34 protein-coding genes and 2 pseudogenes are annotated in these 42,864 nt (G+C 44.6%); 20 read left to right on the forward strand and 16 right to left on the reverse strand.

Annotated elements, in window-relative coordinates:
- Window positions 1-82: 82 nt before the first annotated feature.
- From AB4375_RS09665 to AB4375_RS09685, 5 genes are all read right to left on the reverse strand, one after another.
- Window positions 83-1,255, reverse strand: coding sequence for an ABC transporter permease (locus tag AB4375_RS09665; protein ID WP_372051453.1), 1,173 nt, complete (start codon window positions 1,253-1,255; stop codon window positions 83-85).
- Entirely contained in the window at window positions 1,252-2,571 is a 1,320-nt protein-coding gene (locus tag AB4375_RS09670) for an ABC transporter permease (RefSeq protein WP_372051454.1), read from the reverse strand. The genes AB4375_RS09665 and AB4375_RS09670 overlap by 4 nt, the downstream gene beginning before the upstream one ends.
- 7 nt (window positions 2,572-2,578) lie before the next feature.
- Window positions 2,579-3,553, reverse strand: a complete 975-nt coding sequence (locus AB4375_RS09675) for an HlyD family secretion protein (RefSeq protein WP_372051455.1) — start codon at window positions 3,551-3,553, stop codon at window positions 2,579-2,581.
- Between the two features lie 3 nt (window positions 3,554-3,556).
- Window positions 3,557-4,996: a TolC family protein gene (locus AB4375_RS09680; RefSeq protein ID WP_017063805.1), complete on the reverse strand. Its 1,440-nt coding sequence runs from the start codon at window positions 4,994-4,996 to the stop codon at window positions 3,557-3,559.
- 213 nt (window positions 4,997-5,209) lie between these two features.
- Window positions 5,210-5,437 carry a hypothetical protein gene (locus tag AB4375_RS09685; protein ID WP_009846577.1) on the reverse strand — a complete coding sequence of 76 codons (228 nt, stop codon included), beginning with the start codon at window positions 5,435-5,437 and terminating at the stop codon, window positions 5,210-5,212.
- A gap of 621 nt (window positions 5,438-6,058) precedes the next feature.
- Here AB4375_RS09685 and AB4375_RS09690 point away from each other — a divergent pair.
- The 5 genes from AB4375_RS09690 (at window position 6,059) to gnd (ending at window position 12,597) form a co-directional block, all read left to right on the forward strand.
- Entirely contained in the window at window positions 6,059-7,711 is a 1,653-nt protein-coding gene (locus tag AB4375_RS09690; RefSeq protein WP_065583603.1) for a sensor histidine kinase, read from the forward strand.
- Between the two features lie 69 nt (window positions 7,712-7,780).
- Complete coding sequence (locus AB4375_RS09695) at window positions 7,781-8,476, forward strand: response regulator (protein ID WP_017069356.1); 696 nt, start codon at window positions 7,781-7,783, stop codon at window positions 8,474-8,476.
- A gap of 410 nt (window positions 8,477-8,886) precedes the next feature.
- Window positions 8,887-10,389 carry a glucose-6-phosphate dehydrogenase gene (gene zwf / locus AB4375_RS09700; RefSeq protein WP_372051462.1) on the forward strand — a complete coding sequence of 501 codons (1,503 nt, stop codon included), beginning with the start codon at window positions 8,887-8,889 and terminating at the stop codon, window positions 10,387-10,389.
- The gene (gene pgl / locus AB4375_RS09705; RefSeq protein WP_248641252.1) at window positions 10,386-11,120 is read left to right on the forward strand and encodes a 6-phosphogluconolactonase; all 735 of its coding nucleotides are present in this window, start codon (window positions 10,386-10,388) and stop codon (window positions 11,118-11,120) included. The genes zwf and pgl overlap by 4 nt, the downstream gene beginning before the upstream one ends.
- Window positions 11,121-11,148: 28 nt before the next feature.
- Window positions 11,149-12,597, forward strand: a complete 1,449-nt coding sequence (gnd, locus tag AB4375_RS09710; protein ID WP_017059712.1) for a decarboxylating NADP(+)-dependent phosphogluconate dehydrogenase — start codon at window positions 11,149-11,151, stop codon at window positions 12,595-12,597.
- Between the two features lie 138 nt (window positions 12,598-12,735).
- On the opposite strand, the pseudogene AB4375_RS09715 reads toward gnd, so the two are convergent.
- Window positions 12,736-12,942 (reverse strand): annotated as a pseudogene (locus tag AB4375_RS09715) (metal-dependent phosphohydrolase); the annotation flags it as partial.
- 239 nt (window positions 12,943-13,181) lie between these two features.
- On the opposite strand from AB4375_RS09715, the gene AB4375_RS09720 reads away from it, so the two are divergent.
- Entirely contained in the window at window positions 13,182-13,595 is a 414-nt protein-coding gene (locus tag AB4375_RS09720) for a VF530 family DNA-binding protein (protein WP_372051456.1), read from the forward strand.
- A 133-nt stretch (window positions 13,596-13,728) separates the two neighbouring features.
- On the opposite strand, the gene AB4375_RS09725 is transcribed toward AB4375_RS09720, so the two are convergent.
- The 5 genes from AB4375_RS09725 to AB4375_RS09745 all read right to left on the reverse strand — a co-directional run bounded on the left by AB4375_RS09725 (window position 13,729) and on the right by AB4375_RS09745 (window position 18,375).
- Complete coding sequence (locus AB4375_RS09725; RefSeq protein WP_017066914.1) at window positions 13,729-13,920, reverse strand: hypothetical protein; 192 nt, start codon at window positions 13,918-13,920, stop codon at window positions 13,729-13,731.
- A gap of 255 nt (window positions 13,921-14,175) precedes the next feature.
- Window positions 14,176-14,934 carry a sulfite exporter TauE/SafE family protein gene (locus tag AB4375_RS09730; RefSeq protein ID WP_017062287.1) on the reverse strand — a complete coding sequence of 253 codons (759 nt, stop codon included), beginning with the start codon at window positions 14,932-14,934 and terminating at the stop codon, window positions 14,176-14,178.
- 192 nt (window positions 14,935-15,126) lie between these two features.
- Window positions 15,127-16,647 carry a tripartite tricarboxylate transporter permease gene (locus tag AB4375_RS09735; protein WP_372051457.1) on the reverse strand — a complete coding sequence of 507 codons (1,521 nt, stop codon included), beginning with the start codon at window positions 16,645-16,647 and terminating at the stop codon, window positions 15,127-15,129.
- 10 nt (window positions 16,648-16,657) lie between these two features.
- Entirely contained in the window at window positions 16,658-17,158 is a 501-nt protein-coding gene (locus AB4375_RS09740) for a tripartite tricarboxylate transporter TctB family protein (RefSeq protein ID WP_004733594.1), read from the reverse strand.
- Window positions 17,159-17,403: 245 nt separating this feature from the next.
- Window positions 17,404-18,375, reverse strand: a complete 972-nt coding sequence (locus tag AB4375_RS09745; RefSeq protein WP_017069360.1) for a tripartite tricarboxylate transporter substrate binding protein — start codon at window positions 18,373-18,375, stop codon at window positions 17,404-17,406.
- Window positions 18,376-18,874: 499 nt separating this feature from the next.
- Between AB4375_RS09745 and AB4375_RS09750 the strand changes: the two genes are divergently transcribed.
- The 11 genes from AB4375_RS09750 (at window position 18,875) to AB4375_RS09800 (ending at window position 34,882) form a co-directional block, all read left to right on the forward strand.
- Complete coding sequence (locus AB4375_RS09750) at window positions 18,875-22,048, forward strand: HD domain-containing phosphohydrolase (protein ID WP_017069361.1); 3,174 nt, start codon at window positions 18,875-18,877, stop codon at window positions 22,046-22,048.
- A gap of 391 nt (window positions 22,049-22,439) precedes the next feature.
- Window positions 22,440-23,159 carry a GntR family transcriptional regulator gene (locus AB4375_RS09755; protein WP_017069362.1) on the forward strand — a complete coding sequence of 240 codons (720 nt, stop codon included), beginning with the start codon at window positions 22,440-22,442 and terminating at the stop codon, window positions 23,157-23,159.
- 96 nt (window positions 23,160-23,255) lie between these two features.
- Window positions 23,256-24,152 carry a methylisocitrate lyase gene (gene prpB, locus AB4375_RS09760; protein WP_017062292.1) on the forward strand — a complete coding sequence of 299 codons (897 nt, stop codon included), beginning with the start codon at window positions 23,256-23,258 and terminating at the stop codon, window positions 24,150-24,152.
- A 146-nt stretch (window positions 24,153-24,298) separates the two neighbouring features.
- The gene (prpC, locus tag AB4375_RS09765; protein ID WP_017069363.1) at window positions 24,299-25,513 is read left to right on the forward strand and encodes a 2-methylcitrate synthase; all 1,215 of its coding nucleotides are present in this window, start codon (window positions 24,299-24,301) and stop codon (window positions 25,511-25,513) included.
- A gap of 101 nt (window positions 25,514-25,614) precedes the next feature.
- Window positions 25,615-28,251 carry a Fe/S-dependent 2-methylisocitrate dehydratase AcnD gene (gene acnD, locus AB4375_RS09770; RefSeq protein ID WP_017069364.1) on the forward strand — a complete coding sequence of 879 codons (2,637 nt, stop codon included), beginning with the start codon at window positions 25,615-25,617 and terminating at the stop codon, window positions 28,249-28,251.
- 9 nt (window positions 28,252-28,260) lie between these two features.
- Window positions 28,261-29,433, forward strand: coding sequence for a 2-methylaconitate cis-trans isomerase PrpF (gene prpF, locus AB4375_RS09775; RefSeq protein WP_372051463.1), 1,173 nt, complete (start codon window positions 28,261-28,263; stop codon window positions 29,431-29,433).
- Window positions 29,434-29,551: 118 nt separating this feature from the next.
- The gene (locus AB4375_RS09780; RefSeq protein WP_372051458.1) at window positions 29,552-31,456 is read left to right on the forward strand and encodes a propionyl-CoA synthetase; all 1,905 of its coding nucleotides are present in this window, start codon (window positions 29,552-29,554) and stop codon (window positions 31,454-31,456) included.
- A 147-nt stretch (window positions 31,457-31,603) separates the two neighbouring features.
- Window positions 31,604-32,050, forward strand: a complete 447-nt coding sequence (locus AB4375_RS09785; RefSeq protein ID WP_017069367.1) for a hypothetical protein — start codon at window positions 31,604-31,606, stop codon at window positions 32,048-32,050.
- A gap of 236 nt (window positions 32,051-32,286) precedes the next feature.
- Window positions 32,287-32,688: a glycine zipper domain-containing protein gene (locus tag AB4375_RS09790; protein WP_017062298.1), complete on the forward strand. Its 402-nt coding sequence runs from the start codon at window positions 32,287-32,289 to the stop codon at window positions 32,686-32,688.
- Between the two features lie 215 nt (window positions 32,689-32,903).
- On the forward strand, window positions 32,904-33,383 hold the full coding sequence (locus AB4375_RS09795; RefSeq protein WP_017069368.1) for a GNAT family N-acetyltransferase: 480 nt from the start codon (window positions 32,904-32,906) through the stop codon (window positions 33,381-33,383).
- An 86-nt stretch (window positions 33,384-33,469) separates the two neighbouring features.
- Window positions 33,470-34,882: an NUDIX domain-containing protein gene (locus AB4375_RS09800; protein WP_372051459.1), complete on the forward strand. Its 1,413-nt coding sequence runs from the start codon at window positions 33,470-33,472 to the stop codon at window positions 34,880-34,882.
- A gap of 100 nt (window positions 34,883-34,982) precedes the next feature.
- On the opposite strand, the gene AB4375_RS09805 is transcribed toward AB4375_RS09800, so the two are convergent.
- Window positions 34,983-35,792: a Cof-type HAD-IIB family hydrolase gene (locus tag AB4375_RS09805; protein WP_017062301.1), complete on the reverse strand. Its 810-nt coding sequence runs from the start codon at window positions 35,790-35,792 to the stop codon at window positions 34,983-34,985.
- A gap of 202 nt (window positions 35,793-35,994) precedes the next feature.
- Here AB4375_RS09805 and queE point away from each other — a divergent pair, with 202 nt between their 5' ends.
- Window positions 35,995-36,645: a 7-carboxy-7-deazaguanine synthase QueE gene (gene queE / locus AB4375_RS09810; RefSeq protein ID WP_017068031.1), complete on the forward strand. Its 651-nt coding sequence runs from the start codon at window positions 35,995-35,997 to the stop codon at window positions 36,643-36,645.
- A 60-nt stretch (window positions 36,646-36,705) separates the two neighbouring features.
- Window positions 36,706-37,401 (forward strand): 7-cyano-7-deazaguanine synthase QueC, encoded by a 696-nt coding sequence (queC, locus tag AB4375_RS09815; protein ID WP_017063822.1) that lies wholly within the window; start codon window positions 36,706-36,708, stop codon window positions 37,399-37,401.
- Here queC and AB4375_RS09820 read toward each other — a convergent pair.
- The 4 genes from AB4375_RS09820 to AB4375_RS09835 form a co-directional block, all read right to left on the reverse strand.
- On the reverse strand, window positions 37,361-39,388 hold the full coding sequence (locus AB4375_RS09820) for a diguanylate cyclase (protein WP_372051461.1): 2,028 nt from the start codon (window positions 39,386-39,388) through the stop codon (window positions 37,361-37,363). The genes queC and AB4375_RS09820 overlap by 41 nt on opposite strands.
- 162 nt (window positions 39,389-39,550) lie before the next feature.
- Complete coding sequence (locus AB4375_RS09825) at window positions 39,551-39,901, reverse strand: DUF2750 domain-containing protein (protein WP_017062305.1); 351 nt, start codon at window positions 39,899-39,901, stop codon at window positions 39,551-39,553.
- A 135-nt stretch (window positions 39,902-40,036) separates the two neighbouring features.
- Window positions 40,037-40,654 carry an OmpA family protein gene (locus tag AB4375_RS09830; protein WP_017062306.1) on the reverse strand — a complete coding sequence of 206 codons (618 nt, stop codon included), beginning with the start codon at window positions 40,652-40,654 and terminating at the stop codon, window positions 40,037-40,039.
- Window positions 40,654-41,919 (reverse strand): TolC family outer membrane protein, encoded by a 1,266-nt coding sequence (locus AB4375_RS09835; RefSeq protein ID WP_029235541.1) that lies wholly within the window; start codon window positions 41,917-41,919, stop codon window positions 40,654-40,656. Before AB4375_RS09835 ends, AB4375_RS09830 begins: the two co-directional genes overlap by 1 nt.
- Before the next feature lie 442 nt (window positions 41,920-42,361).
- Here AB4375_RS09835 and AB4375_RS09840 point away from each other — a divergent pair.
- Window positions 42,362-42,864 (forward strand): annotated as a pseudogene (locus AB4375_RS09840) (adhesin); the annotation flags it as partial.

The raw sequence follows: 42,864 nt of genomic DNA on the forward strand, positions 1-42,864 counted from the left end.
TCTTAAGTGAACGGCATTAGCCCTTTATCAGAGCTTTTATGTTCTAGCGGAAAGCATGAGTACTTTCCGCTAGAACATAAAACTAAACGGCCCGATGACTATTGCTATTGCCAACTGTGCCTTTACTGGATTTGTGGTAGAGCTTAAGTGCCAATAATGAACCCCACAACAAAACTTGTCCCCAGAGTAATGTCCATTGAGATGCCACCTCTTGCCAAGATGCACCCATCTGATCAAGTGCTAAGAAACCTTGGATAGCCGGTGTGCTTGGGAACAGCTGTGATAATAGAACTAACCATTCGGGCATCATTTCAACTGGCCAGATAAAACCTGAAGAGAAGATCAGTGGCATTGAACTGATTAACACTACAACCGTGACTAGCTCTCTTCGTGGCACTAACTCACCAATAAAAATCCCGATCAAACAACTGGCCAGTAAGAAGGGCAGAAGTAAGGTTAAGATCTGTGTTGTTGAGGCGAGCTGGTTTATCCCATACATCGAAAAGCTAGCGCCGAAATAGTACATCGACAACAGGTAATAAATGCCGACTAAGGTACAACAGCGGGCAAGCATCAATTTCGCTGGAGAGGTCTTACTCCAGTAGCCAAATGTCGATTGAGCATTTTGGGTTGCACCAACTAAACCTGAAGCCATGGCTAAGGTTTGTTGCAGGATCAACACAAAGACGGCTGGGACTACGTAATCGATGTATCCCATGCGACTATTAAACGTTGGTTTCAGGTTCAAGCTGAATGCACTGTAGCCTTTGGCTGCCGATTCTAAAGGCACACCTTCGACTAACAAATGGCTGACCTTAACTTGCGCAGCTAACGTACCACCGGCCTTGGCAAGCCCTTCAACAATGGTTCCGTAGACCAAAAAGTAAGAAGCATCACCAGCGTAAGAAAGTGTCGGGCTCTTACCGAGCAACAAGTCTTTATAGAAATCTTCTGGAATGACGAGGAACCCACCAATCTCTTGGTTAAGCACGGCTTGTTTCGCATCGGCGATGGTGGAGTCTCGACGGACCAATTCGATCTGAGAGGTGGCATCCACCATACGCTCTAATTGATAGCTGCTTTGACTCTTATCCAAGTTCACAACCGAAGCTTTCAGTTGTTGAGGAACTTGGTTCGCGTAAGGCAATGGATACAAGAAGGAATAGAAGACCACACCACCAAATACCGTAAGAAGCACGACAGGGTTGCGCAATACCGCTAAGAGTTCTTGCTTGAGCAGTTGAGTAAAGCTCATCGTTTTACTCCTTGTTGTGCTGATGCTTCTGGCTGTGTTGACGGCGTTGTTTTTGCAGATAAAACTGCTTTTGCTGATAGACCTGCTTGTGTAGATGGATCTGCTTGTGCAGTTAGATCTGATTGCGCCAAGTGTTTCTTAATTAACAACATTACCACCAAAGCAGGAACCGCGTACCACAACATAGAAGAGAGGCTGATCAGCGACTGTGCTGCGCTCACGCCATAACTAGACTGTGCTGTTTGTACTTCGATGTAATGACTCACGGGCAATAAGCTTCTCCAAATTTGAGCTGCCGTGTTCATGTCTGTCACTGGAAAGGTGATGCCCATGAACGCAAAACTTGGTGCCGTAAATGCGCCAGCGAAACTCATCGCCCTTGCAGGATCAAGTGTTAAGAAGAAAAACAAACAACCCATGATGATACAGCTGATAACGGTAAGCAGTTGGGCAACGGTCAATGCTATAAAGCTGCCGTTAAATGGCCAGCCTAAGAGCACATAAAACCAAAAACTAAACGCGATACCAAACATCAAAAACAAGACAAGGTAGGGCGTTAATGTTGATGCGAGTGACTTCATAGGGGCGTTGGATAACCAAGCGTGAAGCCCACGAGCTCTAACGTTCGCCGTCAAAACCAATATCGTGCCCACCACAATCATGATCTGCCACAGTGCAGGAATAACCGCAGACACCAAGAACTGAGCATAACTGCTGTTCTTGTTGAACAGCGGCGTGATCTGGCTTTGTACCGTTACTGCTTGGCCTAATGCGGATTGCACCGTGGTATCACCGTGTGACAGCTGTTTCACGACTTCAAGTTGCGCGTTAAAAGTCCCTTGAGCCTGCAGCAAGGCAGAGTTCACCAGCTTACCGATTAAGATAAATTGGCTGTTATAGAATACAGACACTTGCGGATTCAAGCCGAGCAGAAGGTCTCGGTCGAAGTGCCTTGGTATCACAACATAACCATAGATATCACGTTCGATCATCGCTTTCGCCGCATCACTCGCAGAGCTGTATTTCTGAGTGACTTGCAGCGTTGGTGACGCATCAACAAGGCGTGTGAACTGTTGCGAGATTTGACTGTGCTCAAGGTCGACAACTGCGACCGGTAAGTCACGAGCGATCCCTTGTGAAAAAATCAGCCAGATACTGGCAGCAAGCAGCAAAGGAATCCAAGTTAGGCAAGACAACAACCATTTGTCTTTGCGGACAATCGCCCACTGCCGAAGCAAGGTATTCTTCGCTCTATGATGCTCAGTTGATTGCGAGCCTCTAGATTGCGATCCAGTATATTGAGAGTTAGCAGACATAAGTCACCTAAAGCTCAACCACTAGGCTCATGCCCATACGCAGTGTTTCGCTCGTATCGACAGGGTGTGCTTCTACTTCAAAAGTACGTAAATCGAAGCCTTGTGCTGCGTCTGTTGAGCGCCAAGTTGCGAAATCACCCATTACGGCGATGTGAGTTACTTGGAAAGTTAATGATTTATCCAGAGCCGGTAGGTATGCCTCAAACTGGCTGCCTTTCTCGAAATGCTTAAGCATGTCTTCACGAACATTGAGCACAGCCCAAGCATCCTTGGTGTCGATAACAGTCACAACAGGGAAGCCTTGTGGTGCAAGTTCTCCACTGCTCAATAGAACCTGAGAGACTTCGCCATTAAACCAGCTGTGGATCTGTGTGTCTTTTGCGTAAGCTTCAACTTCCGCTACCGCACCCGCTGCCATTAACGCTTTTTGAGCGGCGGCCACTTTGGTTTCGTCACGCGCACCTTCTTGCGCTAATTGATACATTTGGAATGCAGCGCTTTCGGTGTACTTCGCCGCTTGCCACTGTGTTTTGGCTTCATCACGCTTCTGCTCGGCAACCACACCATCGTTGTAAAGGTTGTTTACACGTTGGTAGGTTTTGTCCATCAGATCGGCAGCTGCTTTGGCTTTCAACCATTGGTCTTTAGCCGCTTGGATCTGTTGAGTACGCGCGCCATTCTCTGCTTCTTGTGCTAATGCACCAGCGGCTTTCTGGCCAGCTTTTGCTTGCTCTAGCTTCGCATCAATCTCAGGGCTTAGTAGAGAGAAGATCAATTCGCCTTTTTCAACCGAATCGCCTTTGCGCACGAATATTTGATCAATTCTGCCAGGTACTTTCGATGAGATGCTGTATTGCTGCACATCGATTTGACCTTGAAGCTTAACCGGCTGAGGTTGATAAGCTTGATAGAAACTGTATCCGACCCAGCCAATAACGCCGATACCAACTAAAGATAGAAGAAGGGGCTTAATAGGTTTCATGAATTATCCTTTTGACTGGCTAACGGTGTCTGTTTTTGAGTCGAAATCAGACGGAACAGAGGAGGTTAAGTAACTGGAGTAAGCATTCATTTCGCTGGTTAGCGCTAACAGCTTGTTGAGAGAGATTAGGTATTTGAAGCGAGCAGCAGATTGCTGGGTTTTAATGCTCGCAAGATAAAGCTCGGCATCAACCACTTCTAATGAGTTAGATAACCCTTGTGTGAAGGCTTTTTTACGAAGTAATAGGTTTTCCTGAGCTAAAGACAAGCTCGAGTTTAGACCTTGAACCTCTTCAATGGCTTGGTTTGCTTCAAGGTAAGTCTTTTGTACCAACACGGTTAAGTCTTGCTTAGCTTGTGACTTAAGGAATTGAACCTGTGATACGGCACTGTGAGCCGCAGCGACTTTGTCGGAACGGCCAGAGGTATCAAGCAGTGGCACATTCACACCAATGCCAACCAACCAATCGGGTTTCATTTCACTGGCTAGAGAGTCATCTTCATACAGGCTGTAATCACCATAAAGGTAAACCTCTGGGTAGTATTTACCTTTCTCGGCTTTAATTAAGCTGCTTGCTTGTTTCTCTTTTGCATCAAGAATCTTAAGGCCGGGGTAGGTCATGAGTGTCTGGTCAATGAACACGTCCATATGAGGCAGGTTCTTATTGATAAACAGTTGTTCAGAGGGTTCTACACTTTCATTTTGACCAAGGATTTGGGTCAACGCCAATTGCGCAATTTTAAGATCGTTCTGAGCTTTCGTGCGCTCTACAATCGCTTTATCTAAAGAAGCATCGGCTTGTAGGCGTTCTACTCGGGCGATTTGTCCTTGCTGTTCAAGCTTGATGGCGAAATCACGATGCTGAGTTAAGCCTGCTTCAACGGCTTGACGCGTTCTCACCACGTCTTCCGCTAAGATCACCGAGAAGTAATACTTACTTAAGTCTTCGTAGCGAGCTTGTTTCTCCATCAACAGTTGGCTTTGCGCTTCTTCGCTTTTACCTTCAGCCGCATTTTGCGCAGCGGTTATTCGACCACCAGTGAAGATAGGCCACACAGCACGAATGGAAGAGCTAAAGATGTCTTGTTCGGTAATCGTTGAGGTAACGCCACCAACTAGAGGGCGCAAAATCGCGGATATAGCAGGGTTTACTCCACTCAAGCTATCTGAAAACTGTTCACCATTAATCGTCACATCACTATCAAGGTGCGTGTAGTTAGCCCCTAAGGTAATAGAAGGAAGATTGAGGCTACTTGTTGAGTTCTGAAGGTGTTGATAACGTTCAACGTTGGCTTGTTGAGCCGCAAGAGAGTTGTTGTTTTCTTGCAATATTTGCCACGCTTCAGAAAAAGTGAGCGGAGCTGCATAGCCTGGCGAAGCCATAGTGCCGAGAAGCATACTGGCGATCGCAAGGTATCGGAATTTTGGTTTGGTCATCTGCATTAAATACCAATTAGAGTATTAACTCTAATGTTAACAGGGCGATAGTCATTTGTCTTGAATAGATTGTCTCATGAATAGAAATTTTCATAACTCGTTAATCAAGTGTAAATAAGATTGAGTGACGTGAATATCAAAGATAAATGAAACTTAAAAAGCACGCATAAGCATGCTCTTTAAGTTCAGTATAGAAGTGTTTTTACAAAATGAAGTGGCTTATTTAAAGCTAGGACAATGGTGATCGGCGCGCCATACCAATTGTCTTGAACCTTGCATTGTTTGTAATAAATCTCTACCTGACATTTGCGGGAATGCTAACAATACCTTGAGATCGAGAGGGGAGGTGCCATCTTTCTCATAGGCTCTTACGTGAGTAAAAGTCGATTGTAAGTGTTTGAACAGCATAGTCTTAGTAAGACAAATTCCAAAGTTATCGCGTTTCATTGCCTTGTTTCCTTTTCAACAATGTTTATACGTTATGTTTGTTATCCTGTTTCTATTGGACGTTGCCACTGACTGATCGATACTTCCTGCTCATCAATGTTTTATTATTGGGTGATGCTTTTATCAGTCACCTCTTCGTTGTCTGGCTAGCCGAGTTTGAAATAGCGATGGATGAATAGGGGAGAATACTTAATCCGTTTGTTCATCATTCGTAACGGCGAGCGTGCAACTTTTAGTTATAGATACGTCCAGCGAGCGAAGGGTTGTTGCTATTTTGTTAATCGAAGTTTCGATTCAAAGCGCGGTCTGAAAATCATGACCTATGGCTTAGCAACAATAAACTTCTTCATATGCAACCATTATAATTGTATTTATTTTAAACAACCTAAAAAACACCTAAAAGCTTAGTGATCTAGCTCAATATTTATTCGTTTATTTTGGTTTTTAAGCTAATCAGTCCTAAAAATGAACGATTAATCGAGATGAACAACGTAAAGGATTATCAATTAACAATCTGCTCAATTATTTAGTTGAGTAGCAGTCACAAATTCACGCCCCTAGAAAGGTCATGCGATTAACTTGGTGTTAACATTGATCGTCTAACACTAGGGACGGTGGAATATGAAATGGAGCAGTATCAGTTTCCGTAAAAGGTTACTGATTATCATGACGGTCACTGGCCTCGTTGAACTTTTGATTCTTGCAGCTGCTGGTTTTTACTACATCAAACAATCTCAAGAACAAGAGATGGGTTTGAAAGCGTTAGGTGTTGCTGAATTTCTATCTGAATCGCCGCTTGTCACCAGCATTATTCAAGAAAATGGAACGTTGGACCCTAATGGCGTTCCCTACGTTTTGTCTGAAGAAACCCAAGTTAAATTTCGTAACCTTACTCAGCTCATTGGCGCGGCGTTTATCGTTGTTGGAGATGATAAAGGTATCCGCCTGATTCACCCTTATGATGACAGGCTCGGTAAACCCATGCGTGGTGGCGATAACCAAAAAGCATTGGTATTGGGCGAGTCTTATGTGTCGACAGCCAAAGGATCGCTGGGTTTTTCAGTTCGTGGTAAATCCGCGGTAAAAGACACCCAAGGTACCGTTATTGGTGTGGTGTCAGTTGGTTACTTATTGGATTCGTTGCAAGATCGAATCGAACCTTACTTAGCCTTTTTGATTGTGATGGCGTTGCTGGTGGTTGCGGTCAACGCTTTGATTTCGAGTTATGTATCTCGCCGTTTTCAACGCGCTATTTTAGGCTTTGAGCCTGAAGAGATAGGGCGACTTTATGTTGAGCTAGATGTAACCATGAGTACCGTGAAAGAGGGCATTCTGAGCATCGACAAGCACGGCATTTTGCGTTCTATTAATAAAAGTGCCTGCGATATTTTATCGATAGACAGGGATAAAGCACTCAATCAACAGCGCCTTTCTGACGTATTGCCAGGCAGTGATTTAGAACAACTGCTATCAACCGGCGACACCGACCACGATGTAGAGTTGTATTTGAACAATAAGCGAATCATTGCTAACCGTAGCCCGATTATAGTGGCAGGTGAGGTGGTCGGGGCGGTATCGAGTTTCCGATTACGAAATGAAATCAACGATTTAACAGACCAGCTCTCACAAACCAAAGAATATGCTGATCTACTGCGTTCACAAACCCACGAGCATCAAAACAAGCTTAACACTATTAGTGGCTTGATTCAGATGGGCGAGTTGGATTCTGTTCAACAATTGATTGGTCAAGAAACCGCTCATTACCAGAGCTTAATTGAGTTCTTAAGAGAGACGGTGAAAGACCCTCTTATTGCAGGCATGCTTTTAGGCAAAACAGAGCGAGCTCGAGAGATTGGGTTAGAGCTTAAAGTGGAAGAGGGATCAAGGCTTGAAGCTCTGCCTAGCTGGTTAAACGCGGATGACGTTGTCACAATTCTTGGCAACCTGATTGATAACGCCTTTGACGCCACCATGACGGCGATTAAGCAAGAGGGTCAAATTGCGCCAGCGCGTCGGGTTATTGAAGTTTCAATCAGTGATTTTGGTAATGAAATTATCGTAGAAGTAGAAGACAAAGGGTGCGGTTTGCCGAAAGAGTTGGCGACCAAAGCACTCACCGAAAAAGGTGTATCGAGCAAAGCGAAGCAAAATCGTGGTGTGGGTTTGTATCTGATAAAGCAGCTGGCAGACCGATATCAAGGGCAGCTTGAAATGGTCGACAACCAAGATTTTGGCACGCGAATGACGGTTTATTTGCCAAAAGAAGAACAATAATAATTAAGCACGAAGCGATCTTGTGAAGATCATCGTGACGGAAAAAATATGGTTAAAGGAAGAACATAAATGAACGCAATCACGAGAGTCATGGTCATTGAAGATGATATTGCGATTGCAGAGCTACACCATCGTTATTTAGAACAGATGGGTGGCTTTGACGTGGTCGGCATTGCCACTACACAGTCTGAAGCGCTGATGCAACTGGACATCTTAAAACCGAATTTGGTGTTATTGGATGTGTATCTGCCGGACGGGTGTGGGCTCGATATTCTTAATCACGTAAGAGGGAGCAATCAAGGCTGCGACGTTATCTTGATTACTGCTGCTCGGGATGTCGATACGCTGCAGCAAGCAATGCGTGGTGGGGTGGTCGATTATCTATTGAAACCAGTAATGTTCCCTCGTTTGGAAGCGGCACTGAAAAAGTATCAATCTCAACAGCAAGAGTTTGAAAGTGTGTCGGATTTGAATCAAGGTTTGGTTGATAAGATGCTGCAAGCCAATGCCAAAGCGGACTCTGGAAAAGTATCCACCTTACCCAAAGGCATTGATGGCGTAACGTTGGATAAGATCAGAGCCATTTTTCAGCAAGCTGATGCCGTTAATATTACCGCCGATGAAGCCGGAGAACGAATTGGTGCTAGCCGAACCACCGCCAGACGCTATTTAGAATTTTTGATTACCACTGGTGAGTTAGTCGCAGACTTAAATTACGGTACCGTAGGTCGCCCGGAGCGCTGCTACAACAAAGCGCAAAGATAAACACGACACCATCAAAATAAATATAAAGCCAGTTGAATAAGCTGGTTTTACCTTTTTCTCCCTTTCCTATTGCTCACTCCACCGACCAGATACCGTTCTTTCTTGACTACACTGTTTGAGAATGCCGATTTGCTTCTCCCTCGGGTCAAATGAACGGAACTATCGATTAGAATTTGTTCGAAATGAGTCAATATTTAATCGATTGCTTTCACAGTGGTTGATGTAAATCAAATAGTCATAGACAATACTGTCCCGAATAGAGGTGATAGCTTTCACCCTCGTTTACCAAACGCATTCTCAAATTTAATAGGCGCTTACTATTGATGTAATAGTTAAGACCTATTATCTATTTTCGTATGTCGCTGATACCTTTGGCGAATACTAAAAACCTTGTTTTTATAGGAAAGATGATGGTAATACCTGAAAACAGCAGCATCGTTATTTTTGGTGCGTCGGGAGATCTAACTTACCGCAAGTTAATTCCTGCTCTATACCACCTGTATGCTAGCAATCAACTACCAGAATCCTTTGCGATTCTTGGAGTGAGCCGTACTGAGTACAGCGATGAGTCTTACCGTGAGAAGCTGAAGAAGTCTCTTCAGGAAATGGAAAAAACTGAACCAGAGACGCTGAATGCATTTATTGAACATCTGCATTACCAAGCGATCAATACTTCAGATGTAGACGACTATGCTCGTTTAGCACAACGTCTAGACAAGCTTGAGCAAGACTACCAATTCGAAAACCATAACACATTGTTCTACTTGGCAACCCCGCCAAGCCTATACGGTGTGATTCCAGCAAACCTTGCTGCGCATGGCCTTAACGATGAATCGAACGGCTGGCGTCGTCTGATCATCGAAAAACCATTTGGTTACGACTTAGCATCAGCTCAAGCGTTGGATGAAGAGATCCATCATCACTTCCAAGAACACCAGATCTACCGTATCGACCATTACCTTGGTAAAGAGACGGTTCAAAACCTTCTAGTGCTTCGTTTCTCAAACGCGATGTTTGAACCACTGTGGAACCGTAACTTCATTGAATACGTTGAAATCACAGGTGCTGAGTTCCTTGGCGTTGAAGAGCGTGGCGGATACTACGACGGTTCTGGCGCAGTTCGCGACATGCTCCAAAACCACCTGCTGCAAGTGCTAGCGATGGTAGGTATGGAGCCGCCTGCACAAATTAACGCTGATTCTATTCGTGACGAAGTGGTTAAAGTTCTTCAGTGTCTCAAACCGCTAGAAGAAGACGACCTGCGTAAAGATTTAGTGCTAGGTCAATACACAGCGTCAGACGTTCGCGGCCAGCAGTTGCTTGGTTACCGTGAAGAGCCGGGTGTTGCGGATGACTCTCGTACTGAGACGTACATTGGTCTTAAAGCACACATCAACAACTGGCGTTGGAATGGTGTTCCTTTCTACGTACGTACTGGTAAACGCTTGCCGACACGTGTGACTGAAATCGTGATTCACTTTAAGAACACACCACACCCAGTATTTGGTCAAGATGCACCAGAGAATAAGCTGATTATCCGTATTCAACCGGATGAAGGTATTCAGATGAGCTTTGGTTTGAAAGAGCCAGGCGCAGGCTTCAAAGCAAAAGAAGTGAAAATGAACTTCTCTTACTCTGACTTGCCTGAAACTCAGATGCTGACGGCTTATGAGCGTCTTCTTCTTGATGCACTGAACGGTGATGCGACTCTGTTTGCACGTACCGATGCGGTAGAAGCATGTTGGAAGTACGTTCAACCAATCTTAGACTTCAAGCAAGACCCTCAAGCACTGTTTGGCTATGCTTGTGGTACTTGGGGCCCACAGGAAGCAGATGAACTTCTGCAACGTGATGGCCGCGCATGGCGTTTCCCATGCAAAAACTTAACAGACACGGATTACTGCGAACTATGATCAATCACAAGATCTTTGCAACGCCTGAACTGGTTGTTGAAAACCTAGCAAATGAAATGAAAGCATACAGCGAGCAGGGCACACCTGTTCACATTTCACTGTCTGGTGGCAGCACGCCAAAAATGCTTTTCAAGCTTTTAGCACAGGCGCCTTACGCGGAAGGTATTCAATGGAATAACCTTCACTTCTGGTGGGGCGACGAACGTTGCGTTGCACCAGACGACGCTGAAAGCAACTTCGGTGAAGCAAACGCGCTCTTATTTTCAAAACTAAAAGAGTTTACTCAAGTAAACCTTCCTGCTGAAAACATCCACCGCATCCGTGGTGAAGATGAACCAAAAGCAGAAGCAGAGCGTTTCGCAAAAGAGATGGCAGACGTAATCCCAACAGAAAACGGCACGCCTGTATTCGATTGGATTCTGCTTGGTGTTGGCGCAGACGGCCACACAGCTTCACTATTCCCAGGTGCAACCAACTACCAAGATGAGAACCTATCTGTATTAGCTTCTCACCCTGAGTCTGGTCAAATCCGTGTTTCTAAAACAGCGAAAGTTTTAGAAGCAGCAAAACGAATCAGCTACCTAGTACTGGGTGCAGGTAAAGTTGAGATCGTTAAAGAAATTCATACAACTCCTGCTTCAGAACTGCCTTACCCGGCAGCGAAAATCCAGTCTAAAACTGGCGAAACAGAGTGGTTCTTAGATTCAAATGCAGCAAGTGCTATCGCATAAGTGCGAATAGCCGCAAGGAGATAAAATAATGAAAGGTGATATCGGTGTAATTGGCCTAGCAGTAATGGGTCAGAACCTTATCCTAAACATGAACGACCACGGCTTCAAAGTTGTGGCTCATAACCGTACTGCTGCTAAAGTAGACGAGTTCCTAGAAGGCCCAGCTAAAGGTACTAACATTGTTGGTGCTTACTCTCTAGAAGAGCTAGTTGAGAAGCTAGAAGCGCCACGTAAAGTGATGCTTATGGTTCGTGCTGGTGACGTTGTAGACACGTTCATCGAAAATCTAATCCCACTTCTAGACGAAGGCGACATCATCATTGATGGTGGTAACACTAACTACCCAGACACTAACCGTCGAGTAGCGCATTGTCGTGAGAAAGGCATCCACTTCATCGGTACTGGTGTATCTGGTGGTGAAGAAGGTGCTCGTTTCGGTCCTTCAATCATGCCAGGTGGTGCGGCTGAAGCTTGGGAAGCGGTTAAGCCAATCTTCCAAGGTATCTCGGCAAAAACTGACGCTGGTGAGCCTTGCTGTGACTGGGTTGGTAACGACGGTGCTGGTCACTTCGTTAAGATGGTACACAACGGCATCGAATACGGTGACATGCAGCTTATCACTGAAGCATACCAGTTCATGAAAGATGGCCTAGGTATGTCTGCTGACGAGATGCAAGCAGTATTCGCTGACTGGAACAAGACTGAGCTAGACAGCTACCTAGTTGAAATCACTGCTGACATCCTTGGCTACAAAGATGAAGACGGTGAAGCGCTAGTTGAGAAGATCCTAGACACTGCAGGCCAAAAAGGTACGGGTAAGTGGACGGGTATCAACGCACTAGACCTAGGTATCCCACTGACTCTAATCTCTGAGTCTGTATTCTCTCGTTGCCTGTCTGCTCTTAAAGACCAACGTGTTGAAGCTGAAGCTTTGTTTGAGAAGACAATCACTCCAGTTGAAGGCGACAAGCAAGAGTGGGTTGATGCACTACGTCAAGCTCTACTGGCTTCTAAGATCATCTCTTACGCTCAAGGTTTCATGCTAATGCGTGAAGCGTCGAACGAAAACGGCTGGGACCTAAACTACGGTAACGTAGCGCTAATGTGGCGTGGTGGTTGTATCATCCGTTCTGCATTCCTAGGCAACATACGTGATGCGTACGAAGCAAACCCAGACATCGCGTTCCTAGGTTCTGACGAGTACTTCAAAAACATCCTACAAGGCAGCCTAGTGGCATGGCGTAAAGTAGCAGCGAAATCTCTAGAGTCTGGTATCCCAATGCCATGTACGATTTCTGCGCTATCTTTCCTAGACGGTTACACAACTGCACGTCTACCAGCGAACCTGCTTCAAGCTCAACGTGACTACTTCGGTGCTCACACTTACGAGCGTACTGACCGTCCACGTGGTGAATTCTTCCACACAAACTGGACTGGTACAGGCGGCGACACTGCTTCTACAACTTACGACGTATAATCGTTAGTTAGAATCAGTAGAGAACAAATTTGTTCTTTCAGCTGCAAACTAGAAAACAAAAGGATGCCTCAGTGGCATCCTTTTTTGTTGGTTTGCGTATTTTTAGATGGTCACTTCAAACACACAACTAATTATCGCTTAGGCGGTCATGATATGTGGTTGTACATCGTCGTTGTATTGATCTCGAATGGCCATAAAGCTGTCTAGGTTTTGTTTAGGCGCTTCAACCCACTCTGGGTCAAACATTGAACCAGTGTTTGCTTCTATATAGGCCATCACCTCATTCAGTAACCAAGCGTGTTTATAGGCTCTTTTACTCATTAACGCATCGAATACGTCTGCCAGTTAATAGCGTATGCGCTATTGCTTAAATAAAGTGCTGTTAATGATGATCTGGACGTTAAATAACCATTTTAAAATTAAATGAAAAGATAAATAGGATAACGCACATGCTTTATGCCATCATAAAGGCATAAATAAGGGCAATGGATGTAATGCCCAAGTGATTGAGCTAGAAATGGTCAGTGATGACGGTGTTCTAGAGTAAATTCAAGGCCTTTAGTTGCCTTGAAAAAGGTAATGTTATGACTGAAGAAGAAAGAATTGAACTGCAACAAAATAACCCGCTACACGGCTTAAAGCTTGAAACCATGATCACTGAGTTAGTGGATCACTATGGTTGGGAAATTTTGGATGCGGCAATGCGCATGAACTGCTTTAACACTAAGCCAACTATCGCAAGTGCTGTTAAATACCTTAAGAAGACTGAGTGGGCTCGTGAAAAGGTCGAAAATTTCTACCTTTACCGTTTCAAGCGTATGCCTAAAGCGTCAGACATTGAATACCAAATGCCTCCGCGTTCACGTACATTCCGCCATGGGCTAGAGCCTCGTGAGCCGATGGAACTAACGGTTGAGTCTATCCATGCCTCTCAAGCTAAAGCTGCGTCTGCATTTAAAGAGCGCCGTGGCGGTAACGGTCGTAATTTCCGTCGTTAACAAGAAGACGTCGCTAGAAAGAACCGTCGCTAAATAAGGCGTCGGCGATTAGCACGGCTAATTAGATAAGCGAAAAACACAAAAGGAGCCTATGAGCTCCTTTTTTAATTCGTTCGATTTAAACCGTAAATGGCTAAGCTTCGCGGTTCTTTCTTTGATTCTTCCAAAGATCGGTGACATAAACGATTGCACTGATAAGTAAGAATAGCGCTGACACAGAAAACAGAGCGGGCATTTTTAGGATCCACGCGAATGTGGCAGCAAGAAAAGCGACAAAGCAAATGAGTCGACTTGATGACATGACATGACCGAGTTTAATGTTCATAACGCCTCCTAATGAAGTCTCACTTTCGACAGGAGAAGTATCCCACCCTTGGAAAAATAAAGGCTAAAAAACAGTCTAAATTGTTATCAAATTTACTAATTAAAGGACTCGTCTCACACATATCGACACGGTTATTTTATAAGTAATAAAATAGCGAGATAGGTAATGCGAGAGTCAGCTTTCCCGCTGTGTTTTCCAGTTAGAATTAGATTCAGTTTCGGGTTTAATTAGTGTCAAACCGACTTAGCATAAAACCTAGTTATTATAGAAAAAGTAAGCGGTGATTAAGAAACTCGCGATGATCACTGTATTACGAACATATTGTTGTGGGATGCGGCGAGAGACTTTTGCTGAATAATAACCACCAACCAATGTACCCAATAATACAGCCATGCCAGACGGCCAATTAATCGAACCATTTACGATAAAAAACACGATCGCTGCGAGGGAAGCACACGCGGACACGAGCAGTTTGATGCCATTCATCACGTTGATGTTGGTGTAACCAGCCAGCGCCAAATAGCTCAATGTCACAATGCCCAAACCTGCATTAAAATACCCACCGTAGATACAGACAATCAAAAGTAATAAAGCGGAAAAGAATGCGCCTGCGCTAGTGGCGTGCTTATGTTTTGCTGTAGCTTGTTTAAGCCATTTATTGAGCGTGCCGCCAAACGTGAAAAGCAGAGCAGCATACAGCAACAGCCAAGGGACAGATTGAGTGAACAGAGCTTCTGGTGTGTGCAGCAGTAAAAATGCCCCGATACCACCGCCAATCACACATAAAGCTATAGTCAGTTTTAGCTGCTTAGTACCAGATTGAATTTCGTGGCGCAGAGCGTAGGCTCCGCTAATGTATCCAGCACACGAAGCAAAGGTATTGGTCGCGTTGGCTGCTATTGGTGGAACGCCAGCAAATAACAAAGCAGGGAAAGTGATGAAGCTGCCGCCACCCGCAATGGAGTTAAGCACACCGCCAACCACCCCTGATAAGAATAGAATCAACCAATCCATAGTTTTAGAATCCAATACGTTAACTAACTGGTTACCTTACTTGAATTTGTTATGAATATCAGCGCCATGTGTGTTGTAAAGATAGGTTTGTGAGTTTGCTACCATCTTTAACCGCTGGTTTTAATTGAGGCTTTAAATGAAAAAAGGAGCCAATGGCTCCTTTCGTTGAGGTTTAGTTGATTCGATAAAGCTTTACACTTCTACTGGCTTCGCTCTAAAACTCTTAAATAGTTTCACTAGAATCGGGCTAGACAGCACCAATACCGCCAGAATAGTGAAGGTCATCGTAATAGGGCGTTCCCATAAGAAGTTCAACTCACCATCGCTGATCATCAATGCTCGTCTTAAGTTCTCTTCCATCAAGCCGCCCAATATGAAGCCTAACAGTAATGGTGCCAATGGGAAGTTGGCTAGCCTTAATGCTATCGCAGCCATCGCTACCAGTAGCATCACAAATACGTCCATCGTGTTGAATGACACCAAGTACACGCCAGTGATTGAGAAGAAGATAATCATTGGAAGTAGAACCGTTCTAGGTACCGCTAGCAGTTTAGAGATATATGGGATCAACGGTAGGTTTAAGATAACCAGCACGATGTTGCCAAAGTACATCGAGATAATCACCGACCAAAATACGTCTGGGTGTTCAACGAACAAGCGAGGACCAGGCTGAATACCGTAGGCAATCAATGCACCAAGCATAATCGCAGTTGTACCAGAGCCCGGAATACCCAGCGTTAGTAGCGGAACGAATGAACCACTTGAAGCGGCGTTGTTTGCTGATTCAGGAGCAACAAGACCACGGATACTGCCTTTACCGAACTCTTTCTGCTTGTCTTTTGGCGCGAGGCTACGCTCCATACCGTAGCTTAGGAATGCCGCAATAGTGGCACCTGCGCCCGGTAGAACACCGGTAAAGAAACCGAGAATAGAAGATCGAATTGAAACTGGTGCCACTTCTTTGAACTCTTCTTTGGTGACCTTCATGCTACCAATATCCGACATCTTTTGGCTTTCTTCCGCGCTGGTGTCTTGCTCTGGTTTTAGAATACCCATCAAGGTTTCACCCAGTGCGAATGTTGCCATCGCTAATAATAGGAAGCTAAAGCCATCCATCAGATCCGTAAGGCCAAAAGTGAACCGTTCAACGCCAACACCTTTGTCGATACCTACAGTTGATAGCATCAAACCAAGAATAGTCATCATCCACGCTTTGATTACCTGACCTGGGCCTGCAAACGCCGCTACAGCGGACAAACCTAATAGCATCAACGCAAAGTAGTCTGAAGACTGGAAGCTCAGTGACACGCTTGCTAGAGCCGGTGCGGCAATCAAAAGCATGATTGCTGAAAGCGTACCGCCTGTGAAAGAAGAGTAAGCCGCGAGAGCAAGTGCTTTACCTGCTTGGCCTTTTTGAGCCATCGGGTAGCCGTCAAACGCGGTTACTACCGTTGAAGAACAACCCGGAGCATTGATTAAGATGGATGACGTCGAGCCACCAAATACAGCGCCGTAGTACACACCAGCCAACAAGATTAGGCCAGAAGAAGGATCTAGGCCGTATGTAATCGGGATCATCAACGCGATTGCTGAAATTGGACCGAGTCCCGGTAGCATTCCAATAAAGGTACCAACAAAACAGCCAACAATTACCATCATGATGTTCATTGGCATCACGGCGGTAGAAAGTCCTTGTAAAATTCCGTCTAACATAATGTTATCCCTACCAAAGAGTGAAGATTAAACCAGGCTCTAGGTAGATATCTAAGCCTTGAGTTAATAAAAGAAAGAACGCGATAACGAAAGGAAACGACGCGCCAAATAAGACAGCTTTGCGGCGCTCACCCAGTAGGTAAAAGCCTGCAAGTAAGAAGAAGCTGGTTGCTAAAACAAAGCCAAGATAAGTCAGTCCAACACCGTACAGAGCCATTAACACCAAGAAGCCAATAAGCAGTTTCCAGTTCAGCGGCGTAGTGTCGCATGTAACTTTTTTATCCGGCTGTCCGGTTATAAGCAGGATCAACGAAAGGCCAATGCCGATAAACGTTAGCAGGATAGGTAAGGTTCTTGCTGTGAAGGGTTCGTACTCGTCACCGGGGAACAAAGGAATCAGCGTGGTTTGGTAGCCATAGCATAAACATGCAAGCATAAAGAGCATGGCTCCGATGCGATCCTTCGAAAGCAAAGATTCCTTACTCAGAAATTTGGTTGGTAAGTCCGACATATCCAACTCCATTTGGGGTGGTATAAAAAGTAAAAAAGCCGTACATGAGCGAGTCAATGAAATGTCTGGGATCACTAACCAAAGGTAAGCGAATTACGGTACTGGTTTATCAGCCACTTGCGTTTACAACGAATCGGCAAGCGTTAGTAATACGTCTACGAATAAACAAAGGAGTTTGAAGTTAACTCATGCACGGCGAAACAAGGAAAGAGTAAGAGGGCACATAGGCCCTCTATGGTTGTTGGTTATTTCAAGAAACCAAGCTCTCGCATTAGGTCGCCCATCTGTTTTTCTTGATCTTCTAGGAAGGCGTAAAAATCTTTGTCAGCTTTGTAGTTGTCGATCCAACCGTTACGGTCACGAACCACTTGCCACTCATCGGTTTTGTACATTTTGCCAAGCGCTACATTCCACTCGTCGATTTTTGCTTGGCTTGTACCCGGTGCCGCAAAGAAACCACGCCAGTTAGCAAATACTGTCTCGTTGCCGTATTCAGTCAGTGTTGGGATGTTAGGCGCAGCGTCAAGACGCTTTGGAGCCGTCACAGCAAGCACTTTTACTTGGCCAGACTTAGACATCTCTAGTACTTCACCAAGGCCCGTTGAAAGCAGCTGTGTTTCGCCAGAAAGCAGTGCCGCCATCGCTTTACCGCCAGCATCGTAGGCAATGTAACGTACTTTCTTCGCATCAAAACCTTCGCCTTTGAACGCTGCCGCAACCACAAGGTGATCCATGCTGCCACGGGCTGAACCGCCAGCAATTTTCACTTTACGTGGGTTGGTTTCGAACTCTTTAACGACGTCCTCCCAAGTGTCGTATTTAGAATCCGCAGACGCGACAATTGCACCGTAATCGGCAATGGTTGCTGCTACCGGAGTTAGGTCACGGAAAGATTGAGGGAAGATACCTGTTAGTGAACGAACAACGATAGGCGTTGAGTTCACCATTAGCGTGTCTTCTTGGCGTTGTGCCGTTTCGATTAGGTGAGCAATCGCTTTACCGCCACCGCCACCAGACAGGTTTTGGAAAGAGACATTTTCTACGATGTCTGATTTCACCAAAACATCACCCGTACCACGAGCTGTCATATCCCAACCACCACCAGCGCCGCCAGGGATTAGGAAGTGGATTTTTTCTACGTCAGCAGCAAAAGTGTTGAAAGAAAAGGTTGCTGCGATGATAGAAGCCGCAAGAGTAGGTTTCAGTGCCTTGAACATGGTTCACGTTCCTTATGTAGGGGATCTCTTCAATGGAGAGAAACTTATGTTTTATTTCCAGCTACTAAACAGATGAGTAGGATATTGCTTAGCAGATGAAGCTAAAGTTAACGGTGTGTTAATGAAATGTCTGTAATGCGGCGATATTGAGAATAAAGAACATTGGATTAATATTGTTCATAAAGTTCACGGTAACGTGTTTTTGTCCATTTACTGTTGAATGATATCTGGATTCTAAAATCGTAGTTATTGTCTCAGAATGATTGAATTCATTGACAAAGGTTGGATTTAACTAGCGTTTTCTACTCGAGTGCATTGGTTGTTGGTCTATATTGTTAGATGTGACTACGATAACTATTTCTGCAAAAGAGTCAGGTGTATAGAGGTGTTAGATTTTAGATGTGGAATAATGAGTTACTATAGTTGATATGCAACTTAAGCGGTATTGATTGCGCTAGGCTGTTAACTTTGGAGTTGGCGATTATTCAAGGATGAAATAATGGCATTAAAAAAAATTTCGTTACGCTTTACCGTTGGAACAATGTTCATACTCGCGACTGTGCTAACGGCTGTGGTTGCGGTCTCTCTTCAATACTACTTCAGTAAAAAAATGGCGACGGAGAATACTCTGTCAAAGTTGACGATGGTATCTCATGACCTGAGTGATTATATCGGCGCGATTGACTCTGACGCAGCCAACACCGCGCGTTTACTTGCTACAGTGAAACGATCTATCAGTAACAAAATATCGAAAGAAGAGTCGCGTAGTATTCTTTCTGAAGCCATTAAAGATAACCCTCTCTTTTATAGTATTTACATTGGCTCATCCGATGAAAATTTCTTCCAAATTATTAACCTAGAATCTGCCCCTGTCGTTAGAGAAAAAATAGGAGCACAACAAACGGATCGTTGGGTTGTGGTTGAGATTCAAAATATAGGGCAGGAGCGAGTCCGGACAACGAAATACTTTGACCAAGAGTTTTCCCTCAGAAGCTCAACTACGGAGCAGGCCAACTACTTTCCAACGACCAGGCCTTGGTATGTTGCTGCCAATGTTCTGTCGGTCGAAAAAACTCAGCCATATCTTTTTCAGCATTTACAAATTACCGGACAAACTTATTCTTTAGCGTTTGAGTCGAAAATCGAATCTGAAATTCAACATGTGATTGGTATTGATATTGTGCTGTCTTCTTTGGCTAACAAATTATCAGGTACGGCGCTTGGATTAGCAGAAGATAGTAAGGTTGAGTCTTTCTTATATTCGAAATCGGGTAACATTATTGCGTCTAACCTCAAGGTTAATAATCAGGAATCGGAGTTTGATGTATCAAAACTGATGCTATCATCTGAGCAAAAAGCCTTGGTTAATGATACTCCTCCGCTTTTAGTGTCTAATCAAAATGATTGGGGGCCGATGGACTTTTCAGTGGCGGGAAGACCAGACGGCTATGCGATAGACCTTCTCAAAATGATTGGTGGTATGACTGGGATCAGGTTTGAATTTGTGAATGGTTTTTCTTGGGGAGAGCTTGTTAATAAGTTTCAAGAAGGAACTATAGATGGGCTGCAATCGGTGCAAAATTATAAAAATAATGGCATAAGCGGCCTCTACACCACTCCAATCTATGATTTACCGTTTGCTATCGTGACCAGAGAAGACGCGAAGATTATTACTAATTATGCCGAGCTTGAGGATAAAAAAGTGGCCATTTTATCTGGGTGGTCAATTATTCCTAAGCTAAGGGAAGACTTTCCGAATATTGATTTAGTTGAGTTTGAAAACCTAGAGTCCGCATTTGATTCAATTGAAAGCGGAGAGAACTTTGCTTTCTTAGAAGCTGAACCCGTACTCTCGTTTGCATTAGATAGGTTTTTCCAACCAGGCCTTGTTGTAAATGGGGCTCTAGAAGATCTAAAACAGAACTACTCAAATCAATTCCATTTGGTGTTGCAGAGCAAGCATAAGCAATTGCTTCCAATTATTGACAAAGCTATCGGCAGGTTAAGTGATGAACAACTTGATACCTTAGCGAAAAAGTGGCTCCATGATACCGGCTTTAATACGAATACGACGGTTCCTTATATTGAACTTTATGATTTGACTAAGGAAGCAACGGTTGAAGGCAGTATGGTAAGGGTAGAGTTGAATGGCGAGATCAAGCATCTCTATTTAAAGAAAATAGACACGGGCGAACACTACTCTGAATATTTTGCGGTATTGATTCCCGAATCTGAAATCTTTAGTACAGTCAATAAACGTCTAGCAACCTCTGTTGGTATAACGATGTTACTGATGAGTTTGACGTTGCCTATTGCTTGGGGTTTTGGTGCACCGATAGTGCGTCCTATTCGTCAATTAGAGGAAGAGACTCATAAGATCAAGATGCGAGATTATGATAGTGTCGAGCTTGTTGACACTCGAATCAAAGAAGTATGGGAGCTGTCTGTGGCAGTGAAAGGCATGGCGGCAGAGATTAAGCAGCATGAACAGACACAAGAGGCGTTTGTGGAGTCGTTTATCAAGCTTATCGCCCAAGCTATCGATGATAAATCTGCTTATACGGCAGGGCACTGTAATCGTGTACCAAAACTCGGCTTGATGTTGGCTGATGCAGTTGAGAAATCACAGTCCGATCATTTCAAAGATTTTGAGTTTAAAAATGATGATGAACGTCGTGAATTCAGAATTGCGGCTTGGCTTCACGATTGTGGCAAGATCACGATACCCGAACACATCGTCGATAAAGGTACGAAGCTAGAAGCGAACTACAACCGAATTCACGAGGTGAGAACTCGATTTGAAGTACTTTGGCGTGATGCGGAAATCACCGCTTTGAGAAAGCAACTTGAAGGTACGCTATCAACGCAGCAAATTGCAGATGAGTTTGCGACAACCAAACAACAGCTACAAGATGACTTTACTTTTATCGCGACATCGAACGTTGGTGGTGAATTCATGAGTGAAGACAAAGTCGCTCGTATTCACGCGATAGCTGAGACGACTTGGACGCGTAACTTTGATGATCAACTTGGTTTATCACCGATAGAAGCGTTGAACCGAGAACCGAGTGCAAGTTTACCAGCGACAGAGCCACTGTTAAGTGATAAACCTGAACATATAGTGAGAAGAGATAGGCCGTTAGAGTTTGACCCGAAACATAAAATCAAAATGGATGTACCTGAGCACTTATATAACCTAGGCGAAGTCTACAATCTGAGTATTGCACGCGGCACGTTGACTGCAGAAGACAGATTCAAGATAAACGAGCACATGCTTGGCACGATTAAGATGCTTGAGAATCTGCCATTCCCGAAAGAGCTAAGCCGTGTTCCTCGCTATGCTTCGACGCATCATGAAACACTCAAAGGTACGGGATATCCAAGGAAGCTGACTGGTGATGACCTTTCAATCCCAGAACGTATTCTGGTGATCTCCGATATTTTTGAGGCGTTAACTGCTGCGGATAGGCCTTATAAGAAGGCGAAGCCAATCAGTGTTGCTGTCGACATCATGTACAAAATGGCGTTGGACGAGCATCTCGATATCGAACTGTTTAGATTGTTCTTAACCAGCGGTACTCACCTGCGTTATGCAGAAGAGTATCTCAAACCGGAACAAATTGATTTCGTTGATATCAACAAATACCTAGAAGTTACTCGTCAGATAGCTTGATTAAAGGTTGGCTTGTTAGAACGGGTTCGATGAATGAAAGGCGCACATGAGTGCGCCTTTTTTATATCTGTTTATCGGTGAGCTGGTGGATAGATACGAAGGGGGCTGCTTTTGACAAGTTTCGGCTATAAGTTGTCGACACATCGATTTCTAATAATTGTAGGGTAAGTAAGGGTTTGTTGAGCCTCTCCTAGGTTAATTCATTTATTAACAGTTGGTTAAGTCATTATTTGCGTGTTTTCTAACAAACTTTATCGTCTATAAAAAACACTACCTTAGTCTAAATTGTCGACAATCTACTTGATTGTCGACAATCCGATCGTGTATTTTATGTTCATGTTATGGAATTGTTGACAATTAAGGTTCAGCAAATAGAAGTGAGCAGCTGAATATGAATACTGCGATAAAAGATCTAAGCTTAAATGCAAACACGAAAACACGTGTTAGCGATAAAGAGAACACTAAATCAGAAAATCTCACTGAGTATCTCGTTGAGGCGATTGTTAACGGTGAATTAGCACCGGGCAGTAAGATCTCGGAGCCTGAACTGGCTAAACGCTTCGAGGTAAGTCGAGGTCCATTACGTGAAGCGATAATGCGTGTGGAAGGGCTAGGGCTTATTGAGCGAATTCCTCATGTCGGCGCTCGAGTTATTACTTTTTCTGCAGAGAAACTGCTAGAGCTTTACGCGGTGCGAGAGGCATTGGAAGGCATGGCGGCTCGCCTAGCAGCGCGACATATCACACAAGAAGAGCTTATCGGGCTTGAAGGCTTATTGTCGACACATTCTAAACATATCGATGAAGTCGAAGGTTCATCTTACTTCCATCAACATGGGGATTTCGATTTTCATTACCGCATTATCAAAGCGAGTCGTAACAGCAAATTGATCTCTCTGTTGTGTGACGAGCTTTATCACCTATTACGCATGTACCGCTATCAATCGCCTAGGGCTCAGTCTCGACCAAAAGAGGCGCTCGATGAACACAAATACATCCTACAAGCGATTCGTAATCGCGATGAAGAGCTAGCAGAAATGCTAATGCGACGACACATCTCGGGCAGTCGATTGCTGATAGAACAACAAATTCAATCCAAAGATCTTGATTAACTGGCGATTGGTATTTGCCAGCGGTTCTTCGCTGGCGAGAGCTAAACATCAGTAGTCATAAAGATTAGAAATTAACAATTAACAAGGAGCGTCATTATGAAGTTATCAGCAGGAGCTAAGTTCCGACAAGCTGTGCAAGACAACGATCCATTGCAGATTGTCGGCACGGTGAATCCGTATTGCGCGATGATGGCAAAGAACTTGGGGCATCAGGCGATCTATTTGTCTGGTGGAGGTATCGCCAATGCGTCTTACGGTTTGCCTGATTTAGGTATCACCACATTGAACGATGTGTTGGTAGATGTTGAACGTATTACCAACGCGTGTGATCTGCCATTGCTGGTGGATATCGATACGGGATTTGGTGGCGCATTCAATATTGCACGTACGATTCGCGCTATGGAGAAGGCAGGCGCAGCAGCAATCCATATGGAAGACCAAGTGGCCCAGAAACGCTGTGGTCATCGACCAAATAAAGCGATTGTAAGTCAGCAAGAGATGGTCGATAGAGTCAAAGCGGCAACCGATGCTAGAACCGATGAAAGCTTTGTGATTATGGCACGTACGGATGCATTGGCGGTTGAAGGCATTGATAGCGCAATTGAGCGAGCGATAGCTTGTGTTGAAGCGGGCGCAGACATGATCTTCCCTGAGGCGATGAATCAACTCGATCAATACGTGAAGTTCTCGGCAGCGCTGAAATCAGCAACGGGCAAGCACGTGCCTATTCTTGCGAACATCACTGAATTTGGCCAAACACCACTCTACAGCTGTAACGAGTTAGCCCAATCAAGTGTCGACATGGTGCTTTATCCATTGAGTGCGTTCCGTGCGATGAACAAAGCGGCGGAGAATGTTTACAAACACTTGTTAGTTGAAGGTAATCAAGAAGCTTTGTTGGATTCAATGCAAACCCGTAAAGAGCTTTACGAACACCTGAATTACCACGACTACGAGAACAAGCTTGATCAGTTGTTTTCAAGCGAAGGGTAAACCGGTTTCAATTAATCAAAAATCAACTTAATCCAATAACGTGAAATGGTTAGTCGCCATATCCAGTACCGATGATAAAGATCATCGGATACATAAACAGGCAGCACCAAAGAGTGCAGGCGACTAACACAGAAAAGGAGTTCACCATGTCTGTATCTTTGAGTGATAAAGCAGCTGTCGATAAGGCTTCAACAGAAAATCTACAACAAAGCGAAAAAACAGCAAGCAACTCAGCCAGCGCACCTGCCATCGGTGGTGCTGGTCTGCGTGGCCAGAGTGCGGGAACCACGGCGCTATGTACGGTAGGCCAGTCAGGAACGGGTTTGACCTACCGTGGCTATGACATAACCGACCTTGCTAATCATGCTCAGTTCGAAGAAGTGGCGCATCTGTTACTAAGAGGTCATTTGCCCAGTGAAAAAGAGTTAGACGATTACAAAACGTTGTTGATTGGTTTGCGCGGCTTGCCTCAACCTTTGAAAGCAGCACTAGAGCTTATCCCTGTAGACGCTCATCCAATGGATGTGATGAGAACGGGTTGTTCAATGCTAGGTAATCTAGAGCAAGAGTCAGATTTTTCTGAGCAACTGTCTGCGACTGAGCGAATGCTTGTGCTTTTCCCTGCGATTATTTGTTACTGGTACCGCTTTAGTCATGATGGCGTGCGCATTGACACTGAAGATCAAAGCGAAGCATGTCTGGGTGGCTACTTCTTGAAAATGCTAACAGACAAAACTCCAAGTAAACTTCATAAGAAGGTGATGCATTGCTCGCTCACCCTATACGCGGAACACGAGTTTAATGCTTCAACCTTTGCCGCTCGTGTGTGTGCATCAACCCTGTCTGATATCCATTCGTGTGTCACCGCAGCGATTGGTACGTTGAGAGGCCCTTTACATGGAGGTGCGAATGAAGCGGCGATGGAAATGATCCAAGATTGGCAAACCGCTGATGAAGCAGAAACTAACATCATGCAGATGCTTGCTAACAAAGACAAAATCATGGGCTTCGGTCATGCCGTTTATCGTGAAAGCGACCCGCGAAATGCGCTAATCAAGCGTTGGTCAAAAGAGTTAGCTCAAGAAGTGGGAGATAAGCAGCTTTACGCCGTTTCTGAGCGTGTTGAAGCGGTAATGAAGCGCGAGAAAGGCTTGTTCTGTAATGCTGACTTCTTCCATGCGTCGGCTTATCACTTCATGGACATCCCAACCAAATTGTTTACTCCTATCTTCGTGATGAGCCGCCTTACGGGTTGGACGGCGCACGTGTTCGAACAGAGAGAAAATAATCGCATCATTCGTCCAAGTGCAGACTACACCGGCCCAGAGCATCAAGACTGGCTACCAATCCACTTACGTTAGTTCTCTATATCGAGCCGACTTATGTCTTGAGGTGACTTCCGTCTTCATATGACAAGGCCTCAAGAACCAACGAATAGAATTTAACAGATAATGGTGGATGTATGTCTGATGTAAAACTTGAAAGAAACCAAGAGCTTGATGAAAACAAGTATCGAAAGGTTTTACCGGGAACGGGTTTAGAATATTTCGACGCTTGCGAAGCGGTAGAAGCAATATCCCCGGGCGCTTATAAAACCTTGCCTTATACGTCGCGAGTGTTGGCAGAGCAATTAGTAAGACGCTGTGATCCTGAAACCCTTGAAGACAGCTTAAAACAGATCATTGAACGCAAGAGCGACTTAGATTTTCCTTGGTATCCTGCGCGAGTGGTGTGTCATGACATTCTAGGTCAGACCGCTTTAGTTGATTTAGCTGGCTTACGCGATGCAATTGCCGACCAAGGCGGAGACCCTGCCAAGGTGAACCCAGTGGTCGAAACTCAACTGATTGTTGATCACTCTTTGGCAGTAGAACATGCCGGGTTTGATAACGAAGCATTTGATAAAAACCGCGCGATTGAAGAGCGCAGAAACGAAGACCGTTTTCACTTTATCGAATGGTGTAAAACCGCGTTTAAAAACGTGAGTGTGATTCCTGCGGGTAATGGAATTATGCACCAGATTAACTTGGAGAAAATGTCTCCAGTGATTCAATCTAAAGAAGGCATCGCGTTTCCTGATACCTGTGTCGGCACCGACAGTCATACTCCTCATGTTGACGCTCTGGGTGTTATTGCAATTGGTGTGGGCGGCTTGGAAGCTGAGACAGTGATGCTCGGTCGTCCGTCAATGATGCGTTTGCCTGATATTGTCGGCGTTAAACTAACGGGTCAACGACAAGAAGGGATCACCGCAACGGATATTGTGCTTGCGATTACTGAGTTCCTTCGCAATGAGAGAGTGGTCTCAAGCTATTTGGAATTCTTCGGTGAAGGGGCTCGTGCTCTGACTATTGGTGACCGCGCAACGATATCTAACATGACGCCAGAATATGGTGCGACAGCGGGTATGTTCTATATCGATGAGCAGACTATTCAATACCTGAAACTCACTGGTCGAGAGCCTGAGCAGGTTGAACTAGTTGAACGCTACGCCAAGCAAACCGGGCTATGGGCTGACGATCTCGATTCTGCTCAATATGAGCGTGTACTTGAGTTTGACTTATCGAAGGTTGAGCGCAATCTTGCAGGGCCGTCTAACCCTCATCGCCGTTTGCCAACCAGAGAGCTGGCTGAACAAGGTATCAGTCAAACATCTTGGAAAGAGCAGCATGCTAAGCAGTACAGGGATGATCAGATGCCTGATGGTGCCGTAATCATCGCAGCGATTACCTCTTGTACTAACACCAGTAATCCAAGAAATGTGGTCGCCGCAGCATTGGTGGCTAAGAAAGCCAATCAACTTGGATTAGTTCGTAAGCCGTGGGTGAAAACATCATTTGCGCCGGGCTCTAAAGTTGCCAAGCTCTATCTTGAGTCGGCAGGTTTGCTACCTGAGCTGGAAAAGCTAGGCTTCGGTATCGTCGGCTATGCGTGTACTACCTGTAATGGTATGAGCGGAGCCCTAGATCCTGCTATCCAACAAGAGATCATCGACCGCGACCTGTATTCAACCGCTGTGTTGTCAGGGAATCGAAACTTTGATGGTCGAATCCATCCCTATGCCAAACAAGCGTATTTAGCCTCACCGCCATTGGTGGTTGCTTACGCGTTGGCTGGCACGATTCGCTTTGATATCGAGAAAGACAGCTTAGGCACCGACAACAATGGTAAGCCAATCTACTTAAGTGATTTATGGCCGAGTGATGCCGAGATCGATGCCGTTGTCGGTGAGCACGTTAAGCCTCAGCAATTCCAACAGATCTACGTAAAAATGTTCCAGCCAGACGAGGAGCAGGTGACGACTGAACCGCTTTATGACTGGCGACCTCAAAGTACCTATATCCGAAGACCACCTTATTGGGAAGGTGCTCTTGCGGGAGAACGAAGCCTATCTGGTATGAGACCTTTAGCTATTCTGGGTGACAATATCACTACAGATCACTTATCCCCTTCAAATGCGATTCTCGCTTCGAGCGCTGCGGGGGAATACCTCACCAAAATGGAAGTGCCGGAAGAGGATTTTAACTCTTACGCGACCCATCGAGGTGATCACTTAACCGCGCAACGAGCAACATTCGCCAACCCTACGCTGTATAACGAAATGGTTAAGGACGCTGGAGAAGTCGTGCAAGGTTCACTAGCAAGAGTTGAACCCGAAGGTCAAGTTACGCGAATGTGGGAAGCGATAGAAACCTACATGAACCGTAAACAGCCTTTGATTGTCGTGGCGGGTGCCGATTATGGACAAGGTTCATCACGTGACTGGGCAGCCAAAGGTGTGCGCTTAGCGGGTGTTGAAGTAATTGTGGCAGAAGGGTTTGAACGAATTCACAGAACCAACTTAGTTGGCATGGGCGTGTTGCCTTTGCAGTTTAAAGCGGGAACTAATCGCAACACCTTGCAACTCGACGGTACCGAGTTTTACGACGTTTACGGCGACATTGAAGCGGGTTCTGATTTGGCTCTAGTCATCACTCGTAAAAACGGTGACAAGCTGGATGTTCCTGTGACCTGCCGACTAGACACGGCAGACGAAGTGAATGTGTACAGCGCTGGTGGCGTATTGCAACGTTTCGCTAAAGACTTTCTCGCACAGTAGGAGCTTATGATGACAAATAAACAGATAAAAGTACCTGCTACCTACATGCGGGGCGGAACAAGCAAAGGTGTCTTTTTCAACTTAAGTGACTTACCTGAAGCTGCTCAAGTTGCCGGAGAAGCTCGAGACGCATTACTTCTGCGCGTGATTGGTAGTCCAGATCCTTATGGCAAACAAACCGATGGTATGGGTGGTGCAACATCCAGTACCAGTAAAACCGTGATTGTTTCGAAAAGTAGTAAAGCCGATCACGATGTTGACTACCTATTCGGCCAAGTTGCCATTGATAAGCCGTTTGTGGACTGGAGCGGTAACTGCGGCAATCTGTCTGCTGCAGTGGGCCCATTTGCTATTCATAGTGGCCTAGTCGACTCGAATCGTATTCCAGAAAACGGTGTGGTCGAGGTGCGAGTATGGCAAGTGAACATAGAGAAAACCATTATTGTTCATGTACCTATCGCTGGTGGCGAAGTTCAAGAGTTAGGTGATTTTGAACTCGACGGTGTGACTTTCCCCGCCGCTGAGATCCAAGTTGATTTCCTAGACCCCGCCGATGCGAGTGGCTCTATGTTCCCAACAGGGAATGTTGTCGATTTTTTAGATGTTCCCGATCTGGGTTGCATCAAAGCGACATACATTAATGCTGGGATACCCACCATTTTTGTTGATGCTGAATCGGTTGGCTACCAAGGCACTGAACTTCAATCAGATATCAATAGTGATACCAAAGCCTTGGCTCTGTTTGAATCCATACGAGCACATGGTGCAGTAGCAATGGGTCTTATTGATTCTTTAGAACAAGCTGAATCACGTCAACATACACCTAAAGTCGCGTTTGTTGCTAAGCCTCAAGCGTACCAAGCTTCCAGTGGTAAATCGGTTGCTGTCGAAGATACTGACCTTCTGGTGCGTGCTTTGTCTATGGGGCAACTGCACCATGCCATGATGGGTACGGCTGCGGTTGCTATTGCTTCAGCGGCAAGTGTTCCTGGCACGCTAGTGAATTTAGCGGCGGGAGGAGGCTCTCGTGACTTTGTGACTTTTGGGCACCCATCAGGAACATTGAAGGTAGGTGCTAAAGCGCTGCAGGCCGAAAGTGGGTGGAAAATAGAGAGGGCGATTATGAGTCGTAGTGCCCGAGTGATCATGGAAGGTGCCATTCGTGTGCCTTTTCCCAAGTAAAGCGATTGTCGTGAACGGTTAAATGTTCACGAATACAACGCTGAGAAAAGAGTGCACCCAAGTGAAACTGTTAAAAGCTAGTCGCTTGGACTAATGGATAAATCATGGAGGAGGCACTATGTCTGCTACGAATCGAATGACTAGAAAAACAGATTACATCACCGAGTATCAATGGGCGAGGGAAGACCCAAATTCGTTTTGGGAAACACAATCACAAGCGATAGATTGGTTTGAACCACCAAAAACGATATTACAAACTGACGATAACGGAATTGAGCGTTGGTTTCCTGATGGGGTGATGAACACCTGCTGGCTCGCGCTGGATTATCATTGTGAAAATGGGCGAGGTGACAATACCGCACTGATTTACGACTCTCCAGTTACAGGAACTCAATCCTCGTACACTTACAATCAATTGCGTAACCAAGTGGCTAAAGTCGCTGGTATGTTAGCCACGCAAGGCGTTACCAAAGGTGATCGTGTGGTGATCTACATGCCAATGATTCCTGAAGCGGCGATGGCAATGTTGGCCTGTGCACGACTAGGTGCGGTGCATTCGGTGGTGTTTGGTGGTTTTGCCCCTCATGAGCTTGCCGTTCGAATTGAAGATGCCGAGCCCAAGGTGTTGATTACTGCATCCTGCGGTGTCGAGATAAATAAAGTCCTGCCATATAAGCCGATGGTCGATCGCGCGATCATGGACAGCCGATGGAAGCCTGAGAAAGTGGTGGTATTCCAAAGAGAGCAGTCACTAGCCGAATTGAACAACGAACGCGATGTACTCTGGCAACAAGCCGTTGAGGATGCTTTGCCTCACGTATGTGTGCCTGTTCTAGCGACTGACCCACTATATATCTTGTATACATCAGGGACGACGGGTAAGCCAAAAGGCGTGGTGCGCGATAATGGTGGTCATGCGGTCGCGATGAAATACTCGATGAGCACTATCTACGATATGCCGCAAGATGGTGTGTTTTGGGCGGCTTCTGATGTCGGCTGGGTAGTGGGGCATTCCTATATTGTGTATGCGCCATTGATTCATGGTTGCACAACCATCTTGTTTGAAGGAAAGCCAGTCAGAACGCCAGATCCGGGGGCATTCTGGCGTGTGTGTGAAGAGTACAACGTCGATGTGTTATTTTCTGCGCCAACGGCATTTAGAGCTATCAAGAAAGAAGATCCTGAAGGCGAGTTACTCACCAAGTATGACTTATCATCGCTCAAGTCGATTTTTATGGCGGGAGAGCGTTTGGACCCGCCAACATTGGATTGGGTTGAGTCTCATACCAATAAACCGGTTATTGACCACTGGTGGCAAACCGAAACGGGTTGGGCTATTTCTGCCAATCCGACAGGGCTGGAATCTTTACCTGTAAAAGCGGGTTCTTCAACCAAACCTGTTCCGGGTTACCAAGTGGAGATCCTCAATGAGTTGGGTGAAATCGCACAAACGAATCAACAAGGGTTTGTGGCACTCAAACGACCATTGCCGCCTGGTTGTTTACCCACGGTATGGCGCAATCATGATCGGTTTGAATCCGGCTATTTGAGTCAGTTCCCGGGCTATTATGTTTCTGGGGACGGTGGCTATCTTGATGAAGATGGGTATCTATTTATCATGGGCCGTATCGACGATGTGATAAACGTAGCGGGACACCGTCTGTCGACTGGAGAAATGGAAGAGATCGTGGGTGGTCACCCAGCCATTGCAGAATGTGCGGTAGTCGGGATTCACGATGACTTGAAAGGACAACTTCCTTTAGGTCTAGTTGTGTTAAAAGATGGCGTAAAAGTCGATGGCATTGAGTTGCAAAGGGAATTGGTTGGCAAGGTTCGTAATGAGATCGGCGCGGTAGCTTGTTTTAAGCAAGCCTTGGTTGTTGAGAGGTTACCTAAGACACGCTCAGGTAAGATCTTACGTAGAACGATCCGGCAGATCGCAGAAGGTGAACAATATGTGGTGCCTTCAACTATTGACGACCCTACCAGCTTAACTGAAATTGCTGAAAAGCTCGGCAAATAGACGTCGCAGTTTAGGTAATCTCACCTTCGGCTTGTTGATTTATACATAATCCGGCGTGATGGTTTACCTAAACGCTACTTTATTCATCCGCTTATCCATTGCGTTTACTATGACCTCATTATGAATCCCACATATTGAGGTCTTTTTATGCGAGCTTACTTTTTGTTGATTGCTTTATTGGTCAGTGGTGCTGCTAGTGCCAGTATTTCAAAGGATGAAGCGAGTAGAGCGTTGTTAGAACCTTTGAGTCATCCCAAGGTATTTAAATGTGTATCAAAGACTGGCGTCGATCTCTATCAAGCGGTTTTTGATATTGGTGTGGGATATGAAGCCGACCCTATTACCTCGAAGATGATCGTTAATTCAAGGAAAGGCCGCTACGAATATCAAATCTTAGGCGCAGCAAGGTCTGAAAGAGCTGGTGAAATTGTCGTGTTAACTCGCCATGTGGGAGACGGTGTTAAAGTTGCGGCTATGATTGATGACGAAAATGGCAAGATACTGGGGATCGGCGACAAAAATCATTATCGAGATTGTGGTGTTAGGCCACCACCTAGCGTAGCAAACATGCAAAACTTTTGGTCTAAAGGCTAAGAGATATGTGAAAGGCAAGAATTATAGAGAAAGCGCGATTGAGGCGACCTTATTGGTCGCCTTTTTTGTTGGTGAGGATAAAGCGAGCTCAAAGCTATATATCATTAATCAGTAATGCGATGGCTGAATAATACATAGCTGAACATGATGTATCGTCTAAACGTGGCTTTATTTATCTCATTAACGGCTCTGCTTAAGATGGTTCTACTCAAAACGAAGAACTAAGCGAGACTCCTATGAAATTCACTAAACCTTTTCTTTTAGCGACACTGATTGTGACTCTTTCTGGTTGCGCATCACCAGCAATGGATAACGAAAATGAGAATGCCGCACGTAATCGTGGTGCGGTAGGTGGTGCTTTATTAGGAGCAACAGCCGGCGCTCTAACTGGAGATGCGAGTTTAGCCGTTAAGGGCGCTGCATTAGGTGGTGTGACCGGTGGTGTTGCGGGTTCAATGAAAGATACGGACGATGCAAGAAACGCACAACGAACCCAAGTTACTGCTGATGGTCTAGCGCAAGACAATCGCACCGATGCAGAAAAGCGAGTTGCGGAAGTAGAGGCGGAAATTAAGCTTATTGAACTGGAACAACAGCTTGCTGATCTCAAAGAAGAGAAAGAAGATAACGGTGCATAAAGCTGAAGCTACAGCAAAAGCCGCAGCAAAAAACATAGCCTAGATATTCGTTTAATTGAAAATCATTCAAACAGAATGGCCACGTAATGTGGCCGTTTTTGTATCTAAAATACACACTTCAAACAATGAATTAATTCAATAACTTGTATAGATACTCACGCCAAGTAAACTAGACTCAGTTTAGATATTAATTTGGTTTGAGAAGCGCAATAGTCATGAATGTCATCTTAAGGGCTGCAAAGCATACGGATTTGGAACAACTTAACGAGTTAATGTTCGATCTCCACCATCACCACCACCTTGCTAGCCCAGAGCACTTTAAAACGGCAGAAGAGATTGAGCAGGAAAAAAGCATTGCACGATACTTGGATGACCCTGAATGTTTGGTTTATGTGGCATTAAAAGGAGAGCTCATTGTTGGCTTTATCTCTGGGCATTTTTGTGAGCTTATCTCAACGGTGAGTAAACCGGTGCCGATGGGGAGTGTCGATGAACTGTTTGTCTTGCCTGATTATCGAAAAGAATCGATTGCTGAAAAGTTGTTTAGCAAAGTTGAAGCGACTTTTGATGATTATGGGGTTGAACAAGTCTTTGTAGAGGTTTGGGACTTTAATTCACCTGCCAAGGACTTCTATCAAAAAATGGGGTTCACACCTCACATTCAATGGATGAGGAAGGCTTTGCACAAAACGTAGACAGCGATTTTGTGTGGCTTTGATTACAATAGTTCAACTGCAACAGCAGTCTTCAATATTCTTCTATTATTTTTTAGGTAAACTCGTTGGTTATTCGATATTTATTAGTTTTCATACTGTCTCTTTTGAGTACTACTTCCGCTTGGACAAACGACACTTTGCCCGATCATATCGCGGGCGCCTTGTGTGTAGTACGTGCTGATAACCAAATCGTGTTGGTTGATGAGTTGATCACCGGTCAATTGTCTCTACCGGGAGGCACTGTTGTTTCAGGTGAGCCGCCAGCCGTCGCGGCGCAACGTGAAACGTGGGAAGAGGCTGGTTTGTCGGTAACGGTCGGTGATGTGCTAGGTTATACCGACAGTGCCGTCGTGTTTGATTGTATTTCTGACTCTGAAGTGATCAGTTACAAGGCTCGAAATGAGTTAGGTGGCTTTGAGCTGCCGATTTGGTTTGCTCCTCATTATGGCGTGGAAGTCAGCCGAGCGATGTTACTTCCTCCTACTGAATTGCAAGATCACCAATACCGCTACCCAGAGCAATGGTCTGAGATTAACGAGCTGTTTTTATCTGCGACAGATCAACCGGTGACGTATGTGACTGAGCTGGTGGGCGCGGCACCCAAAGTCCATCAAGTTGAATTAAATTGGATTGTGTCACTTCAAAACACGTTCGATAAGATGCCAAGCGTATTTGCGAATACTGTGCTTTTTACTGACTTGTTGGCCAAGCCATGGGTCTTCATTGTGATATTGCCGTTAATTGCTTGGTACTTTGGCCGTAACTTCGCGTTGAAGTTTGGCTTCACTTTGATCTCGGTGACACTACTTACTTTAATCGCGCACCAAGGTTTTGGTTTTCCACGTCCACACGCTTACATGCCAACATTGAAACTGGTGATGAGCAGTGGGTATAGTTTTCCAAGTCTGTTGGCTGCCTTGTGGGTCAGTTTAACCTTGTTAGTCTTTTGGAAACTAAAGCGCCTCTTGGAGCAAAAAGCCATTCTGGTAGTGCTCGCTGGCCTGCTGTGGATCATGCTATTTAAGTCTTATTCAGGTAGTGCGTTTTTTAGTGATGTATTAATGGGTGGCGTATTAGGCGCTTTAACGACGTGGCATATCGTGAGATTAGACGCGAAACCGGATGTTGATATTAGCGCCTTATTGAGTTCTAAAGGTGTTTGGTGGGCATTGTGCTTACTGTCGATTGTTCTGACGGTGATATGGCCACTGCCAACATTCTCATTCTGGGTGGCGATTTTGATGACGATTGCATGCCTAGTGACGTTAACAGACTCGAAACCTTTGGTTGGTCAGTTCTCATTCAAGATCGTTCTTGGAGTGATGGCGATGTTGTTAGCGGGAAATCTGCTGATTAGCTGGGCTGGAAGCTTTGTCTCTTTCAGCGGTATTGCTTCATTTATTGTTGAAACGTTACGTTTCCCAATCTTGATTCTGTTTGGTGTGGTGGCATTTCGTCTGCCATGGAAAAGAGAGTAAGCGACTCGACTAACACAAAATCAAAAAGGCTGTGCAGTGCACAGCCTTTGTCATTTCTGAAACAAGCAAAAAGTAATTCTTATTAGAACCTGTTGAGCGTTTATGAGTTGAAGATAAACTTCTCAATCGCGACCGCTACACCATGGTCGTCGTTGCTAGCTGTGATGTGATCCGCCAGTTTCTTGGTTTCTTCCATTGCGTTTTCCATTGCAATGCCAAGGCCTGCGTATTCAAGCATATGGTGATCGTTTTCAGCATCACCCATGCAGATGACTTCTTCCGCTTTAATGCCTAAGTGTTTCGCTATCGCTTCAATACCGACACCCTTGTTTGATTTCGGGTTTAGGAACTCTAAGAAGAATGGTGCACTTTGTACGATAGTAAACTGAGTCTTAAGCTCTTGTGGCAACTTACCGATGATTTCAGTCAGCTTGCTTGGTTCAGCGACAATCATAGTTTTGATGATTTCGTGGTCATCTTCTAGTTGAGAAAAGTCGAACTCGGTTATATCTAAGCAATTAATACGCGCTTCAATACCAGTGTACTCATTGTTCTCAGGTGTGATTAAGCCGTGGATCTTGCTGAAAGCATGGACATAACCACCAAGCTGTTCAGCGAGGGCAGCAATCTCTTTTGCGGCTTTACCGTTGCTGATCTCACTGTGAATGATCTCTTTTGTCGATACGTTCTGAACCATAGAGCCGTTGTAGAAGAGTACAAAGTCATCTTCGCCGTCAATCGAAAGCTCATCTAATTTGCTTTGCATGCCTTCTAAAGGGCGACCAGAAGCGAGAACTACTTTCACACCTGCAGCTCGTGCTTTGGCGATTGCGTCTTTGTTCTCTTGAGAAATCACTTTTTCACTGTTGAGTAGTGTGCCATCCATATCAAGAGCAATCAGTTTGTACATGTTGTTCCTTACTAAAAAATTAAAAGCTAACGAAATCTATGGGCGAAAGGATAAGGGAACTTGAAAGTTCAGGCTAGGGCTTTGATCAACTCATTTATCAGTACTCATTTGTTTGACCAAAAGGGGGAAGTGCTTTAAGGTCTGCGGTTGATTAATTTCATCAAATGATTGAGCTGAGGGAAAGTTGTACAAGATTAATGAAATGTTTGAAACCATTCAGGGTGAGGGCGTGTTTACTGGCGTTCCCGCTGTTTTTGTTCGTCTGCAAATTTGCCCAGTGGGCTGTTCTTGGTGTGATACCAAGCAGACCTGGGAAGCGTTGCCAGAAGAGGAAACCAGCCTTGGCGATATTATGGTTAAGACAGAAGATTCACCTACTTGGTCAGCAATCGATGCTCAAGGAATCGTGAATGAATATATCAAGCAAGGTTACACTGCTAAGCACATTGTGATTACTGGTGGTGAGCCATGCATTTATGATCTTGTTCCTCTTACTGAAGCGTTTGAGCAGCACGGTTGTCGCTGTCAGATTGAGACTAGCGGAACATCAGAAGTTAAAGCCACACCGGACACTTGGGTTACGGTGTCACCGAAAGTGGCGATGAAAGCCAAATTGGATATCCTTGATAGCGCACTCGTTCGTGCGAATGAAATCAAGCACCCTGTTGGTACAGGTAAAGATATCGAGCAACTAGATGCTCTTATTGCTAGAGCCGATGTTCCTGAAAATACAGTCATTGCACTTCAACCTATTAGCCAAAAAGAACGTGCAACGCAACTGTGTATTGATACTTGTATTGAACGTAACTGGCGTTTATCTATTCAAACTCACAAATATTTGAGCATCGCGTAGGTTGCATTTGTTTACTGGTCTAGATAAGTCGCTAGTAGAAGATTCTCGTAAGGATTTAAGATGAAAAAAGCAGTCGTAGTATTCAGTGGTGGTCAAGACTCAACAACGTGTCTTGTTCAAGCTTTAAAAGAGTATGATGAAGTTCATGCGATTACGTTTGATTATGGTCAGCGCCATAGACTCGAGATTGAAGTTGCTGAGTCATTGTCGAAAGAGCTTGGTGTGAAAGCGCACAAAGTGATGGATGTGACTCTGTTGAATGAACTGGCTATCAGCTCTTTGACTCGTGACGATATTCCTGTGTCTCATGAGCTGCAAGAGAATGGGCTGCCGAATTCATTCGTTCCTGGTCGTAATATTCTATTTCTGACTCTAGCGGGTATTTACGCTTACCAAATCGGTGCTGAAACCGTGATTACAGGTGTGTGTGAAACAGACTTTTCTGGTTACCCTGATTGTCGTAATGACTTTGTGAAGGCGATGAACTCTGCACTTGTACAAGGTATGGACAAGCAGCTTGATATCAAAACACCGCTAATGTGGTTAAACAAGGCTGAGACATGGGCGCTAGCAGACCAGTACTCAGCACTTGAACTTGTTAGAAACAAAACACTGACTTGTTACAACGGCATTGTTGGTGATGGCTGTGGCGATTGTCCGGCATGTGAACTGCGTAAAGTTGGCCTTAACGATTACCTCGGTGATCGCGAAAGCATCATGGCTGAGTTGGTTCGCAAACAGGCTGAGAATAAATAATTTCAGGTAAATCAATCGGTTCGTTATATGCATCAATAATGCAGTTTCGGCCGTTGCTTTTGGCTTGATAGAGTGCTTGGTCGAGCACTGAATACAAGTCATCAAAGTCACTTAATGCGTTTGAGGTTGCTAGATAAGCAAAACTCGCGGTCACATTAAGTGACTTTTTGCTTTCTGATAAAAAGACAGTGCTTGAAATGGCGTAGTGCAACTCTTCAACGCGTTCTCGTACCTCTGCTGGTGGGGTATCGGTTAACATGATGACAAATTCTTCACCCCCTAAGCGACCAAACAATTCACCATTCACTAAGTGTTTTCTAATTTGATCACTAATATGGACCAGTGCCCGATCACCAGTAGGGTGCCCATGCTCATCATTAATCTTCTTAAACTTATCTAGATCGAGCAGCACGAGCACATGCTGTTTGTCCGTCCCTTTACAGCGTTTCACTCTTTTGATTCTTCGAATTATCTCAGTTCGGCTATATGCTTTCGTTAAGCCATCAATTGCTGCTTTTGCGCGAACCGTTTTGTTTATCAATACCGTGAAGCTTGCAGCGCAAAGCAACAGAATAACAACGATGTTGTACATCCATCTTTGATGTTCCATTTTTTCAATTTGAACGCGGTCGAGTTTCGTCTGATGTGTCAGGAAAGAGCTTTCTAGTTCTTGTTCATATTTGGCGTGCGTCAGGCCGAGCGCTTCGAGTGCGAGTCGATTGTCGATATCTCTAGCTTCCATTTGTATTGACGAGTATCGCTGGTAGAAATAGAAAGCTTGTTGGTAATCGCTGAGTGATTGATGAATATCAGAAAGCTGAAGAAGTGACTGCGCGATGTATTTATGCCTTGTGACTTGTTCAGCTAATTCTAGCGCTTGTTGAGCATAGTTGAGTGCTTCCGTTGGCAGTTTCTGTTCTTCGAACATATCGCTGATCGCCAAGTAAGCATTGATGCGAATGACATCATTGCTCAGTTCGCTCGAAGCTGAAAGAGACTCAATTAGGTAGGTTCTCGCCACATCATAGTTTTTCGTTTGAGTGTACGCTTTTCCTAAGCCAAGACTTGTGAGTGCAATACCGTAGCTATGCGACGTTGAGCTCAGCAGTGTTCTTGCTGTCTGAAAGTGGTGAATTGCTAGTTCACTTTGCTCTTGGTTAAGGTAGAGATCCGCAAGGCTGTGATGCACTTGTGCTTTCATTAAATCTGAAGCGTTTACTCTGAGAATGAGAGCTTGCTCTAGATACTCCGCCGATTTTTCATATTGCTTTAATTCTTTGAGCAAGTTACCCACATCGTTGTAAACCCCTGAAATATCATGCCCTTGTGGAAACACGTTTATTAGTGATAGGTAGGTGTCTAGTGCAGCTTGATAGTCACTGCGGAAATGATGATTGTTCGCGATGACTCGATAAGTCCCGAATTTTGGTAATACAGGGTCAGCGATGTCATGTAAATCTGACTGAAGGGCAGAGCAGTAATAGTTCGCTTGATGGTATTTAGCTTGCTCGTTAAGCGATCGGCATAGCTGGTACTCTAGTAAGGCTTTACCAGTTAAATCACTGCGAGATTGCATTTTCGCCAAAAGTGTTAGAAAGCCTTGTTGTGCTTGTTCATATTGGCCTTTGCCGTCTTTCCTCAGAGCAGAAATAAACGCTGTTTCTATCGCTTGGTAGTCATTGTCGTTTGAAGCGATTCCGTAGAACGGCTGATCTCGGTGGCTCATGTATTGATACAGAAGAGACGCAAGGTAAAGCTTATCTCCATAAACCGTTGAGCCGATGTAGCGTGTTTGCAGCATGTTTAATGCGCGCTCAGGAGAGTGGTTTAAAGTAGAGAGATAAAGCGCGTTCCAATCAGCATTTGGAGTAGAGCTTAGATTGGAGGTATAGACTGGTGAATTGTGGTCACGATCTGATGTTGATACTTGGCTATAAGAACAAAAGCTAATGAATAGTAGAAAGGTAACAAAAACGAAGTGATTCACAAGAGACGATCAATCAGATAAAGAACGATATTCTATTGTTAGTTTGATGTTGCTTCAAATTTTGAATGGTGCGACTACGTGGTTATGCGAGGTAGGTCTCTAATTTATTGATACTAATCAGAGGTATATCGGTCGCGCGAATCGTGCGACCGATATCGGAAATTAGATGTATAATTTCGCTAGGTCAGAAGGCTCAAGTTCTTTGCCTTCTAATGTTGCATTCCAGTTAGTACCAACAAGAACGCCGTCTTCAGCAAGAGTCAGTAACCAATCTTCTACAAAGATATCTAGTGGAATTTCTAATACTTCGAAGTCAGCCCACTCTTCAACGTTGTGAGTTTGAGCATCTTCTTTTGAAGACCAGAATGGCATCACTTCGCTGTTTTCGAATTCACTTGAGTCACATGCTAGCCAACCTTCTTCGTTGCGAAGGCCCCATACCAGTTTAGTTTCTTGTGTTTCAGAAACGAAAAGTTCTAGATTTGCTTGAGTATCAGCTGTTAGTTTGCTCATGGATTAATTCTCTATGTTGATAACGTGGCAAGATTAACATTATAGACGGCTTAGGTATATGCTATTCAAGGAATTATCACCATACCGAAACGTTAACTTAAGATAACGTTTCAGTATGGTAAAAGCTGGGTACGCCTACTTTTTAATTTTGGTGAAGATGTGCCATTCTTCTTTGATATTACCCTTAAATCCAACAACGGAAGCAACAACTTTTCGATGTAGTGCGTGATTGATTTGGGTGTCATCACTGCTGAATTCAGAATCACCATGACCTACGATGCTGACTCTAGATGGCTGAATACCGTTGCTAATTAGCGCTCGTCTTACATGTGATGCACGTTCTTTCGAAAGCTTTAGGTTATGTTCCGCGTTACCTACTTTGCTGGCATAACCTTGCAATTCAATGCTGGTACTTTCGTAGCGCTTTAAAAATGCCGCCATTTGGCGTATCTGCCCTAGAAAGACAGGGTTTATTTCCGTTGAATTATTAGCGAAGAGTATATGCAGCTCTTTCTTTTCCGATGACTCGAAATATGATCCACAACCGTCGTTATCGATCTCGGCACCAATTTGTGTATCGGGACATAAATCTCGCGCGTTTATTACACCGTCATTGTCATCATCTTGAAGATCGTAAATTTGAGTGACCGGCGGTAGAGCGCGATATTCGAATTCATCTTCGTTGTTTTCAGCTAAAGCATTGGCAGATACAACCATGAAGCAAAGCGATAATACTGTGTTGGTAAGCTTCATTAATATTCCACCTTTTCATTCCATTCTTCTGGGATCTCAACTCGTAAACCGATGAGTAGGTTACCAGTTGCGTTCATTACGCGATATTTTGCGTATTGCTCGTCATACTTAGCATCTAAATAGCCTTTACGAGCTTCGAATAATTCATTCTCAGTGTTAAGTAAGTCGAGAAGGGTACGTTTACCGATACGGTATTGTTTCTCATATGAGATTACCGTGTCTGATGCCGAGTCTACGTGGTCAGATAGGAACTCTTTTTGCTGAACCGTTAAATCAAGTGCGCTCCATGATAGACGTAGACTCTCTTCTACATTGCGGTAAGTACTTTCGCGAAGGTCCTTGGCTTTGTTGAGTTGGTAGGCTGCACTTTCTGTGCGGTCTTGATCCGAACCACCATTGTAAAGGTTGTATCTTAAACGAACCATGGCAGAAAACTCATCGCTGCTGCCTTCTGTACCACCGGCGTCATCACGCCAAGTTTGAGCGGCTTCAAAAGAAACAGTCGGGTAGTTGGTACTCTTAGATTGTTTGTATTGGAACTTCGCTGAGTCAACATCGGCTTGTGCAATCTTAATGACTGGATGCTGGTTAAACGCTTTTGCCAACGCACCATCAACGGTATAAGGAATTGCACCCGCATCTGCGCGAGGGAAAGTTAACCCTAAAGGAGATTGACCAACAAGTCTTTTAAACTGAGTATGCGTATCAAAAAGGTTGTTTTGAGCAGCAAGCAAATTCCCGTGCGCTTTCGCAATACGAGCTTCAACTTGTGACATATCTGCGGTTGAACCAATACCTGATTCCACGCGCTTACGAATATCGTTATATATCTCTTTGTGCGTCGCTAAGTTACTTTCTGAAAGAGAAAGCACTTCATAGGCTTTCACTGCATCAAGATAAACCTTTGTTACTTCTAAAGCGATGTCTTGCGCGTTAGATAGTAGTTGATAGCGCACGGACTCTGCATCAGCCGCAGTACGGTCAATATCATTGGATGTATTAGCGCCATCCCATATTAACTGGGTCAAGGTGATAGTTGCTTCTTTTCTAGTCAGATCGGTAGTGCCAGGGTTGGTTGCAAGATCTGTATGTTCATAACCAATCCCACCATCTAGGTCTATACTTGGTCGATAAGCACCACCAGAAGCGTCGTTAAGATAACGCTTACTGATATATTCGTTATAAGCACTTTTGATTTCAGGGTTGCTTTCCAACGTAGAAGCGACAGCTTGCTCTAAGGTTTGTGCTGTAGCTGGAAAGGTCAGTGCTATAGATAGCCCTATGGTCGTCGTTTGAATCCTGTTCAATTTGCATCTCTCCAAAATGAATCACACCTGAGTCTTAATTTTGCACGATAATATACAAAATTCAGATGAACCGCCAAAAAATTTACGATCGCTACAATTGGTGCTCGTAAATGGTTGTAAAGTTGTTAGCCGATCGCTGTGCGTATTGTGATGTTTTGATGCACTTTGAACCCTATTAATATGTCAATTATTTTTCGTTAGCACAATAACTTATGTAAAATTTGAGAGCGCTTTCGATATTGATGTATGTGACCGTTGTCATCATGGTGTATACGAACTTGTTAAAATATGCATTCATAACTATGAATTATATAGTGTTAGGTGTTATATTTTGTCTAATATTATAAATACAATGTCACTATTTTGACGTTTTGATTGAAAATGGGTTTTAGGGGTTTATATGGACATGACAGTATTGAATGTGAGCGGTGCACTGGCACTTGGTCAACGCATTGTTGTTTCGGTAGATGGTACAATTAAAGTCCTAGAAGACGGCCAGCCATTACAAGCAGGGGATGTCATTCTTGAATCCCAAAGCGAAAACTCTGAATCTCCAATTTCAGTCAAGCGTTTTTCGCCTGAAGATGGCGGTGAAGTTGAACTAGACCAAGACATTGCAAATATCTTTGCGGCTTTAGAAGAAGGTCAGGATCCGACGGAGCTAGGCGAAGAATTTGCAACGGCAGCTGGTGAAAGTGGTTCAAGCCTAGTAAGTAGCGGGACTATTGAGCGCGACGGTGAAGAAACCATTCCAGGTACTGAATTTGTAACGACGGGCTTTGAAGCGCTGGGAATGTCTCGTACTCAAAGCTTGAGTCTTCTTGATGCTTTCCGTTCGGTTGACCAACCGGATAGCCTAGGCACAGACAGCGAGACCATAGTTGACACAACAGCTCCAGATGC

This window comes from Vibrio sp. 10N.261.51.C6 (genome assembly GCF_041471785.1).
Classification (GTDB): Bacteria; Pseudomonadota; Gammaproteobacteria; order Enterobacterales; family Vibrionaceae; genus Vibrio; species Vibrio crassostreae_C.

Coding starts and splice junctions, on each gene's coding strand:
- AB4375_RS09725 (WP_017066914.1), bottom strand. CDS start 13,920: ATGAACATTAAACTCGGTCATGTCATGTCATCAAGTCGACTCATTTGC.
- prpC (WP_017069363.1), top strand. CDS start 24,299: ATGTCTGTATCTTTGAGTGATAAAGCAGCTGTCGATAAGGCTTCAACA.
- AB4375_RS09670 (WP_372051454.1), bottom strand. CDS start 2,571: ATGTCTGCTAACTCTCAATATACTGGATCGCAATCTAGAGGCTCGCAA.
- AB4375_RS09665 (WP_372051453.1), bottom strand. CDS start 1,255: ATGAGCTTTACTCAACTGCTCAAGCAAGAACTCTTAGCGGTATTGCGC.
- AB4375_RS09755 (WP_017069362.1), top strand. CDS start 22,440: ATGAATACTGCGATAAAAGATCTAAGCTTAAATGCAAACACGAAAACA.
- AB4375_RS09745 (WP_017069360.1), bottom strand. CDS start 18,375: ATGTTCAAGGCACTGAAACCTACTCTTGCGGCTTCTATCATCGCAGCA.
- AB4375_RS09730 (WP_017062287.1), bottom strand. CDS start 14,934: ATGGATTGGTTGATTCTATTCTTATCAGGGGTGGTTGGCGGTGTGCTT.
- prpF (WP_372051463.1), top strand. CDS start 28,261: ATGACAAATAAACAGATAAAAGTACCTGCTACCTACATGCGGGGCGGA.
- AB4375_RS09690 (WP_065583603.1), top strand. CDS start 6,059: ATGAAATGGAGCAGTATCAGTTTCCGTAAAAGGTTACTGATTATCATG.
- AB4375_RS09830 (WP_017062306.1), bottom strand. CDS start 40,654: ATGAAGCTTACCAACACAGTATTATCGCTTTGCTTCATGGTTGTATCT.
- pgl (WP_248641252.1), top strand. CDS start 10,386: ATGATCAATCACAAGATCTTTGCAACGCCTGAACTGGTTGTTGAAAAC.
- queC (WP_017063822.1), top strand. CDS start 36,706: ATGAAAAAAGCAGTCGTAGTATTCAGTGGTGGTCAAGACTCAACAACG.
- AB4375_RS09740 (WP_004733594.1), bottom strand. CDS start 17,158: ATGTCGGACTTACCAACCAAATTTCTGAGTAAGGAATCTTTGCTTTCG.
- AB4375_RS09750 (WP_017069361.1), top strand. CDS start 18,875: ATGGCATTAAAAAAAATTTCGTTACGCTTTACCGTTGGAACAATGTTC.
- AB4375_RS09695 (WP_017069356.1), top strand. CDS start 7,781: ATGAACGCAATCACGAGAGTCATGGTCATTGAAGATGATATTGCGATT.
- AB4375_RS09825 (WP_017062305.1), bottom strand. CDS start 39,901: ATGAGCAAACTAACAGCTGATACTCAAGCAAATCTAGAACTTTTCGTT.
- AB4375_RS09720 (WP_372051456.1), top strand. CDS start 13,182: ATGACTGAAGAAGAAAGAATTGAACTGCAACAAAATAACCCGCTACAC.
- AB4375_RS09805 (WP_017062301.1), bottom strand. CDS start 35,792: ATGTACAAACTGATTGCTCTTGATATGGATGGCACACTACTCAACAGT.
- acnD (WP_017069364.1), top strand. CDS start 25,615: ATGTCTGATGTAAAACTTGAAAGAAACCAAGAGCTTGATGAAAACAAG.
- AB4375_RS09685 (WP_009846577.1), bottom strand. CDS start 5,437: ATGAAACGCGATAACTTTGGAATTTGTCTTACTAAGACTATGCTGTTC.
- gnd (WP_017059712.1), top strand. CDS start 11,149: ATGAAAGGTGATATCGGTGTAATTGGCCTAGCAGTAATGGGTCAGAAC.
- AB4375_RS09790 (WP_017062298.1), top strand. CDS start 32,287: ATGAAATTCACTAAACCTTTTCTTTTAGCGACACTGATTGTGACTCTT.
- AB4375_RS09780 (WP_372051458.1), top strand. CDS start 29,552: ATGTCTGCTACGAATCGAATGACTAGAAAAACAGATTACATCACCGAG.
- zwf (WP_372051462.1), top strand. CDS start 8,887: ATGGTAATACCTGAAAACAGCAGCATCGTTATTTTTGGTGCGTCGGGA.
- queE (WP_017068031.1), top strand. CDS start 35,995: ATGTTTGAAACCATTCAGGGTGAGGGCGTGTTTACTGGCGTTCCCGCT.
- AB4375_RS09680 (WP_017063805.1), bottom strand. CDS start 4,996: ATGCAGATGACCAAACCAAAATTCCGATACCTTGCGATCGCCAGTATG.
- AB4375_RS09675 (WP_372051455.1), bottom strand. CDS start 3,553: ATGAAACCTATTAAGCCCCTTCTTCTATCTTTAGTTGGTATCGGCGTT.
- prpB (WP_017062292.1), top strand. CDS start 23,256: ATGAAGTTATCAGCAGGAGCTAAGTTCCGACAAGCTGTGCAAGACAAC.
- AB4375_RS09795 (WP_017069368.1), top strand. CDS start 32,904: ATGAATGTCATCTTAAGGGCTGCAAAGCATACGGATTTGGAACAACTT.
- AB4375_RS09735 (WP_372051457.1), bottom strand. CDS start 16,647: ATGTTAGACGGAATTTTACAAGGACTTTCTACCGCCGTGATGCCAATG.
- AB4375_RS09785 (WP_017069367.1), top strand. CDS start 31,604: ATGCGAGCTTACTTTTTGTTGATTGCTTTATTGGTCAGTGGTGCTGCT.